The sequence below is a fragment of the Rathayibacter rhapontici genome (assembly GCF_001995175.1).
Classification (GTDB): domain Bacteria; phylum Actinomycetota; class Actinomycetes; order Actinomycetales; family Microbacteriaceae; genus Rathayibacter.
In genome coordinates, this window is sequence record NZ_MUKN01000014.1 from 1 (window position 1) to 57,671 (window position 57,671).

A 57,671-nucleotide genomic window follows, 5' to 3' on the forward strand; every position below is an offset into this window, starting at 1 on the left:
TCCTCGTCTGGGTCGAGGGGGCCGCCGAGCTGCGCGCCGCCGCCTCCGCCGAGGCCGCCCGGCACGGCGTCTGGACCGTCGACGAGGCCGGCGCCCCGCACCGCCCCCTCGGGCACGTGAGCATCGTCGGCGGGGGCCCCGGCGACTCCGAGTTGATGACGCTCGCCGCGCACCGCGCCCTCCGCGAGGCCGACGTCGTGCTCTACGACCGCCTCGGCCCGCACGACGGGCTCGCCGCCTGGGCGCCCGGGGCCGAGCTCATCGATGTGGGCAAGACCCCGGGCCACCACGCCGTGCCGCAGCACGAGATCGAGCGGCTGATGGTCGCCCGCGCGCTCGACGGGCTCGACGTCGTCCGCCTCAAGGGCGGCGATCCGTTCGTGTTCGGCCGCGGCTCCGAGGAGGTGCGCGCCTGCCGCGTCGCCGGCGTGCCCGTCACGGTCGTGCCCGGAGTGACGAGCGCCATCTCGGTGCCGGCCGCCGCGGGCATCCCGGTCACGCACCGCGAGGTCAGCCGCGCGTTCACCGTGGTCTCGGGCCACGCCCCCTTCAGCGAGGAGGAGCTCGGGCACCTGGCCGGGCTGGGCGGCACGCTCGTCGTCCTCATGGGCGTGAACACCCTCCCGCACCTGGTCGCCGGGCTGCAGCGCGCGGGCATGACCGCCGGGATGCCGCTCGCGATCGTCGAGCGCGGCTGGTCGCACGCCCAGCGCACCACGATCACCTCCGTCGGCGAGGTGATGGGGCTGCTGGCCGACCTCGCCCCGCGCTCTCCCGCGGTCATCGTCATCGGCGAGGTCGTGCGCCAGGCCTCGTGCGATGATTCTCAGGATCCCGAGAGCATCGCCCGCGCGGTCGATGCGCTGACGACGTGAGAGCCCGAGGGGGCCGCCGATGAGCACCACCGACGCACCCGACTCCGACGCCGCATCACCGGGGTTCCGGCCCGACCAGCTCGTCGGCTTCCGCATCGGCGTCACCTCCGACCGCCGCTCCGAGGACCTCATCGCCGCCTTCGAGCGCCGCGGCGCCGACGTCACCCACGCGCCCACCATCCGGATGCGCGGCATCGACACCGAGGGAGTCCTCGAGGACGAGACCCGCGCGATCGTCGCCGCACGGCCCGATGTTCTGCTCGCCACGACCTCCTACGGCATGCGCCGCTGGCTCGAGGCGGCCGACGCCGCGGGCCTGGGCGACGAGCTCACCGACGCGCTCTCGGCCGCGCGGATCCTCGTCCGGGGCCCGAAGGCCCGCGGAGCCGTCCGCGCCGCCGGCCTCGACGACCACGGCATGAGCGAGCGCGAGACCACCACCTCCCTCGTCGACCTGGCCCTGCGCGAGGGAGTGGACGGCCGCACGATCGCGGTGCAGCTGCACGGCTTCACCGACCCGCACCAGCTCGAGCGACTGACCGAGGCGGGCGCGACGGTCCTCACCGCCGCCCCCTACCGCTGGAGCGTGCACGAGGACTCGGCACGGGTCCTCCGCCTGATCGAGGCGATCTGCTGCGGCGGGATCGACGCCGTCACCTTCACCAGCGCCCCCGCCGTCGAGGCCCTCTTCACCGTCGCCGAGGCCGCGGGCCGGCTCGACGCCCTGCAGGCCGCGTTCCGCGAGACGGTCGTCGCGGCGGCGGTCGGCCCCGTCACTGCGGCACCGCTCGTCGAGGCGCAGATCCTGCCCATCGTCCCCGACCGGTTCCGGATGGGCGCGCTCATCCGCCTGCTCTGCGAGCACCTCGAGCAGAGCGCGCCGCGCATCGAGACCGAGTACGGCCCCCTCGAGCTGCGCGGCCGCCACGCCGTGCTCGCGGGGGAGCGGGTGCCGCTGACCCCGGTGGCGCTGGCGCTGTTCCGCACCCTGGTCGCCGCCGAGGGCGCCACGGTCGCGCGCGGCGTGCTCGCCGCCTCCGCCCCCGAGGCGCTCGACGACCACGCGGTCGACGTCGCGATCAGCCGCCTGCGCCAGGCGCTCCCGGAGCCGCGCCTCGTCGCCACGGTCATCAAGCGCGGCTTCCGCCTCGCGACCCCGCTCTGACGTCGCCCTCGTTCGCGCCCCGTGACCGGCCGCGAACCGGGGTCTGCGCGAGGTGGAGGGCCCGCTTCGCGTCGTCTCGTGTCTCCTGCTGATCGCGAGTGGTCGTGTGTCGGGGTCTGCGCGGGGTGGAGTGCCCGTTTGGCGTCGTCTCGTTTTTCCTGCTGTTCGCGAGTGATCGCGTGTCGGGGTCTGCGCGGGGTGGAGTGCCCGTTTCGTGTCGTCTCGTTTTTCCTGCTGATCGCGAGTGGTCGCGTGCCGGCGCCTGCGTGGTGAGCAGCACCTGCTTCGCGTCCACTCGCTGCTCGCGCCCGTGCCGCTGTCACGACGAGGGATGCCAGCCGCCCGCGACGCGCGCTCGCCGGACTCGGTGGGCGCAGCCGACCGGATCCGCGTCGAAGGACGCCGAGGCGATGCGCACCACCGTCCAGCCGGCTGCTGCGAGCCTCTCGTAGCGGATCAGATCGCGATCCCACTGCTCGCGTTCGGTGCGGTGGTGGTCGCCCTCGTACTCCACGACGACGCGCCACCTCCGGTAGAGCAGATCGACCCGGCCGATCTTCCCGAGTGCGTCGAACAGCTCGACCTGCAGTTCGGGCTCGGGGAGTCCCGCTGTCACGAGGACGAGGCGGAGCCGGGTCTCGCGCCGCGACTCCGCTCCCTCGCGGACGAGGGCGATCGCGCGACGAACGGCGCGCGATCCACGGCCCTCGAGGCGCTCGACGCGGCGCTGCAGCTCGTGCAGGGGGACCCACGGTCGGGGATCGTCCGTCAGTGGCTTCGCTGGGGAGAGGACGAGCGCATCCCCGACCGCGACCATGTCCTCCAGCCGGAGCACGTCGCCGAGCTGGCAGAAGACGCTCGCGCCGTCGGCGAGGAGCAGTCCGCCCCGCCGCACGCCGGTCAGCTCGGGGTCCGCGAGCGAGCTGCCCACGAGCCCGCGCCCTCGCGGAGCGCGCGCCGGATGCCGGACCGCGACGTGCAGCGGTTCGTCCGGAGGCTCGCCCGGAAGGTCCAGCGGCCAGAGCCGAGCCGCAGTCAGCCCGCAGAACACCGAGCGCCGCATGATCGTCGCGTAGGCCGTGGCGCGCTCGAGGACGCTCGTCACCTCTCCGGCCGGCGCCCGCACTCCGCGGAAGGGGATCACCAGATCGGACGCGCGGAGGCGGTCCTCCGTCACTCCGGCGGACCGCGCCTCCTCCACGGAGAAGGCGCGTCCGCGCAGTCCGAGAGGAAGGGGTGCGGGTCGGGGCATCGCGTCATCGTGCCCGATGTCCCGTTCCGGCGAGCGGGTTCTCCACAGGTCGGCGCTGATCCGCCGCGAATCGGGCTGTGCGAGGCGTACGGAGCCCGATTCCTGCCGAGTGGCGGCGCGAGCACGGCTGCCAGAATGGGGCGCATGAGCAGTGCAGCCCTCCGTGTCGTGATCGCCCCCGACTCCTTCAAGGGGTCCGCGAGCGCGGTCGAGGTCGCGGAGGCGCTCGCCGAGGGCTGGCGCGAGCAGCGTCCCAGCGACGAGGTGGTGCTCGCTCCTATGGCCGACGGCGGGGAGGGGACGGTCGACGCGTTCGAGGTCGCGGTCCCCGAGGCGGCGCGGCACGCGCTCACCGTGACCGGGCCCGACGACGGGCCCGTCGAGACCTCGTGGCTGCTGCTGCCGGACGGCGCGGCGGTCGTCGAGCTCGCCTCCGCCAGCGGCATCACCCTGCTCGATCCGCTCCGCCCCCTGACCGCGCACACCCGGGGGTTCGGGCAGGCGATCGCGGCCGCTCTCGACGCCGGGGCCCACTCGCTCCTGCTCGCGATCGGCGGGAGCTCCTCCACCGACGGCGGAGTCGGGGCCCTCCGCGAGCTGGGTGCCCGCTTCCTCACCGTGTCCGGGCACGACATCGGAGACGGCGGAGGCGCCTGCACGACCTCGCGGCGGTCGACCTGCACGCGCTGCGGCGGGTGCCGGCCGGCGGCGCGCTCATCCTGAGCGACGTGACCAACCCGCTGCTCGGCGACTCCGGAGCCGCGCACGTGTTCGGCCCGCAGAAGGGCGCCTCGCGCGACGACGTCCTGCGGCTCGACGACGGGCTCCGGCACCTGGCCGCGCACCTCGACGCCGATCCGGAGGAGGCGGGCACGGGGGCCGCCGGCGGCACCGGATTCGGGCTGCTCGCCTGGGGCGCCCGGCTCGCGCCCGGCTCGGCCGCGGTGGGCGAGGCGCTCGGGCTCCCGGCGCTCATCGACGGCGCGGACGTCGTGCTCACGGGCGAGGGGCGGTTCGACGCCCAGTCGATGGCGGGGAAGGTGCCCTCCTACCTCCTGGGGCTGGCGGAGGCGGCCGGTGCGCGCACGATGCTGGTCGCCGGAGCGATCCAGGCGCCCACCGCGGGCTTCGCCGCGGCGGGCTCGCTGATCGAGGCCGCGGGGTCGGCCGCGGCCGCGATCGCGGACCCGCTGCCGTACCTGCGGGCAGTGGCGCGGGACCTGGCGCGCCTGGCCTGAGCGCCTCCGGCCGCGCTTCCGGTGTCGGTGGTGCGGCCTACCGTTCGAGCATGATCACGGACGTGCGACGACCCCTACATGTGGTGGTCCGCCCCTGCCTCCGACCCCGGATGTCGGGAACAGCGACACGCCGACGAGCGTTGTACACAGGGAACGCCGGGAGCTCCTCCACAGCGGTGGATAACTCCGGGCGATCCGCGTCCTCGCGCGGATCCGCAGGCCTCGGCCTGTGGATGAACGGGGGAGGAACCGGTGGATAACTACACGAATGTAACTACTAGCCCTAGTGGGCTCCCGCCGGGCGCCCCCCTATATGTAGTATTGCTGAGCAGGTCGGGGCGAGCGCCCCTCCGGCGCCCAGCACCACCCCAGACGTACCATTCACGACCGTCTCCCACCCCGATCGGCACGCCGACGGGACGCCTCGGAGCCGGCCCAGGACACCCTCCCGGAAAGGACGACACGCATGGCCGTGACGGTCTACACCAAGCCCTCCTGCGTTCAGTGCACGGCGACCTACCGCGCCCTCGACAGCAAGGGCATCGACTACGAGGTGTTCGACCTCTCCGTCGACGAGAAGGCCCTCGAGGCCGTCAAGGCGCTCGGCTACCTGCAGGCGCCCGTCGTCATCACCGACGACGACCACTGGAGCGGCTTCCGCCCCGACAAGATCGCGACCCTCGGGGCCTGACACCCCTCGCCGCCCGCGTCCCACCCCGACGCGGCGGCCCCACCACTCCGCCGGTCCGGGTGGGCAGGTTCTGCCCCGGGCCGGCGGAGGATCCGAGTCGCGAGGCTCGGGTCCTCACCGGAACGACCGCCAACGACGCCCGGCAGGGCACCCGGAGGAGGAGCACGCGATGAGTGAGCTCGTCTACTTCTCCAGCAGCTCGGGCAACACGCACCGGTTCATCGAGAAGCTCGGTCGTCCCGCGCAGCGCATCCCGCTGCACTCGCACCGCGACGGGGCGAAGGCCGACACGCTCCACGTCGACGAGCCCTACGTGCTCGTCCTGCCGACCTACGGCGGCGGGATCGACGGGGGAGCGGTGCCCAAGCAGGTCATCCGGTTCCTCAACCAGCCCCGCAACCGCTCCCTGCTCCGCGGCGTCATCGGCGCCGGCAACACGAACTTCGGCGAGGCCTACTGCCTCGCCGGCGACATCATCGCGAGGAAGTGCGCCGTGCCGCACCTCTACCGCTTCGAAGTATTCGGAACCCCCGACGACGTCCGCGCCGTCGATGAAGGATTGGACACGTTTTGGACGCAGCAGTGATCGACGCTCCCCGGGACGCCGCGCAGATGGACTACCACTCGCTCAACGCGATGCTGAACCTGTACGGCCCGAACGGAGAGATCCAGTTCGACAAGGACCGCGAGGCCGCTCGCGAGTACTTCCTGCAGCACGTCAACCAGAACACCGTGTTCTTCCACTCCCTCAAGGAGCGCCTGGACTACCTGGTCGAGAAGGAGTACTACGAGCAGGCCGTGCTCGATCAGTACTCGTTCGAGTTCATCCAGCAGCTGAACGACCTCGCGTACTCGAAGAAGTTCCGCTTCGCGACCTTCCTCGGAGCCTTCAAGTACTACACGTCGTACACGCTCAAGACGTTCGACGGGAAGCGCTACCTCGAGCGCTTCGAGGACCGCGTCGTGATGACCGCGCTCGGCCTCGCCCAGGGCGACGAGAAGCTCGCCGTCGCCCTCGTCGAGGAGATCGTCGCCGGCCGCTTCCAGCCCGCGACCCCCACGTTCCTCAACACGGGCAAGGCCCAGCGCGGCGAGCTCGTCTCGTGCTTCCTGCTGCGCATCGAGGACAACATGGAGTCGATCGCCCGCGGCATCAACTCCGCGCTGCAGCTCTCCAAGCGCGGCGGCGGAGTGGCGCTGTCGCTCTCCAACATCCGCGAGGCCGGCGCCCCGATCAAGCAGATCGAGAACCAGTCCTCGGGCATCATCCCCGTGATGAAGCTCCTGGAAGACAGCTTCAGCTACGCCAACCAGCTCGGCGCCCGCCAGGGTGCGGGAGCCGTGTACCTCTCGGCGCACCACCCCGACATCCTGCGCTTCCTCGACACCAAGCGCGAGAACGCCGACGAGAAGATCCGCATCAAGACGCTGTCCCTCGGCGTGGTCGTGCCCGACATCACGTTCGAGCTCGCGAAGAACAACGAGGACATGTACCTCTTCTCCCCGTACGACGTCGAGCGCGTCTACGGCCTGCCCTTCGGCGACATCTCGATCTCCGAGAAGTACCGCGAGATGGTCGACGACCCGCGCATCAAGAAGACCAAGATCTCGGCGCGCGAGTTCTTCCAGACCATCGCCGAGATCCAGTTCGAGTCGGGCTACCCCTACATCGTGTTCGAGGACACGGTGAACAAGGCGAACCCGATCAAGGGCCGCATCAACATGTCGAACCTGTGCTCCGAGATCCTCCAGGTCAACACCCCGACGACCTACAACGAGGACCTCTCCTACGCCACCATCGGCAAGGACATCTCCTGCAACCTCGGCTCGATGAACATCGCGCTGACCATGGACTCGCCCGACTTCGGCCGCACCATCGAGACCGCGATCCGCGGCCTCACCTCGGTGTCCGACCAGTCGCACATCACCTCCGTCCGCTCGATCGAGGACGGCAACGACAAGTCGCACGCCATCGGCCTGGGCCAGATGAACCTGCACGGCTACCTCGCCCGCGAGCGCATCCACTACGGATCCGAGGAGGGCATCGACTTCACCAACATCTACTTCTACTCGGTGCTGTTCCACGCCCTGCGCGCCTCCAACAACATCTCGATCGAGCGCGGCACCACCTTCGAGGGCTTCGCCGACTCGAAGTACGCCTCGGGCGAGTTCTTCGACACCTACACCGAGAAGGAGTGGGCTCCCGCCACCGAGCGCGTCGCCCGCCTCTTCGCCGACGCCGGCATCGCCGTCCCCACCCAGGACGACTGGCGCTCGCTCAAGGCCTCGGTCATGGAGCACGGCATCTACAACCAGAACCTGCAGGCGGTCCCGCCCACCGGCTCGATCTCGTACATCAACAACTCGACGTCCTCGATCCACCCGATCGCGTCGAAGATCGAGATCCGCAAGGAGGGCAAGCTCGGCCGCGTCTACTACCCGGCGCCGTTCATGACGAACGACAACCTGGAGTACTACCAGGACGCGTACGAGATCGGCTACGAGAAGATCATCGACACCTACGCCGCGGCGACGCAGCACGTCGACCAGGGCCTCTCGCTGACGCTCTTCTTCAAGGACACCGCGACCACCCGCGACATCAACCGCGCGCAGATCTACGCCTGGCGCAAGGGCATCAAGACCATCTACTACATCCGTCTCCGCCAGCTCGCGCTGGAGGGCACGGAGGTCGACGGCTGCGTCAGCTGCATGCTGTAGCGTCCGCCGCTGCCCCACCCCCGCACGACACTGCACGACCTATCCGCACGAAGAAGAGATCATGACTCCCCCTGAGAAGCTCAAGCTGGTCAGCCACGTCAACGCCATCAACTGGAACCGCATCCAGGACGACAAGGACGTGGAGGTCTGGAACCGCCTCACGAGCAACTTCTGGCTGCCCGAGAAGGTCCCGCTGTCCAACGACATCCAGTCGTGGAACACGCTGACCCACGAGGAGCAGCAGCTCACGATGCGCGTGTTCACGGGCCTGACCCTGCTCGACACGATCCAGGGCACGGTCGGCGCGGTGTCGCTCATCCCGGATGCGATCACTCCGCACGAGGAGGCCGTCTACACGAACATCGCGTTCATGGAGTCGGTGCACGCGAAGAGCTACTCGTCGGTCTTCTCGACGCTGTCCAACACCCAGGACATCGACGAGGCGTTCCGCTGGTCCGTGGAGAACCCGAACCTTCAGAAGAAGGCCGAGATCGTCATGGACTACTACCGCGGCGACGACCCGCTGAAGCGCAAGGTCGCCTCGACGCTGCTCGAGTCGTTCCTCTTCTACTCGGGCTTCTACCTGCCGATGTACTGGTCCTCGCGGGCCAAGCTCACCAACACGGCCGACCTCGTGCGCCTCATCATCCGCGACGAGGCCGTGCACGGCTACTACATCGGCTACAAGTTCCAGAAGGGCCTCGAGCGCGTCGACCAGGCCAAGCGGGACGAGATCAAGGACTACACGTTCTCGCTGCTCTACGAGCTCTACGACAACGAGGCGCAGTACACGCAGGACCTCTACGACCAGCTCGGCCTGACCGAGGACGTCAAGAAGTTCCTGCACTACAACGCCAACAAGGCCCTGATGAACCTCGGCTACGAGCCAATGTTCCCCAAGCAGGTCACCGATGTGAACCCCGCGATCCTGTCGGCCCTCTCGCCCAACGCGGACGAGAACCACGACTTCTTCTCGGGCTCCGGCTCCTCCTACGTGATCGGCAAGGCCGTGAACACCGAGGACGAGGACTGGGACTTCTAGCGTCGACACCACGTCCGGTCCTCCACGGCGAACGGCCCCTCCCCGACACGGGTGAGGGGCCGTTCCTCGTTCGCGGGGACGGCGCGCTGGTCAGCCGTCGAGGAGCGCGGCCCGGATCGTGCGGAGCAGAGCGGGCGCGTGCACGGTCACGGTCGCCCACAACCGCCCGTTGTCGAGGGCGGAGTAGTTGTGCGCGGCGATGTTCCGCGTCGCTCGCAGCCCTTCGACGGCGTCGCCGGGCAGCTGAGCGACGACAGCGGCCGGCAGGTCGCGGTGCACGAACTCGGCGAGAGTGATCAGAGCGAGCGCGCCGATGTCCCTGCTGTCCGACACGGGGCGGACGAACTCGTCCTCCCCGTCCCGGGCGGCACGATCGAGGCGGGAGAGGAGTCGATCCGCCTCGAGGATCAGCCGGGAGCGCTTGTCGGCGTCGTCCGCGGAGCGGCGGGGGCGGGCAGTGAAGCGGCCGGGCGTCGTCGCTCCGTCCTCCGGCCCGGTCACAGCGGCACCGCCTCGCGGCGGATCGCGGCCACGACGTCGTCGTCCGGGCTGTCGATCACGACGTCCACCGGGAATCCGAGGAGCTCTTCGGCGCGACCCCGGAAGGCGGCCAGGCGGAGGAAGTCGACGGACGGATCCGCCGCGACGAGCAGATCGATGTCGCTCCGCTCGTCGTCCGAGCCGCGGGCGGCGGAGCCGAACACCCGGACGTCGCTCAGACCGTGCTCCGCGGCGAGCTGCCGGACGTCATCGGCGAGGTACTCCAGAACGATCGACGGGCGGAGCCGGGCGGCCCGGAGAAGGCGCTCGAGCAGTTCCGGGCTCGGACGGCGCGCTCCGGCTTCGATCGCGGCGATGTTCGGCTGACGCAGGCCGGTGGCGGCCGCGAGAGCCGTCTGCGACATCGCGACGTCCTCGCGGGCACGCCGCAGAACGGCGCCGAGGGGCAGGTGGTCGAGCATCACGACCGCATCATATCGTCGTGGTATGTCAGAGCGGCAGGCGCATCAGCACGCGCGGAAAGCCGTACAGCACGGAGGTCGTGTCGGCCGCCCACGAGAAGCCGGCGCGCTCGAAGAGGGCGCGGGTGCCGACGTAGGCCATCGTCTGCTCGACCTTCGCGCCGCGGTTGTCGACCGGGTAGCCCTCGATCGCCGGAGCGCCGTGCGACCGTGCGAAGTCGACGGCTCCGGCGAGCAGGGAGTGCGAGATGCCGCGCTTGCGGAAGCCGGGGCGGACCCGGATGCACCAGACCGTCCACACATCGAGGTCGTCGACGTGCGGGATCCTGCGGTTCTTCGCGTAGCTCGTGTCGGCGCGGCGGTGCACGGCGGCCCAGCCCGCCACCTGGTCGCCGTCGTAGGCGAGCACGCCCGGCGGGGGATCCTGCGCCACGAGTTCGCGCATCCGCTCGCCCCGTGCAGGACCGCGGAGGGAGGTGTTCTCGGTGGAGGAGAGCAGCCGGTAGCTCAGGCACCAGCAGACGCTCGCATCCGCTCGCTTCGGCCCGTTCATCGTCGCGACGTCCTCGAAGACGGACGCCGGGCGCACCTCGATCGTCATGACGGCACCCTCTCACCGGGCAGTCTCCTGGGCAAGACGCTCACGACTCAGGCTGAGACCGCTGAAACCGCCGCGGATTCGACAGAAGAGGCTGCCAGCCTTACTTCTGTGGGCTCTGGGGTGCGGCACTGGGAATCGCGGGGTGGACGAGACTCCGGATTGACCACTCCGTCGCATGAATCGCACCAGCACCCGCTGTTGGACGCCACTCAGCCGGCCCCCCTACCGTGGGTGAGTACCCGACGAAGGAGTCCCTCTTGAAGCACGTCCCCCTCGGCGCCTCCGGCATCGAATCCCCGAACGTCGTCCTCGGCCTCATGCGCATCCCCGACATGACCGACGACGCGATCCGCGACCTCGTGCGCACCGCGCGCGACTCCGGCATCGACTTCTTCGACCACGCCGACGTCTACGGCAACGCCGTGCACCACTGCGAGGAGCGCTTCGCCGAGGCGATGCAGCTCACTCCGTCCCAGCGCGACGAGATGGTGCTGCAGACCAAGTGCGGCATCGTCGGCGACGGCCCCTACTTCGACTTCTCCTACGAGCACATCATCGAGTCGGTGGAGGGCTCGCTGAAGGCTCTGCAGACCGACCGCATCGACGTGCTGCTCCTGCACCGCCCCGACGCGCTGGTCGAGCCCGACGAGGTCGCCCGCGCCTTCGACGAGCTGCACGCGGCCGGCAAGGTGACGCACTTCGGCGTCTCGAACCACACGCCGTACCAGATCGAGCTGCTGAAGAAGTCGCTGAACCAGCCGATCGTGGCGAACCAGCTGCAGCTGTCGGTGACGCACGCGCCGCTGATCGCGCAGGGAGTCGCGTCGAACATGGCGGCGCTGGATCAGTCGATCATGCGCGACGGCGGCATCGTCGACTACTGCCGCCTCAACGACATCACCGTGCAGGCGTGGTCGCCGTTCCAGGCGGGTTTCTTCACCGGCGTCTTCCTCGACAACCCGGCATACACCGAGCTCAACGCCGTGATCGACCGCCTCGCCGGGCAGTACGACGTGCCCGCGATCGCGATCGCCACCGCGTGGATCACGCGCCACCCCGCGAACATGCAGGTCGTGCTCGGCACCACCAACGAGCAGCGCGTGCACGACGCCGCACTCGGCTCCGACATCCCCCTGACCCGGGCCGAGTGGTACGAGATGTTCCGCGCCGCCGGCTACACGGTCCCCTAGAGCTCCCACCCCGGAGGAAATGCGCGTCGGCGCACATAGAGAGGGCACGGCTCAGGCCGTGCCCTCTCGCACGTCCGGCGTCGTCAGAGGCGCAGGCGCACCGTGACGGCTGAGTCGACCTCGACGCCCTCCGCCCGCCGCACCGCGGTCTTGAGCGGCACGAGGTAGCCGCCGTCCTTCGGCCAGAGCGACGTGCTCCAGGTGCTCCCGCCGAGCACGACCGTCGCGGGGATCATGCCCCAGCCGTACGACACGTGGGCCGCGGCGTCGGCGATCGCCGGGATGTGCTCCTCCGGCACCCGCACGAAATGCCAGGGCGCCGGCCCGCGCCAGAAGACGACGACGGCGTCGAACTCGATCTCCACGTGCCGAGGGTACGACTCGGCGACGACCCGGGAATAGGATCCGCCCCTCCGCGTTGAACTTGAGTGCAAGTGACTCAACTCTTCAGGAGGACTGGTGCCCGACAACTTCAACGAGGCCGGAGCGAGCTCGTTCGACGACTTCCTCGCCCGCTACCTCGACGGTGAGCGCGCCCGCGCGGCGCGGTCCATCGACCTCAGCCGATTCCTCACCGCCCGTACCCAGAGCATCCTGCAGTCCGCAGGACGCTTCGCCCTCGAGCGCGGCCAGACCGAGCTCGACGCCCTGCACGTCCTGCGCGTCCTCGTCGACGACGAGGCCGTCGCGCAGGCCGTCCGGCGCATCGGCGTCGACCCCGGCGCGATCGCGACCGCCACGGAGGCGCGCCTGCCGCAGGCCGCCGAAGGGCAGGCGTCGCCGAACGCCGCCACCATCACGCCCAGCGCCCAGCGGGCGCTGTTCCACAGCTACCAGGTCGCCCGCTCGAGCGGATCGACCTACATCGACCCCGAGCACCTCTTCTTCGCGCTCGTGCTCGGTCAGGACGCGCCCGCCGGGCAGGTCCTGGCGCGCGCCGGAGTGACCGCCGAGGCGCTCACCCAGGGGCTGCGCGAGACCGTGACCACCGGACCGGAGCAGCAGCAGGAGGCCGGCGCCCCCGCCTCCGAGACCCCGATGCTCGACACGTACGGCACCGACCTCACGCAGCTCGCCCGCGATGGGAAGCTCGACCCGGTGATCGGCCGCGCCGACGAGATCGAGCAGACCATCGAGATCCTCAGCCGGCGCACGAAGAACAACCCGGTGCTCGTCGGCGAGGCCGGCGTGGGCAAGACCGCGATCGTGGAGGGCCTGGCCCGCGCGATCGTCGCGGGCGAGGTCCCGGAGCAGCTGCGCGACAAGCGCGTCGTCTCGCTCGACCTCCCCGGCATGCTCGCCGGCACCCGCTACCGCGGCGACTTCGAGGAGCGCCTGACGAAGACGATGGACGAGATCGCGGCCCGCTCCAGCGAGCTGATCGTGTTCATCGATGAGGTGCACACCGTCGTCGGCGCCGGTGGCGCGGGCGAGGGCGGCATGGACGCGGGGAACATCCTCAAGCCGCGGCTGGCCCGCGGCGAGCTGCACCTGGTGGGTGCGACCACGCTCAAGGAGTACCGCACGATCGAGAAGGACCCGGCGCTCGAGCGCCGCTTCCAGCCCGTCCGCGTGGGCGAGCCGTCCGTCGAGGACGCCGTCGCGATCCTGCACGGACTGCGTCAGGCCTACGAGGAGCACCACCGCGTGAGCTTCACCGACGACGCCCTGCGCGCCGCCGTGGAGCTGTCGGACCGCTACCTCCCGGACCGCGTGCTGCCCGACAAGGCGATCGACCTGATCGACCAGGCCGGTGCGCGCCTCCGCCTCTCGCTGGGCGCCGGAGTCGACACCGCGGCCCTGCTCGAGCGCCTCGCGGTGCTCGAGGGCGACAAGAACGCGGCCGTCTCGGCGGAGCACTACGAGGAGGCGTCGCGACTGCGCGACGAGATCTCGTCGGTGCAGGCTCAGCTCGACGCCGCCACGTCGACCGGACGCGCGACGACCGGGGCCGTGGTGGGCGAGACCGAGATCGCCGCCGTCGTGGCCCGCGCCACGGGCATCCCCGTGTCGCGCCTGACGGAGGGGGAGCGCGAGCGTCTCGCGCACCTCGAGGACGAGCTGCACCGGCGCGTCATCGGACAGGACGACGCGGTGACCGCGGTCGCCCGCGCCGTCCGCCGCAGCCGGACCGGGCTCGGCGACGCCTCGCGTCCCGTGGGCTCGTTCCTGTTCCTCGGCCCCACAGGCGTCGGCAAGACCGAGCTGGCGCGCACGCTGGCGGGGTCGCTCTTCGCCGACGAGCAGTCGGTGATCCGCTTCGACATGAGCGAGTTCGGCGAGCGGCACACCGTCTCGCGACTGGTCGGCGCCCCTCCCGGGTACGTCGGCTACGACGAGGCCGGCCAGCTCACCGAGCGCGTGCGGCGGAACCCCTACTCCGTCGTGCTGTTCGACGAGATCGAGAAGGCGCACCCCGACGTGTTCAACCTGCTCCTGCAGGTGCTCGACGACGGACGCCTGACCGACGGCCAGGGCCGCACGGTCGACTTCCGCAACACGGTGATCATCATGACCTCGAACCTCGGGTCCGAGTTCCTGGCCTCCCGCTCCGGCGCGCTCGGCTTCGTCGCGCAGAGCGACGCGTCGGCCGAGGCTTCGCCTCGGAGAAGGACCTGCGCGACCGCGTCATGGGCCGGCTCCGCGAGGCGATGCGGCCCGAGTTCCTCAACCGCATCGACGAGATCGTGCTGTTCCGCAAGCTCGGCCGCGAGCAGCTCCGCGAGATCGTGGGCATCGTGCTCGACGCGACCCGGGCCCGGCTCGCGCCGCGCGAGGTGTCGCTCGAGGTCACGGAGTCGGCGATCGACTGGCTCGCCGAGCACGGCTACGAGCCGCAGTACGGCGCCCGTCCGCTCCGCCGCCTCGTGCAGCGCTCGGTCGACGACCGCATCGCGGACCTGTTCGTGAGCGGTGACGTGACCGACGGAGGCGCGGTGCGCGTCGACGCGGTCGGCGGCGAGCTCGTCGTGACGTCCTCCTCGCGGATGCCGTTGGCGGCCTAGTCCGCCGCGATCCGGCGCCCCGGCTCCCGCACCTCGGGAGCCGGGGCGTCGTCGTGTGTGGAATCGGGCGCTCGTGCGACCGCTTGCGCAGGGGAGCGGGGCCGGATAGACACGGGAGAGCACGAGAACCGGAGGCCCGATGTCGAACCCGCGCTACTACGATCCGGTCGGCCGCGCGATCCGCGCCCTGCTCTGGATCTCGCTCGTCTGCTTCGGGCTGGCCGTCGGCTTCTTCGCGCTCGACGTCGTCACTCCGGGATCGATGACCGATGCCGCGCGGCCCTACGCCGAGGCGAGCGGAGCGCTGGCGTGCTTCGGCATCGCGGCGCTCATCGTGCACTTCGCGGTGGTCGCGATCGTCGGCGCGATCCGGGGGCGCGGGCAGTAGCGCTGCGCTCCGATCGACAGAACACGTCCGGCTCGCAGGGATCCGTGGATCCCGCGAGCCGGACGTGGTCTCAGTGCCTGGGCGTCGTCCGGGTCAGGGGCACTTCTTCGCGGTGATCGAGACCTTCAGTGCGGCGTCCGGGGCGACGGAGGAGCCGCCCGCCGGCTCCTGACCGGTCACCTTCCCGGTGTCGGGCGCATCGCCCGCCTCGGTGCAGGACAGCGTGATCTGCGTGAATCCGGCGGCCCCGAACGCGGCCTTCGCCGCCTCCAGGTCCTGACCCGTCACATCCGGCACCGTCTTCTGGTTGCCGCTGCTGGTGAACACCGTGATGCCGGTGCCCGCCTGAGCCGAGCCCGACGGGTCCTGGCGCGTCACGGTGCCGACCGGAGCGTCGGACGCCTCGGTGCCGCCCTCGATGAGGGGGAAGCCCGCCGCGGACAGCTTGGCCTTCGCGTCGGCGAGGGCGAGCCCCGTCACATCGGGGATCTCGATCCGCGGCACGACCTGGAGCGAGCCGTTCGCCTTCGGGAACGCCGCTCCGCCGTACTCGGCGTTCGCCGCGGCCATCACGGCCGGCCAGATGCGGTGGCGGGCCGTCGCCGCAGGCCCCGAGTTGAAGTTGTACTGGCGGAGCCGCAGGTTGGCGTCGCCCTTCACGTTGAAGACGCCGACGACGGTCGCGACCCGGGTGCTCGCGCCGCTCATCCAGGTGGCGGCCGCGCTGTCGGTCGTGCCGGTCTTGCCGATCAGCGGGATGCTGTCGCGGGTGCGCGACGCGGTCGCCGTGCCGCCCGCGGTGAAGGTCGACTGCAGCGCGACCGCGGCGGTGGCCGCGACGTTCGCGTCGAGGGACTGGCGGCAGTTGGCCGGCGGCACCGGCTGCTCGGCCCCCGCCGCGTCGGTGATGCGGTCGATCGCGATCGGGTCGCAGGTGATGCCGCCGGAGGCGATGGTCGCGTACGCGCCCGCCATCGAGAGCGGCGAGACGTAGTTGGTGCCGAGCACCGAGGACGGGTTGTGCTCGAGCTCGGCGCCGCTGCCCTGCTTCACGCCCATGTCGAGCGCGGTGTCGCGGATGCCGCAGAGGTCGAGCTTGCGGGCCATGCCGACGAAGCCGGTGTTCAGCGACGTCTTGGTGAAGGAGACGGGCGTGCCCACCTCTCCGGTGCCGCCCTCGTCGTTCTTGGCGCTCGTCTCGTTGCTCGTGTCGGTCCCGCCGGGCACGCACGAGTCGGTGAAGGTGCCCCAGGTCGACTTGCGCGTCCCGTCGACGCGCTCGTTGATGCTGTGCCCCTCCTTCAGCCACTCGACGAGGGTGAAGAGCTTGTAAGTCGATCCGGGCTGGATGCCCGAGGAGCCGCCGTAGGCCTTGTCGGTGCTGAAGTTGATCGCGCTGTAGGAGGCGTCGGCGTTCAGGACGTCGGGGTCCTGCGAGTACTTCTTGTTCTGCGTCATCGCGAGCACGCGGCCGGTGCCCACCTCGACGCTGACGGAGACGGCTCCGACGTCGAAGTTCCACGTCTCGGGCACCTGCGCGCTCACGGCGTTCACCGCGGTGTCCTGGAGGGAGACGTCGAGCGTCGTGTAGACGTCGAGGCCGCCGCGGCGGAAGTTCGTCCAGCGCGCGTCCTCGTTGTCGCCGAACGTGTCGGAGTTCTTGAGGACGTTCGTGACGTAGTCGCAGAAGAAGCCCGCGTTGCCGGCGGTCGAGCAGCCGGTGCTGGGCTCGGTGATCGTGGGCTGGACCGGAGTGGCGAGCGCCGCGTCGTGGTCGGCCTGCGTGATCTTCCCCTCCTCCAGCATCTTTCCGATGATGTAGTCGCGGCGGTCCTTGTTGCGGGCGTACCCGTTCGCGGCGCCGTTGTCGGGGTTGTCGGGCTGGTCCAAACGGAGGTTCGCCGGGTTGTTCACGATCGCGAGGAGGCTCGCGGCCTGGGCGATCGTGAGGTTCGCCGCGGTGGTGTTGTAGTAGTAGTTCGCGGCCGTCTCGAGGCCGTAGGTGGTGCCGCCGAAGAACGCGATGTTCAGGTAGCCCTGGAGGATCTGGTCCTTCGTGTACTCCTTCTCGAGTCCGATCGCGAGCTTCATCTCGCGGAGCTTGCGCTCGGGAGTGGTCTTCGTCGCGCTCTCGATCGCCGCGGCGCGCTCGGCCTCGTCGGTGATGTTGCGGACGGCCTTCTCGATGAGCACGTTCTTCACGTACTGCTGGGTGATGGAGGAGCCGCCCTGCACGTCGTTGCCGAGCACGTAGGTCTGGGCGACGGCGCGGAGGGTGCCGGGGAGGTCGACTCCGCCGTGCTCGTAGAAGCGGGGGTCCTCGCCCGAGACCGCGGCGTCCTTGGCGAACTGCGAGATCTGATCGAGCGGGACCTCGACGCGGTTCTCGACGTAGAAGGAGGCGAGCAGCTGGGTCGAGCCGTCGGCGCGCGTGGCGAAGATGTTGCTCTTCTCGGAGAGCTTGTCGACCTCGAGGTACTCGGGCAGACCGTCGAAGACGCCGATGGACTGGTTCGCGGCGACGCCGGCGATCGCCACGGCGGGCGTCACCGTGGCGGTCACGAGGACTCCGGCCACGACGCTCATGCCCAGGAAGCCGACGATCGCCTTGATCACGCCGCCGGTGGTCCTTCTGTCCGTGGCCAATCCGTCTCCTTCGGGTACCCCCGGTCTCGCGACGGCCGCCACCGACGCCCTGACGCACTCTGCGACAGGTCAACCTCGACAGACTAACCCCAGAGTCTCCGAAGACGAAGGCCCGGTCCGGGGCCTGAACGGCGGCTGGGACGCGGCTCCGGAGCGGGCGACGGGGCCGGTGCGGAGCAGGACGCGCCGGTGGACGGTGAGCGGGAGGCCGGTGTCGCTGAGCGCGACCTGCGAGAAATCACAGGTCGCACGGTTGACGACAGTCGCCCCGATTCCGGCAGAGAGCGCTGTCCGCCCGCCGTTCCGGGGCGGTCTGCGGGTCCTTCGCGCGGTGCCGGCGCGAGCGGGACGGCTCCTCCACAGGGAGGTCCGGTTGCACCATACGGAGGTGCGCCCTACTGTCCGAGGAAACCTCACCACTCACGAAGGAGACCTCATGACCATCCTCCGGCGCGCGGCGCTCTCGCTCTGACCGCAGTCGCCGTCGCGACGCTCACCGCACCGCCCGCCGCGGCAGCGGAGAGCCAGTGCCCCACCGGCTTCAGCTGCGTCTGGACAGACAAGGACTACTCGAGCAGCTACTCCGGTCGCGGCAACGCGAACTACCACGAGTACTACGCGGTCGGCGGCCGCATCTTCAACGACTCCATCTCGAGCATCAAGAACCGGTACCCCGGTCAGAAGACCTGGTTCGAGCACATCGACCGCGGAGGCCAGTACCTGAAGGTGAGGGCGTACGAGAAGATCTCGAACCTCCAGGATCGCTCGCCCGGGGTCTGGTACCACTCCGACTGGAACGACTTCATCTCGAGCGTCGACTGATGGCGGGGGTCCGCCTGCTCCCACCGCTCGTCCTCGTCCCGGTGCTCGCGCTCTGCGCCTGCACCGGGCCGGGGCCCGACACGACGGGACCCACGATGCCGGAGCGAGTCGACATCAGCGAGTACGCCGAGGTCAGGGCCGGTCTGGACGCGGCGAACGAGACGATCACGTTCCCGATCGACGCGTTCTTCCTGTCGCCCGCCGCCCTCGGCCGGATCGGCCAGGCGAACGCGGTGCTCTGGGACGCGTGCATGAGGGAGGGCGGGCGGGCCTACCCGCCTGCCGCCTTCGACCTCACCACCTCCGGCATGCTGCCCGACACCGTGTACGGGATCTGGAGCCCGCAGAACGCGCGGCAGTGGGGGTACGGAGTCGATCCCGCGGGCGACGCGGTGATGGAGGCGGCGAACGAGGCCCTGATGGCGGCCGCGGCGGCGGACCCCGGATGGGATCCCGCGTTCGACGTCTGCCTCGAGACGACGCCGAGGATCCCGGAGCCCGGGCGCGGGTTCAGCGGCGACGAGGAGCTGGCGATCTCCGGTCCGGCCAAGCAGGTCGCCGACGACGCGAAAGTCCTCGCGATGACGGACCCGCGATGGGACGAGGCCCGGGGCAGGTGGAGCGACTGCCTCGTGGCGAAGGGACTCCGCCTGCGCGAGGGCGAGATGTCGCCCTGGGCCCCCGAGGTGCCCGAGGATCCCGAGGCGGCGATCAGGACGGCCGTCCTCGACGTGGAGTGCAAGGCCGAGACGGAGCTGGTGGAGACGCTGAGCTCGCTCGAGGCGCAGTACCAGGCGGCGCTCATCGATCGGGAGAGAGCGGCTCTGGACGAGGTCGCCGAGAAGGAGCGGGAGATCGTCGAGCGGGCCGAACGGATCCTCGCGGGGAGCGGCCGGTGAGCGACGGACGGCCGTCCCGCGTCCGCCTGCCCGCCGTCGTGCGTCCGCGCGTGCTGGCGGTGTTCGCGGTCGCGGTGCTGCTCGTCGGCACTGCCGGCGTCGCGCTCGGCGCCTCGATGCGGTCGACGTCGGACGTCGACGACGCGGCGCTCCGGGCTCCTCCGACGGTCGAGGCGGCGGTCGAGAAGCGCTCCATCGATCCGCCCCGGATGCTCCAGGGCGCCGTCGACGCGGGGGACACGACGGCGGTGGCCTTCGGCGGCGCGGGCGACGAGGACGTGCTGCCGTACGTGACCGAGGTCGGCACCGCTGCGGGTGCCGCGCTCGTGAACGGCGGGCTGCTGCTCGCCGTCGCCGACCGGCCCCGGATCGCGCTCCACGTCGCCTCGCCCCTCTACCGCGACCTCCGCGTCGGCGACGAGGGGAAGGACGTGCAGGCGTTCGAGACCGCGTTGAAGGCCGTGGCCCCCGGGGACTTCGACGTCGACGAGGACTTCACCGCCCGCACCCTCGCGGCGGCGGAGCAGCTCTGGCAGCGCCTCGGGTACGACCTGCCGACGCGGGCGGGCGAGGCCGTCGCGCCGGTCCCGTCCTCGCCGGCTCCGGCGGCGGTGGCGACCGGTGCTCCCGTCGCGGCGGCGTCCGGTGCTCCGTCCGCGGCCGCGGCCGCGGCTCCGGTCGCGACCGCGGCTCCGGAGGCGTACGTCGACGTGGCGCAGATCGTGCAGCTGCACTCCGACGCGGTCGGCGTGCTGACCGTGCTCGGCGTGGGCGCGATCGCCGAGGCCGGCACGCCGCTCGCGACGCTGCAGACGAGCCCGCGCCGGGTGGTCGCCCGGGCGAGCGTCCTCGATGCGGACGAGTTCGCCGTCGGGACCGCGGTGACCCTCCAGGCGAGCGGCCGGCCCGAGCAGAGCGGCACCGTCGCGGGAGTAGGCGGGTTCGTCGTCGCCGACGGGACCGCGCAGAGCGTCTCGGGACGCGACGTGCGCGTGGACCTCCCGGCCGAGTGGGCCGATCTCGCCGAGAAGTCGACGGTCGTGCTCACGACCGTCGAGGCGGGCGAGCCGGTGCTCGCGGTGCCGCTCACCGCGGTCCACGACGCGTCCACCGCGCCCTACGTCGTCGCCTCCGCCACCGCCGCCTTCGAGCCGGGAGAGCAGGTGCCGGTCCACCTGCTCGGCTCCGGCGACGGATGGGTGCGCATCGACGAGGAGTCCGGGCTCATCGAGGGCGATCGGGTCGAGGTGGGGCCGTGACGGCGCCGCTCCTGTCCCTCCGCGGAGTCTCCCGGCGCTACGCGGGCCCGACCGGCTCTCCCGCGCTCGAGGGGATCGACCTCGACGTCCACGAGGGCGAGTTCGTCGCCGTCGTCGGCCGCTCCGGCGCGGGCAAGTCGACGCTCCTCAACGTGCTCGGGCTGCTCGACTCGTCCGACGCGGGGGAGTACCGGATCGCCGGGCTCGACGTCGCGGAGCTCGCGGAGCGCGACCGGGACGCCCTGCGCGCGCGCACCTTCGGCTTCGTGTTCCAGGACTCGTTCGTCCTGCCGGGGGAGAGCGTCGCCCGCAACGCGGCCCTGCCCCTGCGGATGCGGAGGGAGTCCCACGATGCGCAGACCACCGCCGTCGCCGCGGTGCTCGACCGCTTCGGCCTGCTGCGGCTGGCGGAGCAGGCGGCGGGCACGCTGTCGGGCGGGGAGCGCCAGCGGGTCGCGCTGGCCCGCGCCGTGGTCGGCCGGCCCGCGGTCGTCCTCGCCGACGAGCCCACCGGGAACCTCGACTCGGCGACGACCGCGGTGGTGATGGATCTGCTCGTCGAGCTGCACCGCAGCGGAGTCACGATCGTCCTCATCACGCACTCGGCCGAGGTCGCCGCGGCCGCGGGACGGCGGATCCTGCTCGAGGACGGGGCGATCACCGCCGACAGCGGGGGAGGGCCCGGCGAGCGGAACGGGCAGGAGTCCGAGGGCCCGCCCGGCGGCGCGGACCTCGGGGCACCGCCCGAGCGGCGACACCGCGGTCCGGCCTGGGCGCTCGCCGACGCGGTGTCCGCGCTGCTGCTCTCGCCCGCCCGCACCCTGGGCGTCCTGGCCGCCTTCGTCCTCGCGATCGCCGGACTCGTCTCCTCGGTGGGGATGACCGCCACGGCGGCGCAGCAGGTGTCCGAGCGACTCGACGCCGCGGCGCTCGACCAGGTCACCGTCCGGATGCCCGAGTCCTCCTCGGACGAGGACCTGCGGCGCGCGGCCACGGCGATCGCCGACCTCGGCGGAGTCGCCGCCGCCGGCCCGAGAGTCCGGCTGACGGGAGCGGAGGGACGGCCCGGGCGCCTCCTCGGGCCCGACGGGCTCTCGACGGAGGCGACGGTCCTGGCGGTCGACGAGTCGTTCCTCGCCGTCGAGCTGGTCGTCGTCGCCCCGGCGACGGCGTCGGCCTGGCTCGACGTCGCCGACGGCGCGCCCGTCGCGCTGCTCGGCGCCGGGGCCGCGGCGGACCTCGGGATCCCGGTCGGGCGCACGGGGGACACGATCCGCATCGCGGGGCAGTCCGTCGTCGTCGCGGGGTTCCTCACGTCCTCGGAACGGGACCCGGCCCTCACGGAGTCGATCCTCGTCTCGCTCACCGACCTGACCCTCCCTCCGCGGTCCGAGCGCCAGGTCGTCGCCCGCACGAGTCCGGGGCGTCCGGCGGCCGTGGCCGGATCGATCCCGCTCGCCGTCGACCCGGGGCACCCTGAGAGGGTCGTCGTCGAGACCGTCGCCGACCTGCGGCTGCTCGCACGCGGGGTGAGCAGTGATCTCGCGGCGAACCTGCTCGTGGTGTCGGCGGTGCTGCTCCTGCTCGTCTGCTTCAGCAGCGCCACGTCGATGTTCCTCACCGTGTCGGCGCGCACCCGCGAGATCGCCCTCCGTCGGGCGGTCGGAGCGACCCGGCGCGACATCCGCCTGCTCTTCCTCATCGAGGGTGCGGCGATCGGACTCGCGGGAGGCGTCTCGGGTCTCGCTCTCGGCGTCCTCGCGACCTCGGTGCTCAGCGGCCTGCAGGGCTGGTCGCCCGTGCTCGATCCGGCCAGCGCCGTCGTCGGCCTCGTCGCGGGAGTGGGCGCGGGAGCACTGTCGGCGGTGGGACCGGCGCTCCGTGCCGCCCGGATCGAGCCGGCGCTCGCGCTGAGGGCGGGATGAGCGCGACCGGCCGCGGGGTGGCGGGAGGAGTCCGCTCCGAGGAGCCCCGTCTTCTAGGGTGCTGGGATGCCGAGCACCCCTCCCGACCCCCGTCCGGAACACCCGTCGCTCCCGCAGCCCGCTCCGCCCACCGGAGCGATGCCCTACGCCCTCGGATTCCTCGCGCTGACCGGGATCCCGTTCGTCTCGCTGATCGTCGCGGGCGTCGTGATGGCGGCGGTCCTCCCGTCGGCGCGGCAGCGCGGGGGAGTGGCCGCCGAGAACGGCCGACGCGCCGCGAACTGGGGCCTGACGACCGTCCTCGTCACCGTCCTCTGCCTCGTCGGCCACTTCGTGCTGCTCTTCGCGCTGACCGCCGACGCGCCGTCGACGAGCTTCTACCCGATCGGCATCCCGATCACGGTCTTCGCGGTGCTGGCCGTGGCCCACCTCGTGGTGATCGTCTGCGGCCTCGTCTCGGCGAACCGCGGGAACGTGTTCCGCAACCCGCTCGCGATCCCGTTCCTCCGCCGCCGCACCGCGTCCTGAGCGCTCAGGATGTCGCGACGGGCCAGACGTAGTCGAGGTCGTCGGGAGTGCCGGGGAAGCGCGGCGCGTAGAACTCGGGCGCCTTCGCGAGCAGCTTCGAGCGGTGCGAGCGGTGCAGGTCCTCCCGGCCCAGCCACGGCGGCACCGGGAAGCCGCCGAGCAGGTACGCCTCGGCGTCCTCCGGCACCGTCTCGAGCACGGCCATCGTCTTGACGAGGCAGGTGTCGGCGAACCCCCGCTCCGTCCAGACGGCGCAGGTCTCGCGCTGGTACTCCATCAGCGCGGGGCGGTAGCCCCGCCACATCGCCGTGACCGGGTGGTGCTGCCAGCCGTAGCCCGCCACGGTGAGCGCCTTCATCACCTGCAGCGTCTCGACGCGCTGCTTGCCCAGGCGCCGGTCGTCGAGGGAGCGGGCACTCGCGTGGAAGTCGGGGAACGGGAGGAACGTCTGCATCCGCTCCAGTCAACACGAGGGAGCGGGGCCGCGACGAGCCCCCGCGGCGACAGCCCCGACGGCAGCAGGTGAGCACGACCGCACGTCTCCTCCCCGCCACCCGGACGACACGTCGAGGACGCCTGCGCCCCGTACCGTGCGGTCCATGACCGGACTCCCCCTCCTCGCCACCGACGACGTCCAGTTGCGCTGGGCGCGCCCCGAGGTGCTCGACTCCTCGCGGCACCGGATGCTCCGCCTCCTCACCCTCGCCGAGCGCCTGCGCTTCGAGGCCACCGGTCGCCGCGAGGCGCGCGACAGCTTCCTCCTGGGCCGGGTGCTCGTGCGCGAGCTCGCCGCCGAGACGCTCGGCATCGATCCGCTCGAGATCGCGGTGGAGGCCCGGTGCGCGCGCTGCGGCGGACCGCACGGCCGCCCCGTCCTCGCCGGGGAGCACCCCGCCCTCGGGCGGATGCGCATCAGCATCGCCCACTGCGAGGGGGCCGTCGTGGCGGCGCTCGCCACGGGTCGCGACGTCGGCATCGACGCCGCCCGCACCCGCGTCGTGCGCGAGCGCATCGCCTCCGGGCAGGAGAGCGCCGAGCAGGTGCTCGAGGGTCTCCGCGCACAGGCCGTCGCCAAGGCCGACGGTCGCGGCACGGACATCGACGAGGCGGTGCGCTTCCGCACCCGCGAAGGCGCGACCGAGGCCTGGATCGACGCTCCGAGCGCTACTTCGCGGTCTCGGAGCCGACGGTCCACTCGGCGCTCGTCGTCACGCTGGCGCTCGCCGAGGCCTGAGCGGCGCGCCGGCGGCGCGTCAGAGGTGCGGGGCCACGTGCTCCGCGAAGCCCGCCGCGACCTTCGCCGCGACGTCCGCGTACGCCGTGTCCCAGACCTCCTGGTGGAAGATCTCGACCTCGATGTCGCCCGTGTAGCCGGCCTCGACCACCGTCCGCGTGAGCAGGCCGAAGTCGATGACCCCCTCGCCCACGTAGTGGCGCGAGAGCAGCACGTCGGCGGCGAGCGGAGTCGCCCAGTCGCACACCTGGTAGGAGGCGATGCGCCCCTCCGCGCCGGCGCGCAGGATCTGCGGCACCACCTGCGGGTCCCACCAGACGTGGAACGTGTCGACCACGACGCCGACCGCGGCCGCCTCGAAGGGGGCGGCGAGGTCGAGCGCCTGCCCGAGCGTCGAGACCACGGCGCGGTCGGACGCGTACATCGGGTGCAGCGGCTCGATCGCCAGCTGCACTCCGGAGCCGCGCGCGTAGTCGGCCAGTTCGGCCAGCGCCTCCGAGACCCGGGCGCGCGCGCCGACGAGGTCGCGAGAGCCGGCAGGCAGGCCGCCCGCGACGAGGACCAGCGCCGGTGCCCCCAGCGCGGACGCCTCGTCGACGGCCCGGCGGTTCTCGTCGAGGGCGGCGCGTCGGTCCGGTCCCTCCGGCACGGTGAAGAAGCCGCCCCGGCACAGGCTCGAGACCCGCAGGCCGCTCTCGGCGACCAGGCGCATCGCCTCCGCGACCCCCGCCTCGGCCACGGGCTCGCGCCAGAGGCCGATCGAGGAGTAGCCGGCCCGCGCGGTCACGTCGAGCGCCTCGCGCAGGTCCGCGTACTTGATGGTCGCCTGGTTCAGCGAGAGCCGCGGATGAACGGTGGTCGCGTCGGCGCGCAGCACCGGGTCGAGCGCGGTCATGCGAGCACCGTCCGGAGCGCGTCGACGCCGTTCACGGCGAGCAGGCCCGTCCAGCGGGCGGCGGCGAGCTCCGGGCGCTCGAGCGCTCCGGCCTCGTCGGCCAGCCGCACGATCTCGGAGAGGTGCGGCAGCGACCGCGCCGAGTGCAGTCCGCCGACCATCGCGAACGCGGTCTGGTGGCCGTTCAGCCACGAGAGGAACGCCACTCCGGTCTTGTAGTACTGCGTGGGCGCCGCGAAGACCTGGCGCGCGAGCGCCTCGGTGGGCTGGAGGATGCGGCGGTAGGCCTCGACGTCGTCGGCGTCGAGCGCCTGGATCGCGGCGGAGGCGTTGGGTGCGAAGGCGGCGAACGCGCCGAGGAGGGCGTCGGAGTGGCGCACCTCGCCGTCGGCGTCCTGCCCGCCCTCGATCAGGCCGACGTAGTTGAAGTCGTCGCCCGTGAAGAGCGTCGCGCCGAACGGGAGGCGCGCGCGCACGGCGATCTCGGCGTCCGCGTCGAGCAGCGACATCTTGATGCCGCGCACCTTCGCGAGGTTGTCCTCGATGATGCGGACGACCGTGTCGGACGCGGTCGCGACGTCCTCGCTGCCGAAGTAGCCGGTGAGAACGGAGTCGAACGCCGGTCCGAGCCAGTGCAGCACGACCGGGCGCGACGCCCGCTCGAGCACTGCGCGGTAGACGCGCTCGTAGTCCTCGCCCGACTGCGCGGCGCGGGCGAGGTGGCGGCTGGCCATCAGCACCACGCCGACCCCGGCGTCCTCCGCGACCTCGAGCTGCTCGAGGTACGCGTCGATGACGCGCTCGAGCGGCACGACGTCGTCGGTCAGCTGGTCGGTGTTCACGCCGACCACGACGTCGCCGCCGACCGAGGCCGCCTCGGCGCCGCTGCGGCGGATGAGCTCGGTGGTCGCGGCCCAGTCCATGCCCATGTTGCGCTGGGCGGTGTCCATCGCGTCGGCGACTCCGAGGCCCCACGACCAGACGTGGTGCCGGAACGCGAGCGTCGCGTCCCAGTCGACGCGCGCGGGGCTCCCGGGAGTGTTCTCGGCCCAGGTGACCGGGACGACGTGCGCGGCCGCGTAGGCCACCCGCGCGCCCAGCGGACGGCGGGGGCGCACGAGGTCCGGCGCGGGTGAGACGGTGTGCGTGCGGAGCGATCCGTCCGCGGCGAGCAGGGTGACGTCGGTCACGGAGCGACCTCGGCGGACGTGGCGGCGAGGGCCTGCTCGTCGGCCTCGGCGTCGAGCGCGGCGACGTCGATGCGGCGGCCCTCGCGAGCCGACTCGAGGCCGAGCTCGGCGAGGCGGACGCCGCGGGCGCCGGCGAAGAAGTCGTAGGGGTGCGGGCCGTTCTCGACCACGTGGCGGATGAACTCCTCCCACTGCGTCTTGAAGCCGTTCTCGAAGACGTCGTTGACGGGCAGCTCCTGCCAGTCCCCGGCGTAGTCGTGCTGCTCGGGCAGGTCGGGGTTCCAGGTCGGCTTGGGCGTCGCGACTCGCGGCTGCACCTTGGCGCCGAAGAGTCCGACGACCGCGCTGCCGAGGGTGCCGTCGACCTGGAACTCCACGAGCTCCGGCCGGTTCACGCGCACGGCCCAGGAGGAGTTCAGCTGCACGGTCGCGCCGCCCGCGACGTCGAAGATCGCGTAGGCCGCGTCGTCGGCGGTGGCGGTGTACTCGTCGCCGTTCTCGTCCACGCGCACCGGGATGTGGGTCGCGGCCTTGGCGTAGACGCCCTCGACGGCGCCGAACAGGTTCTCGAGCACGTAGTTCCAGTGCGGGAACATGTCGACGATGATGCCGCCGCCGTCCTCCTTGCGGTAGTTCCAGCTGGGGCGCTGGGCGTCCTGCCAGTCGCCCTCGAAGACCCAGTAGCCGAACTCGCCGCGGACCGAGAGGATGCGGCCGAAGAAGCCGGAGTCGATCAGGCGCTTGAGCTTCTGCAGACCGGGCAGGTAGAGCTTGTCGTGCACGACGCCGTTCTTGATGCCGGCCTCCTTGGCCAGCTCGGCGATCTCGAGCGCCTCGGCGTAGCTCTCGGCGGTGGGCTTCTCGGTGTAGATGTCCTTGCCGGCGGCGATGGCCTTCTTCAGCGCGGGGACGCGGGCCTTGGTGACCAGGAAGTCGGCGTAGATCTGCCACTTCGGGTCGGCCAGCGCGGCATCGAGGTCGGTCGTCCAGTGCTGCAGGCCGTGCTTCGCGGCGAGCTCGGCGAGCTTGGCCTCGCTGCGGCCGACGAGCAGCGGCTCGAGCTGCACGCGGGTGCCGTCCGAGAGCAGCACGCCGCCCTGCTCGCGGATCGCGAGGATCGAGCGGACGAGGTGCTGGCGGTATCCCATGCGGCCCGAGACGCCGTTCATGATGATGCCGAGGGTCCGCGGTTCGGCGGAGGTGGTGGCGGGGGTGGTCGACTCTGACACGGGAGGCCCTTCTGCTGTGCGGTGCCCCGATCGGCCGACGGGCCGGGCGGAAAGCGTTTACCAGAGTGTAGGACCGCGGGTCGACCGGGGGCAAGCGCATTCCCGACCGGTGACGCCGAACGTCCGTCCCGACCCGGGCGGCCGTCCCGAGCGCTCAGGCCACCGACGCCGTGACGAGCAGCGAGCCCTCGAAGACCTCCGGACCGCTGGAGGGCACGGTCAGCGTGAGCCGGGTCAGCCGCTCCCCCCAGCTCGCCTCCAGCAGCGGGTCCTCGAGCAGCCACTCCTCGGTCTCCGCCTCTGCAGGGGTCCACTCCAGCCTCAGCCGCCGCGTCCCCTCGAGCGGAGTCACGACCGCGGCGCCGTCCCGCAGGTCCACCCGGCCCGCGATCAGCAGGTGCACGGCGACACCGTCGACCTCGGCGGTCGCGGGGCGCGGCAGGCGCCACTCGTCCTCCACGAGCACCTGCGCCCCGTCGCGCCGGGCTCGGCGTCTCAGGCTCGATCCGGCCGGCAGAGGGTAGGCGGTGGCGAGCTCGAGCAGCAGCCCGGCCGGCCCCGACGAGACGTCGGACGCGCCGTAGCCGCGGCCGACCCCCTGCTCGAGTCCCCACGGTGCGGGAGCGGAGTGCCACCGGCTCTGCATCGCGCGGATCCCGTAGCGCTCGGGGCCGAAGGTCTGCGACGTGTACGTCGGCTGGCCCGCGTCGACGAGCACGGGCACGCCGTCCAGCGCCACGATCACGCTGCCGACGTCGAGGTGGTTGTGGTGCTCGCCGTTGTGCCCGCCCTTGACGACGAGGCCGAGCCCCTCGACGCCGCCGGGGTGCTCGCGCGTCAGGAGGACCTGCACCGACGGCAGCCAGGTGGGGGAGACGAGCGGCGCGGGCCCCGGCTCCGCCGCGATCCACTGCCGGTCTAAGAGGGCGCGGACGAGGCGCCCGAGTCCGGCCGCCGGATCGGCCAGCGGCTCGGCCGGCCGGCGCTGCGCGGCCGCGTGCGCGATCACGTCCCGGTCGCCGATCCGCCGACCCCAGCGGTGCAGCACGTGCCAGGGCAGGGTGTCGGAGGCGCGCGCCGGCCCGTCGGCGACGTTCGCGTACCACGCACCGCCGAGGTGCATCCGGTGGGGGAACCGCACGGCCTGCCGCACGACGGGCAGCTCGGAGGCGTCGAGGACGCCGTCGGTCGCCTCGGCGAGCAGCTCCAGGGTCTCGAGGGCGCGACCGGCGCCGTTCCACCAGTAGGCGAACCCCTCGTCGATCGCGCCGTCCGCCGGCAGCGAGTCGAGGAACCGGTCGAGCCCCTCGAGCACCAGCGCGACGACGTCGGCCCGCTCCTCCGGGTCGTCGACGAGCGCGACGGCGGCGAGCAGCACGTTGCCGTGGATCCAGGGGTTCCAGTTGTGCACGTCGCCGTCGAGCCCGAGCCAGTGCCAGTCCCGCCGGTCGAGGAACGGCCGGATCACGCGCGCGCGTGTCTCGGCGCGCATCCGCTCGCGCAGGCCCGGGGCCCGTCGGGCGAGCGCCTCGCCGAGCAGGGCGTCGATCCACGCCAGCTGCCCGACCACCTCGCCCGCCCCGAGGTCCAGGTAGGGGCGGTCGATCGGAGGGACGACCCGGCCGAGCAGGGGCAGCGCGTCGTCGTGCGCCGCCCAGCTCCAGCTGCTCTGCTCGCACAGCAGCTGCACGCCGTCGGCCGTCTCGTCGAGCCAGTCCTGCTCGCCGGTGGCCGCCGCGAGCACCGCGGCGCGGGTGAGGCGGCGCTGGCGCTCGCCGACGCGGCCCTCGTAGTCGGTCCGGTTGCCGTCGCGGGCGTAGCGCGCGGAGTGCGAGAGCAGCGGCTGCGGCCAGGGCGTGCCGAGGTCCTCCTCAGCACGGTGCCGCAGCGCCTCGAGGGTCGGCCCGTGCTCGAGCGACCCCAGGGGGAGTCGGGCGGCGGCCAGGAGGGGGACCAGTGCCTGCGCTTCGAGGGCGGCGCCGAAGCGGCGGCGGAGGGGGCCGGTGAAGGGCTGGGCGGTCGTCGTCGACATGTCTCGTCCCGAGTGCTCGAGTGTGATCGAAGCGGATCGATCGTGACCGATCCGCCTGCAGCGGTCGGATCAGCCTACGACTCGATCACGGGCGGCGGCGAGCCGCGCTCACTCGAAGAGCGAGAGGGTGACGACGGAGGCGTAGCCGCCCGGGCGGACGGACGCCGCGGTGCGCAGCACCAGCTCGGCGTCCGCGGTCCACCGTCCGGGCCGCGCGGAGGCGCCGTCGGCCAGCGCGAGCAGCGGGGCCGAGACGAGGCCCGCGCGGGAGCCCTCCGGACCGCCGTCGAGCGCGGTCCGGGTGGCCGGCCCGGCGACGACGGGTCCCTCGCCCTCGAGCAGGCGGGGCGCCCAGCCCAGGTGCTCGACCCCGAGCGCCGGCTGCCCGTCCTCGCCCGCGAGATCGGCGGCGGTGCCGAGCACGGACCAGTCCGCTCCCTCCGGGACCGCGGCGGGATCGCGGGTGTCGCGCACCGTGACGGTCGGCAGCGTTCCGAGGAAGCGGCGCACGCTGGCGGTCGAGCCGGACTCGACCAGCGCGGCCGCGTCGCCCGCGACGGTCATGGTCAGTGCGCCGCCGTCGACCGGGGGATCGATCGCGACGCCGACGTCCACTCCGCCCGACGACTGCTCCTCGGGTTCCGGCGCAGCGGAGGAGGGGAGGGGGGCCGGCGCGTCGGAGGGCAGCGGCGCGGATCCCTGCGGCGCGGACCCCTGCGGACCCGGGCCCTCCTCGGGGCCGGCGACCTCGAGGCGCTCCGCCGAGACGCCGCCGACGGCGTCGGCCGAGCCCGAGCGCTTGCTCCGGGTCGGCTCGATCGCGCCCGGCGTCGCCGTCGGGGCGGCGGTCGGGGTCGGGACGGCTCGGCCACGGCCGTCTCGGGGGTCTGCGGCGCGGCCTCCGGAGCGGCCGCGGCAGTGGCGAAGAGGAGCGCCAGCACCAGGCCGGCGGTCGGGGCGGCGGCGGCGAGGGCGGCCGTGCGGGCGGAGCGGATCACGCGTGGTTCCTGGTTCTGCCGAGCGGCACTGCGAGCGGCGAGTCCTTCGTACCAGCGCGGAGGTCGTCTCCGAGACCCCTCGTCCGGTGCACGCCGATCGCACCGGAACGCACGGGAGCCCCGGTCGGGGGACGACGTCCACCCGACCGGGGCTCCCTGTGCACGTGCCCGGCTCAGCAGCTCCGCGCCGGGTAGGCGACGGTCTGCTCGAGCGTCTGACCGCCGCCGACCGCGGTCACGACCACCTGACCGGCCGGTGCGGTGGCTTGGCGCGTCGAGAACGCGTGGGTCGCGTTCGCTCCGACGGCGACCTGGGTGAACGCCTTCTCGCCGTAGGCGGAGCGGACGGTCACGTCGATCGGCATCGCCGAGCCGTTCGCCGTGGTGACCGTCAGGACCGCCTTCTTCGCGACGCAGCGGCTGGTGACGCTGACAGGGGCGACGACCGCCGGCGCGGCGGCCTCCGGCACCACGATCTCGGTGATCTTCACGAACGAGTCCGGAGTCGCGAAGGTGATCCGCAGCCCCGTCGCCGCGACCGCGCCGAACGTCAGCGTGGTGGCCGCCCCGTTCGCCGCGACCGGAGCGGTCTGCGCGGTGGTCGGGCGCCACACGCCGTCCGTCCCGCGGTACGCCACGCTCGCCGAGGCGATCGTGCCCTCGATGTTGGTGAACGTCACCCGGTCGACGCGGTGGGACGCCGCGGTGGTCAGCGTGAAGTCGGCGCTGCTCCGCAGCGGTGCACTCGACCACGTCGACCAGGCGGTCGCCGCGTTCCCGTCGCAGGCGTTCGCCGCGGGCAGGGTCGCCCACTCCGTCTGGCTGAACGACGCGCTCACGCTCGAGCCCGGCATCCGGCACAGGTTGACCGGGGGCGCGTCGCCCCAGATCTCGACCTCCGAGATGGACTGCCAGGTGTTCGCCGCACTGGTGAGGTGCAGGCGCACGGCCGCGGTGTCGGGGAGGGACGAGAGATCCAGCGCCACGGTCGGAGCCGCGTCGGTCGCGACCTGGGTCAGGGTCGCCGCGACGGTCGACGTGCGCCAGGCGCCGTCGACCTGGTACTCGACCTCGATCCGCGAGGGCCAGCTCGCCGCGCCGTCCTTGTAGGTGTGCACGGTGAGCGAGTCGAGGTCCTGCGGCGAGCCCCAGGTGAAGGTCAGGCGGCTGTCGCGCGGGTACCCGGTGGAGGTCCAGTCGTCCCAGCCCTTGCCCTTCAGGTCGCCGTCGACGAGCTTCGGAGCGAGGTCCGACCGGCTCGTCGTCGTCACGGTCGCCAGGCGCGCGAGGTTCGCGATCCCGGGCTCGGCCACCTCGATGGTGCGGGTGAAGCGGCGCCCGTCCGAGTACTCGGCGTCGCCGGCCAGCACTCCCGTGACGCGGAGGGTGCCCAGGACGTTGGGCCCCGTCGGCTCCCACTCGACGGCCACGTCGCGCGTGCCGCCGGGGGAGCGGACCGAGACCGTCGCAGGCAGCTTCGCGCCGATGTCGGCCGCGCGGGTGACGGTGTCGGGGAGGCGGTCGTCGACGACCGACCAGAGGCCGGCTCCGACGCCCTTGTCGTCCCAGTAGGACGCGTCCCAGCCGTCGGCCCAGCGCGCCGGGTCCTCGACGGCGGGATTGCGCATCTCGAGGCGCCCGTTCTCGCCGATGGTCATCGGCAGCCAGACGTAGTTCGAGTCGGCGGCGCCGTCGTTCCACCGGTCGCCCATGTACACGTGCTTCCCGGCGCCGAGGGTCAGGACGTCCGTCGACTGCGAGCCGAAGGTGGTCTTGCGGCCGTCGCCGACCGAGAGGAGGCCGTCGCCGCCCTCGGGGATCTGGTTGTACGGCACGTTCTCGTAGGGGTCGCCGGCCTGGACGCCGCGGATCCACGGCCCGAGCACGCTGTCGGCCGTGTAGTAGGTCTGCGGGTTCGGCGCCCATCCGGTCGCGCCCGAGGCGAGCGTGTAGTACTTCCCGCCCTCGGCGAAGATCGCGGGCGCCTCGAGCACGCCGCACTCCTTCACGATCTGGAAGTCGGTCCCGCGCACCGGAGCGCCGGGGGTCCCGTCGGCGAAGACGTACGGGTACCGCCCGTCGGCCGAGTACTGGTTCGCGTCCAGGGTGTCCGTGGTCGTCGTGCGCTCGACGTTCGTGTAGTCGGCGTCGAGCTTGGCGATGTACAGGCTCCGGTTCTCCTCGGAGGAGTAGGAGATGTACGCGGTGCCGTCCTCGTCCTGGAAGACGGTCATGTCGCGGGCCTGACCCGGCACGGCAGCCGAGATGCACGCCTTGTAGTCGGTGCGGTTGTAGAGGCGGTAGGCGCCGGTCATCGTGAACGGACCGGTCGGGCTGTCCGACACCGCGACCGCGGCCATCGAGCGCGCGTAGGTGCTGCCGCCCGGCGTGATGCGGCCGTCGGAGTGCCACCACATCACCCACTGGTCGTTCGCCTCGTTGTAGAGCACCTTCGGGCGCTCGAAGATCGCGGTGTTGGGCGAGGTCTGGTTCGTGTCGAGGTGGTAGTCGATCTCGGCGATGCGGTCGGCGCGCGGCACTCCCTGGTCGTCGACGGTGTCGTAGAGGGCGTCGAAGTAGGGCTGCTCGAGCTCCTCGGGTGCCTGGACGCTGCGCAGCGCCGTGCCGCGGTTCTCCCAGTTCATCCCGTCGGTCGAGCGGTACACGGCGACTCCGGGGGAGTTGTAGTAGCCCTTCGTGCGGTCCTCGCCGTACCAGTAGTGCACGTCGGCGCCGTCCTCCTGCACCGTGACGATCTGCCCGCCGTGCGCCTGGATGTGGCGTCCGTCGGTGTCGTACCAGCTCGGCTGGAAGTAGCCGGCCGCGCTCCGGCCCGGATCCTGGATCGCGGGGAAGGAGTCGTACACGGGCGGCGGATCCGCGCGCGGCACTCCGTCGGCGGGATCGGTCACCACCGCGCTCGCGAGCGGCGCCGCGACGGCGGGCGCTCCTGCTCCCAGGAGACCGGTGACGACGAGTGCCGTCACCGCCCATCCGAACGGTCTGATTCGAGACGTCATGCTGTGCTCCTTTGCACGGGGACTTCACGGGTGTTCACGCAAACATTCCTGCGTTCCACCGTACATGGCGACGTCAACACGCACGAGGGGGGGGAGTCGGTCCCTCTCGACCTCAGCGCGGCGCGCGGAGCTCGCGCAGGGGACCGCCGTGCAGCGGCTCCGTCGCCCAGCGCGCGGTGAACGTCGCGGCGTCGGCGTCGAGCACGAGGTGCAGCCGGTGCGGCGTCTCGAGGAACAGCACGTCGACGAGCAGCCCGCCGTCGCTGCCGCGGCCGGCGCTCGCCGCGAGGACGTCCGTCGTCGTCCACTCCCCGGATCCCGGTGCGACGAGCAGCCGGTCCTCGCCCTCGATCAGCGCGAGCGTCCAGCCCGCGCCTCGACCGAGAGCTCGAGGCCGGTCAGCGAGAGGACGTCCGAGTGCGACGGCCGGTAGCGGCCGGGCGCGACGTCGACGGCGGCAGGGGCGAGCGGAGGGAGGCCGAGAGCGCCGAGGCGCGTCGCGAGCGCCTCCTCCGCCCCGGTCGGGGCGACGGCGCCCTCCGGCAGGAGCGCCGGCAGCAGGTGCTCCCACACCCGCGCGAGCAGGCCCTCGGTGCCGGTCGTCTGCCCGGTGATCGCGAGCACCGCGTCGTGCTCGGGCAGCACGAGGCCGAACTGCCCGTAGGCGCCGTCGGCCCGGTAGCCGTGCGTCGAGCGCCAGAACTGGAACCCGTAGCCCCCGCTCCAGTCGGCGCTCTCCTCCTGCGAGGTCGGGACCTGCGCGGTCGAGGCCTCCGCCACCCACTCGGGCTGCAGCAGCTGCTCCGAGTCCCAGCGCCCCTCCTGCAGGTAGAGCAGTCCGAGCGCCGCAGCGGCCTCGGTCGTGGCGTGCAGCCCGCTGTAGCCGATCTCGCGACCGGAGGCGTCGCGCAGCCAGGCGACCTCGCCGATCCCCAGCGGATCCAGCAGCCGCGGCCGGAGGAAGTCGACCAGCGACTCGCCGCTCACCCGCTGCACGATCGCGGCCGCCGCGAAGGTGCACGGCTGGTTGTAGGCGAAGAGCCCGCCCGGCTCCTCGTCGGGCGGCACCAGGAGGAAGCCCCGGACCATGTCGACCGGATCGATCGCCCGCGCGCGGTCGATCGTCTCCTCGCGGTGCCCGCTGGCCATCGCGAGCACGTGGCGCACGCGGATCGCGCGCGAGCGCGGATCCGTCACCTGGGCGTCGAGCTCGGGGAAGTACGAGAGCACGGTGGCGTCGAGGTCGACGAGCCCCTCGGCGACGGCCAGGCCGACCGCCGTCGCCGTGAAGCTCTTCGAGTAGGAGTAGAGCAGGTGCAGCCGCTCGGCCGAGTAGGGCGCCCACCAGCCCTCGGCGACGACGCTGCCGCCGCGCACCAGCACGAGCCCGTGCAGCTCGATGCCGGGCGCCTCCTCGAGGGAGTCGATGAGCGCGAGGACGCCGGCGGCGTCCACTCCGCGGGCGGACGGTGAGCTTCTCGGCAGCGAGCGGTTCATGCCCCGATGCTACGGGCGCGGTCCGACGTCCTGGTCTCCGGGCCGGAGGTCGGCCGTGTGCGGGCTCGGAGCGGTCGGTGCACGATGTGCAGGGGATCCGGGCCGGCAAACGGATTCCTCCGCCTGCTGCCGTCGCGCCGAGCGCACATCCCCTGCAGACCGCACATTCCCCTGCAGACCGTGCGGAGGCCCGCAGACCGTGCAATCCCTTCGGGCCTGCCGGAATGAGCCGCGAGACGGGAGGGACGGTGCACGATCTGCAGGGGATCCGGGCCGGCAAGCGGATTCCTCCGCTTGAGACCGCCGCGCGGGGCGCAGATCTCCTGCAGATCGGACACTGCCCTGCAGATCGGACAACCCCTCCCTCCGGGCCCGCTGGAGCAAGGCGCGAGACCGGAGAGGAAGGGTGCACGATTCGCAGGGGATCCGGGCCGGCAAGCGGATTCCTCCGCTTGACGCCCTAGCGCCGGGCGCACATCCCCTGCAGATCGAACACTGCCCTGCGAATCGCACAGTCCCCTGCAGATCGTGCGCGGGCCTGCAGATCGTGCGGAGGCCTGCAGATCGTACGGGGGAGTTCGCGGCGAGGGGCGGACGGCTCCGCCCTACGCGTCGGCAGGCGGTGCGTCCGGGAACGGACCGAGCCCGAGGAGGAAGCGCAGCAGCACCTCGGCCGGCGCGCGGACGGCCGGGCCGAGGCCCAGCTCCCAGCCCGCGTCGGTCGCGACGAGCGAGCGGCCGCGGATCGCGGCGCGGATCGGGAGCGGCGCGCGCTGCATCCGCTCCATCGCGATCGCGCCCGAGACGCGGGGCGGCAGGTCGACACCGGTGACGAGGCTCAGCTCGACCCGGACGACGTCGACCAGGTCGGCCACGCCGCGGGAGCCGGAGCCGGAGCGCCGCGCCGACGCGAGCGCCGCGAGAGCACGGGGGATCTCCTCGGCCGGGGGAGGGGTGCTCGCCTCCCGAGCGCCGACGCGGGTGGCGAGGCGCTGGCCGGTGCTGCTCGAGAGCCGCACGACGAGCTCGCCGAGCACGGCGGCGGCGGAGGGAGGAGAGGCGGACGGGGCGGAGACGGCACCGGCCGCCTCCTCCTCCAGGAAGGAGGGGGAGGCGGCCAGTACCGCGAGGCGATCGAGCCGATCGGCGACGAGGGGGCGCCAGTCGTTGCTGACCCCCGACTCGTCGACGTCGGGCCGAGCGCTCAGCGGGAGGAACCGCGACCAGTCGGGCACGGGACTCCGATCAGCGTCCGCCTGCGCGGCGCTTGTTGTAGACGTCGAAGGCGACCGCGAGCAGGAGCACGAGGCCCTTGACCGCCTGCTGCCACTCGATGCCGATGCCCATGATCGACATGCCGTTGTTCAGGACGCCGATGATCAGACCACCGAGGATCGCGCCGCCGATGGTGCCGACGCCGCCCTGGACCGCCGCGCCGCCGATGAAGGCGGCCGAGATGGCCTCGAGCTCGAAGCCGTCTCCGGCCTTGGGGCCGGCGAGGTTCAGGCGGGCGGTGAAGACGAGTCCGGCGAGCGCAGCGAGGACGCCCATGTTGACGAACAGCCAGAAGGTCACGTTGCGGGTCTTGATGCCCGACAGCTCCGCGGCGTGCAGGTTGCCGCCGATCGCGTAGACGTGGCGGCCGAAGACCGAGCGGTTCATCACGACGCCGTAGACCAGCACGAGCACGGCCAGCACGATCAGGGTCACCGGGATGCCCTTGAAGGTGGAGAGCGCGAAGGCGAAGGCGCCGATGACGAGCGCGACGAGGACGAGCTTGGTGACGAACCAGACGCCCGGCTCGACGCTCTGGTTGTACTTCTGGCGGCCGCGGCGGGTGCGCAGCGACTGCACGGTGAACGCGATGATCGCCAGCGCGCCGACGCCGAGCGACAGCGGGTCGAGCGCGGTCTCGCCGAACAGGTCGGTGAGGAAGCCGTTGCCCAGCGCGCGGTACTCGATCGGGAACGAGCCGATGTTCGCGTTGCCGAGGACGACGAGCGCGAGGCCGCGGAAGATCAGCATGCCCGCCAAGGTCACGATGAACGCGGGTATGCCCACGTACGCGATCCAGAAGCCCTGCCAGGCGCCGACGAGGGCGCCGATGCCGAGCGACAGGATGATCGACAGCCACCACGGGAGGCCCATGGTGACGGCGAAGACGCCCGAGACGGCTCCGACGAACGCGGCGACCGAGCCGACCGACAGGTCGATGTGCCCGGCCACGATGACCATCACCATGCCGATGGCGAGGATCAGGATGTAGCCGTTCTGGACGATCAGGTTGGAGATGTTCTGCGGGCGCAGAAGGATCCCCTCGGTCATGATCTGGAACAGCAGCACCACCACGATGAGGGCGATGAAGATGCCGTTCTTGCCGAGGTCGCCCAGCACGTGGCTGAGGCGCTTCGTGAACGCGTTCTCGGTGGGGTTCACCTGCGCACCCGCCGCCGTGGGCGGGGTGTTCTGCAGATCGGTCATCGTTGCTTCTCCTGGGTCATGAGGGTGAGGACCGCCTCGGGGGTCGCCTCGGCGATGGGCAGCTCGCCCGTGATGCGGCCCTCCGACAGCGCGTAGACGCGGTCGCAGATGCCGAGCAGCTCGGGGAGCTCGGAGGAGATGACGATGATCCCCTTACCCGCCGCCGCCAGCTTGTTGATGATGGTGTAGATCTCGTACTTCGCTCCCACGTCGATGCCGCGGGTGGGCTCGTCGAGGATCAGGACGTCGGGGTCGGAGTAGATCCACTTCGACAGGACGACCTTCTGCTGGTTGCCGCCCGAGAGCTTGCCGGTCTTGGCGAGCACGGTCGGCGACTTGATGTTCATGCTGCCGCGGTACTCGTTCGCGACCTCGAACTCGCGGTTGTCGTCGACGAGTCCGCCCTTCGACACCTTCTCGAGCGAGGCGAGCGAGATGTTCCGCTTGATGTCGTCGATGAGGTTGAGGCCGTAGTGCTTGCGGTCCTCCGTGGCGTAGGCGAGCCCGTGGGCGATCGCCTCCGACACGTTGCGCATCCTGATCTCCTTGCCGGCCTTGAAGACCTGGCCCGAGATGCGGCTGCCGTAGGAGCGGCCGAAGAGGCTCATCGCGAACTCGGTGCGACCCGCGCCCATGAGGCCGGCGATGCCGACGATCTCGCCGCGGTGCACCGTGAGGTTCACCTTGTCGACCATGACGCGAGTCGGGTCCTGCGGGTGGTGAGCGGTCCAGTCCACGACGCGGAGGATCTCCTCGCCGATGTGCGGGGTGTGGTCCGGGTAGCGGTGGTCGAGGTCGCGGCCGACCATGTCCTTGATGATCCGGTCCTCGGTCACGTCGTCGTGAGCGATCGTCTCGATCGTCTTGCCGTCGCGGATGACCGTCACGGTGTCCGCGATCTTCTTGATCTCGTTCAGCTTGTGGCTGATGATCAGCGACGTGATGCCCTGCTCCTTGAGGTGCAGGATCAGGTCGAGCAGGTGGTCCGAGTCCTCGTCGTTGAGCGCCGCGGTGGGCTCGTCGAGGATGAGCAGCTTGACCCGCTTGGAGAGCGCCTTGGCGATCTCGACGAGCTGCTGCTTGCCGACTCCGATCTCCTGGATCTTCGTCGTGGGGTTCTCCTTCAGACCCACCCGGGCGAGCAGCGCGGCCGCCTCCTGGTTGGTCTTGTTCCAGTCGATCAGCCCCGCGAATCCGCGGACCTCGTTGCCGAGGAAGATGTTCTCGGCGATCGAGAGGTAGGGGCTGAGGGCCAGCTCCTGGTGGATGATGACGATGCCCTTGGCCTCCGAGTCGCGGATGCTGCCGAACTGCATCACGTCGCCCTCGAAGACGATGTCGCCCTCGTAGGTGCCGTGCGGGTAGACCCCGGACAGGACCTTCATCAGCGTCGACTTGCCGGCGCCGTTCTCGCCGCAGATCGCGTGCACCTCGCCGCGCGCGGCGTTCAGGGTCACGTCCTGCAGCGCTTTGACACCCGGGAACGTCTTGGTGATCCCGCGCATCTCGAGAATGTTGGTGCTCACTACGCCTCACTCCTTCAGGGAGCCGGGCCCCCTCTCGGGGACCCGGCTCGGATCGTTCAGTACCGACTCGCGACCCGCACCCTCTCGGGCACCGATCCGGTCACGGCCCCTCGGGGGAGGCCTCGCTCGCTTCCACGCCTCCTATAAGAGGAGTGACGCGTCCGTTCCTCCCGCAGAGAGGAAGTCCCCGTCGGCTCTTCCTCAGAAGGCCTGACGGTGATCTCTCTCCGTGAGGGCGTCCGCGGCTGCTCCTCCTCCGGGAGGGCTGTCGCGGAGCTCCTCCTCCGGGAGGGCGGTCGCGGTTCTCGGTGGGGTGAGCTGCAAGGCGGAGGAGGGCGCGATACCGGAGGTATCGCAACCGACGACAACGCCGCAGATCACCCCACCGAGGTTCGCGATCTAGCCGTTGATTTCGGCGTCGGTGTAGTAGCCGCCGTCGACCAGGACCGACTCGATGTCGTCCTTGGTCACGATGACGGGCTCGAGCAGGTACGACGGGACGACCTTCTCGCCGTTGTCGTAGGTCTCGGTGTCGTTGACCTCGGGCTCGGTGCCCTCGAGGACGGCCTGCGCCATGGTGACGGCCTCGGCCGCGAGCTCGCGGGTGTCCTTGTAGATGGTCGCGTACTGCTCACCCGAGATGATCGCCTTGACCGAGTCGAGCTCGGCGTCCTGGCCGGTGATGATCGGGAAGTCGGTTCCGACGGTGTAGCCGGCGTCGGTCAGGGCCGAGATGATGCCGCGGCTGAGGCCGTCGTAGGGCGAGAGGACGCCCTGGACCTGGGATCCGTCGGAGTACGACTTGGTCAGGATGTCCTCCATGCGGCTCTGGGCGACCTCGGGGTCCCAGCGCAGCGTGGCGACGGTGGTGAACTCGGTCTCGTCGCTCTTGACGACGAGGGTGCCGTCGTCCATGAAGGGCTTGAGGGTGTCCATCGCGCCGTTGAAGAAGAACGTGGCGTTGTTGTCGTCGGGGCTTCCGGCGAACAGCTCGATGTTGAACGGGCCGGCCGGCGCGTCGGCGGCGGGGGCTCCGGTCAGGTCGGTCAGGCCCAGGCCCGCGAGGAGCGAGGTGGCCTGCTGCACGCCGACCTTGTAGTTGTCGAAGGTCGCGTAGTAGTCGACGTTGGCCGAGTCGCGGATGAGGCGGTCGTAGGCGATGACCGGGATGTCGTTCGCGGCCGCCTCCTCGAGCACGCTCGTGAGGGTGGTGCCGTCGATCGAGGCGATGATCAGGGCCTTGGCGCCCTTGGTGATCATGTTCTCGAGCTGCGAGACCTGGGTGGGGATGTCGTCCTCGGCGTACTGCAGGTCGACCTCGTAGCCGGCCTCCTCGAGCTGCGACTTGACGTTGTCGCCGTCGGCGATCCAGCGCTCGGAGGACTTCGTCGGCATCGCGACGCCGACCAGTCCGCCTTCGCCGCCGCCGTCGCCGCTGCCCGAGTCGCCGCCGCTGGAGCAGGCTGCGAGGGAGAGGATCATCGCTCCGCCGGCGAGGCCGGCGAGGAGGGAGCGCTTCATAGTGGTCACTGTGATTCCTTCGTCATTGAATGCAGTGGGAGGGGCCGCTCCCGGATGCGGGGCGGGGATGTGAGCGCTCATGTGAGCGATCACATGGAGTGATGCTAGACCCGCGGATCGCTTTCGTGCCACCGGGAAAGTTGCGACTCGGTAACGGCACGTCCGGAGGGACGCTCTGCGACGCCCACCGGGCGCAGGGTGCGGGGTACCGCGGTGGACCCCCGTACGACCAGCTGCGGCTCGATGGGCGCCGCCGGGTCCGGCCGCTCGCCCTCGATCAGGCTGAGCAGCGTCGCCATGCAGCGGCGGCCCAGCTCGGCGAAGTCCTGGCGCACGCTCGTGAGCGGCGGCCAGTAGAACGCGGCCTCGGGGATGTCGTCGTAGCCGATCACGCTGACGTCCTCGGGCACGCGGACCCCGCGCTCGTGGAACGCGCTCAGCAGGCCCAGCGCCATCTGGTCGTTCGCGGCGAAGACGGCGGTGAAGTCGAGGAAGCGGGAGAGCTCCAGGCCCACGCGGTGGCCCCGCTCCGCGCTCCAGTCGCCCAGGAGCGGCGGCCGCATCGCGATGTCGCGGTCGTCGAGCTCGGCCAGGAAGCCGCGCATCCGCGCCTCCGCCTCGATCCAGTCCTGGGGGCCTGCCAGGTGCACGATCTCGGTGTGCCCGAGGTCGATCAGGTGCGCGGTGGCCAGGCGCGCCCCCGCCATCTGGTCGACGTAGAGCGCGTCGTCGCGGGAGTCGTCCGAGGTCTGCAGGGTCACGTGGGGGATCCGCAGCGCGGCTCCCGAGAGGATGTCGAACACGCGGATCTGGGGCGCGATGACCACGAGACCCTCGACCGCCTGGTTCAGCAGGTGGCGGATCCCCGCCTGGATCGACTCGCCGTCGGTGCCGTCGACGTTGGCGGTGACGACGAGGTAGCCGGCGTCGCGCGCGGCGACCTCGATCGCCTGGATGCTGGACGCCGGGCCGTACTGGAGGCTCTGCGAGGACAGCACGCCGATGGTGCGCGTGCGGCTGGTGACCAGCGCGCGGGCGGCGAGGTTGGGCCGGTAGTCGAGCTCCGACATCACGGCGAGGACGCGGCGCTTGGTCTCGGCGCGCAGGCTCGGGTGGTCGTTCAGGACGCGCGAGACGGTCTGGTGCGAGACCCCGGCGGCGCGCGCGACGTCGTAGATGCTGGGAGCCCGGGGCGCGGGCTTGTCTTCCGGCATCGGGGCACCGTGGCTCTCTGTGATCGGCGGCGCCCTGTCGCAGGGACCGTCCGAGCCCGCGTCAGCGCGGGACCCGCCCGTCCGCGGGCGCGTGTGAGCACACCTTACGTCGCTCGGGGCCCCGGAGTGCTCGCTCGCAGGACCACCGAGGTCGCGACGGGCTCGGCGGGAGCGTCGTCGTCGCCGAGCGCGACGGCGAGGGAGCGCTCGCCCAGCTCGCGCAGCGGCACGGCCACGGTGGTGAGCGCGGGGTGCACGTCGCGCACCGTGGGGATGTCGTCGAAGCCCGCGACGCCGAGGTCGGCGCCCGGCTCGATCCCGGCCGCGCGCAGGGCGGAGGAGACGCCCATCGCCATCACGTCGCTCACCGCGAAGACGAGGTCGATCTCGTCGCGGTGCTCCGCGATCAACCGGGTGGCGCCGTCGAATCCGCCGTCGCGCGAGAACGGCGCCTCGACGACGAGGGCGTCGTCGAGGGCGATGCCGTGCGCCTCGAGCCCCTCGCGGAACCCCTGCACGCGGTCGTGCGACGTGAGGATCGCGGGGCTGCCGGAGACGACTCCGAAGCGCCGGTAGCCCTGCTCGACGAGGGCCTCGGCGAGCGCTCGCGCACCCGCGCGGTTGTCCAGCACGACGGTCGGGAACGGCAGGCCGCCCTGGCTGATCAGCACGACCCGACCGCCGGCGTCCTCGAACGACGTGAGCTCGGCGATGAGCGCGTCGCGCTCGTCCTCGCCGGCGAAGCGGCTGCCCGCCAGGATCATCACCCGCGGCCGCGCGCCGCGCAGGGCGCGCACGATGGCGAGCTCCCGAGCGGAGTCGCGGCCGGTGACGGCCATCGTGACGACGAGGCCGAGCTGCTCCGCCGCTCCGGCGACGCCCGCGGCGATGGTCGAGAAGTAGGGGTCGGCGATGTCGCTCACGATCAGGGCGACCGTGCTGGTCGAGCCCTTGGCGACGGCCTGGGCCGAGAGGTTGGGGGAGTAGCCCAGGCGCTGCGCTGCCGCGAGCACGCGGACGCGGTACTCCTCGGCGACCTTGCGCTGACTGCCGTTCAGCGACCGGGAGGCGGTGGCGAGCGAGACTCCGGCTTCGCGCGCGACGTCGTGGAGGGTCACTCCGGAGCTGCGTCCTGATCGTGTCGGCACAGGCGCGTCCCTTCGGTCCCGGTCATTCTGGCACAGGGGGTGCGCGCGGGCCGGGAGCCGTGGCCCTGCGCCGAGGGAACCCTCGATCGTCGAGACCGCCCGGTGCGGCGGGCTCCCTCGACGGTCCAGGATTCCCCGGATGCGCGGCGGGTAGCGTGGACGGATGCGCCTGATCCTCATCCGCCACGGCCAGACGCCCTCGAACGTCGCCGGGCTCCTCGACACCCGCATCCCCGGACCCGGGCTGACCGAGCTCGGACGCACGCAGGCGGAGCTGCTGCCCGAGACGCTCGCCGGCGAGGGCATCGGCGCGCTCTACGTCTCGACGATGCGGCGCACGCACGAGACGGCGGCACCGCTCGCCGCGGCCCTGGGGCTCGAGCCGATCGAGCGCGACGGGATCTGCGAGATCGCGGCCGCCGGTCTCGAGATGCGCGGCGACGAGGCCGCGGTCGAGGAGTACATGGGCACCGTGTTCCGCTGGGCCGGCGGCGAGACGGGCCTGCAGCTGGCCGGCGGCGAGACGGGTGAGGGGTTCGCGGCGCGGTACGACTCCGTCGTCGCGGAGGCGGAGTCGTCGGGGCACGGCACGGTCGCGCTGGTCAGCCACGGAGCGGCGATCCGCTGCTGGGCGGGGCTGCGCTCGAAGGATCTCGATGCGCGCTTCATCGCCGATCACCTGCTCGACAACACGGGCGTCGTCGTGCTCGTCGGCGGCGGTTCGGAGTGGGTCCTCGAGTCGTGGCAGGGCGAGCCGGTGAGCGGGGTGGGCGCGGCCGCTCCCTCCGGTCCCTCGGGGGACACGACAGCCTGATCCGGAGCGGCGGTCGGTTTTCCGCGGCTCCTCCGATAACGATCGCGCAACGAAGAGAAATCGCTGCTGACCGGCAGTTCTGCTGCGCGGATGCCGACGGGGCCGTGCGGTTCCGCCGCTCTTCCAATCGTCGGACATTTGCCGGATCGGGGGTCCGCGGCTACCGTGGACGGCGGTCTTCGAGACCCCGATGAACCGGTCCGCGCCCGCGCCCCGTCCTCCGTGACGGCGAGCCGCGAGCGTACGGTCAGCGGGAGCGGAGGCGGCCCCGAGGCCGCCTCGGACACACCCCGGACGCCTCCATCCCCCGCTCGCGACGCGCGGCGGGCAGCACGCGGAGGCTCGTGCCGGGGAGTCCCACGCGCCCCGACCCGGCACCACGAGATGAGAGAGCGCGGGATCCGTCCCGCGCCCCGACGGAGCGTACGTGCAGCAGAACCAGAACGACATCAGCGAGCCCGCGGGCGGAGTGGTCCTCGAGGACCTCGCCGTCCCCGCCCTCGAAGCGAGAGGGCTGTTCAAGGTCTTCGGACGCCGTCCGGACGAGGTGGTGAGGCGTCTGCGGGCGGGAGCCGACCGGGGCGACCTCAGCGCCTCCGGGACCGCGGCGGTGATCGACGCCTCGTTCGCCGTGCGCCGCGGCGAGATCTTCGTGGTGATGGGGCTCTCGGGCTCCGGCAAGTCGACGTTGATCCGCATGCTTAACGGCCTGCAGGAGCCGACGGCGGGCGAGGTCCTGATCGACGGGTCCAGCATCACGGGAGTGCCGGAGGCGGAGCTGCGGCGCGTGCGCCGCACCTCCGTCTCGATGGTGTTCCAGCACTTCGCGCTGCTGCCGCACCGCACGGTGCTCGACAACGTCGCCTACCCGCTCGAGATCCAGGGAGTGCCGGTCCAGGAGCGGCGCGAGCGCGCACTGCTCGCCGTCGAGCGCGCCGGACTCGCCGGCTGGCACGACAAGACGCCCGACGAGCTCTCGGGAGGCATGCGCCAGCGCGTCGGCCTCGCCCGCGCGCTCGCGGCCGACACCGGCATCGTCCTGATGGACGAGGCGTTCTCGGCGCTCGACCCGCTCATCCGCCGCGAGATGCAGGAGCAGCTGATCGAGCTGCAGCAGGAGCTCGGGAAGACGATCGTCTTCATCACCCACGACCTCAACGAGGCGATGCTCCTCGGCGACCGCATCGCGGTCATGCGCGACGGCCGCATCGTGCAGATCGGGACCCCGGAGGAGATCCTCACCGACCCGGCGAACGACTACGTCGCCCAGTTCGTCCAGGACGTCGACCGCGCGCGCGTGCTCACCGCCGCCGCGGTGATGGAGCCGCCGCGCTCCGTCGTCACCCTCGCCGCAGGACCGCGCGCCGCGCTGCGCGGGATGCGCGACCTGCAGACGTCCGCGGCGTTCGTGGTCGGCGCCGGACGCCGCCTGCTGGGCACCGTCCGCGACCGCGATGTGATGGGGCAGGTGCGCCGGAGCGAGGTCGACCTCGCGGCCGTCGTCACCTCGGCCGTCGTCACGGTCGGCCCGGACACCGCGCTGAGCGAGATCATCGAGCCCGCCGTCGAGTCGGAGCTGCCCGTCGCCGTCGTCGACGCGAGCGGACGGCTGCTCGGAGCGATCCCGCGGGTCACCCTGCTGGCCGCGCTCGGCAACATCGGCGCGCACACCGGGGAGCAGCCGGTGATCGAGCCGCCGGCGACGATCCCGACCGATCTCGTCACCGCGACCCTGCACGCGACGGGCGGTCCCGTCGACGACGCCGTCCTCGCGAGAGAGGGGGGAGTGCGATGATCCGCCTGCCCCTGGGCGACGCCGTCGAGAACGGCATCGACGCCCTGACGAGCACCTTCCAGCCCGTCTTCGACCTGATCAGGACCGTCTTCGGCGCGCTCTACGACGGCGTGGACGTCGTGCTCGCCACCCCGCCCTTCTGGGTGATCATCGCGTTCCTCGCGGTGCTCGCCTACGCCGCGCGCGGCTGGATCCTCGCGATCGGCACCGCGGTCGGACTGCTGGTCGTCGTGAGCGTGGACCAGTGGGAGAACGCGATGGACTCGCTCGCGCTGGTGCTCGTCGCCTCCGTGATCGCCATCGCGCTGAGCGTGCCGCTGGGCGTGCTCGCCGCGCGCAACCGGACGGCGTCGACGATCATCCGCCCGGTGCTCGATCTGATGCAGACGATGCCGGCGTTCGTGTACCTGATCCCGGCGCTGATCTTCTTCCGCGTCGGAGTCGTGCCGGGCATCGTCGCGACCATCGTGTTCGCGATGGCGCCGGGAGTGCGCCTGACCGAGCTGGGCATCCGCGGAGTCGACCCCGAGCTCGTCGAGGCGGGCGAGGCGTTCGGCTCCTCGAAGTGGCGGATCCTGCGCCAGATCCAGCTGCCGCTCGCGCTGCCGTCGATCCTGGCCGGTCTGAACCAGGTGATCATGCTGTCGCTCTCGATGGTGGTCATCGCGGGCATCGTCGGGGCCGGGGGACTGGGCGGCGACGTGGTCGCGAGCCTGAACCGGATCGACGTCGCGCTCGGGTTCGAGGCGGGGATCTCGGTCGTGATCCTCGCGATCGTGCTCGACCGGATGACGGGGGCGCTGGGGAAGCCCTGGCCCGCCCGCGCCGCCCGCGCGGCCAGTCGCCGCGCCGTGGTCCTGACCCGCTCGGCCGTCGCCGCCGTCTCGATCGCCGTCGTGGCCTCCCTCGGCGCCTCGGCCGTCGCGGGGCCGGCGAGCACCGCCTCCGTCGACAACGGCGACCGCACCGACGTGCGCCTGGCGGTGTTCCAGGGCTGGGACGAGGGCATCGCCGTGTCGGCGCTCTGGGGTGCCGTGCTCGAGGAGCAGGGCTACGACGTCGAGCTCTCGGACATCGACGTGGCACCCGCTTCGCGGGGCTCGCGGCCGGGAGCTACGACCTGGCATTGGACACCTGGCTGCCGACCACGCACGGCAGCTACCTCGAGCGGTACGGCGACGACCTCGTCGACCTGGGCGCCTGGAACGACGAGGCGAAGCTGACCATCGCGGTCAACGAGGACGCTCCGATCGACACCCTCGAGGAGCTCGCCGCCAACCCGGACGCGTCGGCAACCGGCTGATCGGCATCGAGCCGGGCTCGGGGCTGAACACCGTCACGACCGAGGAGGTCATCCCCGGGTACGGCCTGGAGGGGATGGAGTACCTGACGTCGTCGACGCCGGCGATGCTGCAGGAGCTCGAGACCGCGACGGCGAACGGCGAGGACATCGCGGTGACGCTCTGGCGCCCGCACTGGGCCTACGACGCGTTCCCGGTGAAGGACCTCGAGGACCCGAAGGGCCTGCTCGGCGAGGCCGAGGACATCCACTCGTTCGGCTCGAGCTCCTTCGAGGGCGATTTCCCGACGCTGAGCAGCTGGATGCGCGACTTCCGGATGGACTCCGAGACGCTCTACTCGCTTGAGAACGCGCTGTTCAACGACGGCGCCGACGACCGCGACGCGGCGCTCGCGGCCTGGATGGACGAGAACCGCGAGTACGTGGATTCGATGACGTCCTGACCTCGGCTGCCCCCGCGAGATGCCACTCCGGTTCGCGACACGCCGTCGAAGGCGTACCGGAGTGGCATCTCGCGGACGGCGTCAGGCGCGGGCCGCCGCGTACTGCGCGCGGATCGCCGGGCGGTGGTCGGCCGCCGGCTCAGCGACCGAGGTGACCTCCCACTCCGGGCGCGAGCCCGTGAGCGCCCACGCGGCCTGCACCGCGGCTCCGTCGGCCACGTACTCGCCGGGAGTCGGCACCACCACGGGCACGTCGAACACCTGCGAGGCGGCGAGCTGCACGGCGCGGTTCTGCGCGGCTCCGCCGATCAGCAGGATGCGGTGCGCCTCCACTCCGAGGCCGCGCACCGCGTCGAGACCGTCGGCCAGTCCGCAGAGCATGCCCTCGATCGCCGCGCGCGCCAGGTTCGGGCGCGTGGTCGAGGCGATGGTCATGCCGTGCAGGCTCGCCGTCGCATCGGGGAGATTCGGGGTGCGCTCGCCCTCGAAGTACGGGACGAGCACGAGGCCGTCGGCGCCCGGCTCGGCCTGCAGCGCCAGGTCGGCGAACTCGTCGAAGCCGGCTCCGAGCAGGGCGGCGGTCGAGGAGAGCACCCGGGCGGCGTTGAGCGTCGCGACGAGCGGCAGGAAGCTCCCGCTCGCGTCCGCGAAGCCGGCGACGGTCCCGGAGGGATCGCGCACCGGGTCCTCGGTCACGGCGAAGACGGTGCCGCTGGTGCCGATGCTGACGACCACGTCGCCGGGCCCTGCGCCGAGACCGAGGGCGGCGCCCGCGTTGTCGCCGGCACCGGGTCCGACCACGAGGCCCTCCGACGTCCGTCCCGCCTCCTCCGACGGCCCGAGCACGCGGGGGAGCGCCGGACGGTGGCCGAGCGCGTGCTCGAGCAGCTCGAGGTCGTAGCCGTCGGCGCCCCAGTACGAGGTGCCGGAGGCGTCCGAGCGGTCGGTCGTCAGAGCGTCCAGGTCGACGCCGCGAGGCGCACCGGGGCCGTAGCCCAGCAGGCGCCAGGTCAGCCAGTCGTGGGGGAGGGCGACCGCCGCGACGCGGGCCGCGTTCTCGGGCTCGGCGTCGCGCAGCCAGCGGAGCTTCGTGGCCGTGAAGGAGGCGACCGGGACCGTGCCCGTGCGGCGCGCCCACTCCTCCGCCCCGAGCTCGGCGACCAGCGCCTGGGCGGCACCCGCGCTGCGCGTGTCGTTCCACAGCAGCGCCGGCCGGATCACCTCGCCGTCGGCGTCGAGCACGACCATGCCGTGCTGCTGCCCGCCGATCGAGATCGCGGCGACGTCGTCGAGTCCGCCGGCGTCCGCGATCGCCTCGGTCAGCGCGTCCCACCAGGCCGAGGGGTGCACCTCGGTGCCGTCGGGGTGGCTCGCGCGGCCGGTGCGGACCACCGCTCCGCTCTCGAGGTCGCGGACGACCACCTTGCAGCTCTGGGTCGACGAGTCGACTCCTGCGACCAGCGTCATCGCCGTGTCCGTTCCTCCCGCAGCGGCGGGATGCGTGTTCGTGGGGGTACGAGGGAACGGACGAGACCCCGTGCCGGAGGGCAGGGGGTCTCGTCCGTCAGGGGAGTGCCGGGCGGGTCAGCGGGCGCCGAGCAGGTGCTCGGTCGCGAGCTGCTGCAGGCGCACGAAGCCGAAGCCCTTGCCGCCGAGGTAGGCGTCGGCGTCGAACGACTCGTACGACGCGGTGTCGGCGAGAAGGTCGTCGTACGACTCGCCCTCGTTCAGCGTCGGGGTCTGCAGCTCGGCGACCTTCGCGGCGGCGAGCGCCTCCTGCACCTCGGGGTCGGCGCGGAAGGCCGCGGCGCGCTCCTTCAGCAGCAGGTAGGTGCGCATGTTCGCGGCGGCCGAGTCCCAGACTCCGGTCTCGTCCTCGGTGCGCGAGGGCTTGTAGTCGAAGTGGCGCGGGCCGTCGTAGGAGGGGACTCCGCCGGGGCCGCCGTTCTCGAGGAGGTCGACGAGCGAGAACGCGTTGTGCAGGTCGCCGTGGCCGAAGACGAGGTCCTGGTCGTACTTGATGCCGCGCTGGCCGTTGAGGTCGATGTGGAAGAGCTTGCCGTGGTACAGCGCCTGGGCGATGCCGGCGGTGAAGTTCAGGCCCGCCATCTGCTCGTGGCCGACCTCGGGGTTCACGCCCACGAGCTCGGGGCGCTCGAGCGAGTCGATGAACGCGATCGCGTGACCGAGGGTCGGCAGGAGGATGTCGCCGCGGGGCTCGTTGGGCTTGGGCTCGATGGCGAAGCGGATGTCGTAGCCCTTGTCGGTGACGTAGTCGCCGAGCAGGTTGACGGCCTCGCGGTAGCGCTCGAGGGCGGCGCGGATGTCCTTGGCGGAGTCGTACTCGGCGCCCTCGCGGCCGCCCCACATGACGAAGGTCTGGGCGCCCAGCTCGGCGGCGAGGTCGATGTTGCGGAGGACCTTGCGCAGCGCGAAGCGGCGGACGTCGCGGTCGTTGGAGGTGAATCCGCCGTCCTTGAAGACCGGGGCGCTGAAGAGGTTGGTGGTGACCATCGGCACGACGAGGCCGGTCGACTCGAGCGCGCCCGTGAGGCGGTCGATCTGGGTCTGGCGCTCGGCGTCGGTCGAGCCGAACGCGAAGAGGTCGTCGTCGTGGAAGGTGAGGCCGTAGGCGCCGAGCTCGTCGAGCTTCTCGACGGCGTGCACCACATCGAGGGGCTCGCGGGTCGGGCCGCCGAAGGGGTCCGTGCCGTTGTAGCCGATGGTCCAGAGGCCGAACGAGAACTTGTCGGCGCGGGTGGGGGTCAGGGACATGGATCCGATCCTTTCCGGCGACGTCGCCGAATTGTTGTTGCGGCCAACATATCGGGAGCGCGGGTCTCGCGCAATGCGGATCGAGGGTGGAGGCCTCGCCGGGCGCCCGATATGTCGGGGGCCGCGACAAACCTGTTGCGGAAGCGCTTCGACTCTGCGTACAGTGCTCAGCACAGCCCCGTCGAAGCGTTTCGAGCGTCGGAGGGGTCCGACGACGAGGTCCGGCAGGAGGAACGATGGCGACCATCCACGACGTCGCTCGCGCTGCCGGAGTGTCGATCAGCACCGTCTCCTACGCACTCTCGGGCAAGCGCTCGATCGCGGCCACCACGCGCCAGCGGGTCGACGACGCGGTGCGCGAGCTCGGCTACCGGCCGCACGCCGGGGCGCGGATGCTCGCCGGAGCGCGGACCCACATCCTCGCCCTGTCGGCGCCGCTGCACGAGGACGGCCACCTCCCGACGCACATGCGCTTCGTGACGGCTGTCGTCGAGACGGCACGCAAGAACGACTACGACGTCCTCCTGCTCGCCACCGACGACGAGGTCAGCGGGATCCGCCGCGTGGCCTCCAGCTCCCTCGTCGACGCGGTCGTGGTGATGGGCGTCAACGAGGTCGACGAGCGCGTCGACCTGGTCGATGCGCTGTCGCTTCCCGCCTCCTTCATTGGCGTGCCCCGCAACGGCGGTGCGATGTCGTGCGTCGACCTCGACTTCGAGCAGGCCGGCTTCACCACCGTCGAGTCGCTCGCCGCGCTGGGGCACCGGTCGATCGGCATCATCGGCCACCCGCACTCCTACCTCGATCGCGAGACCAACTTCATCCGCCGCTTCAACGACGGAGTGGAGGCTGCCTCGGCGGCGCACGGTGTCGAGATCGCCCGCGTCTGGCCCGAGATCGGCCGGATCCCCGCGCAGGACGCGTTCGACGAGCTGCGCGAGACCCTCCCCGGCATGACCGCACTCGTCTTCCACTGCAACGAGCCCGTCGTGGAGGCGGTGCTCGGCCGGATCCGTCAGCTCGAGCTCGACGTCCCGGGCGACCTGTCCGTCTTCGCTGCGTGCGCCAGCTACGCGACCGATCTGCTCGAGGTCCCGCTCAGCTCCATCCCCTTGCCACTCGACGACATGTGCCGCATCGCCGTCGAGAACGTGCTGCGCCTCGTGCGCGGCAGCGACGAACACGGCGTGACGCTCCTTGCGCCTGTGTACGTCGACCGCGGCTCCGTCGCCGCAGTCGGCGCCTGACCCCTCCCCGCCCACCGCACCCTCCGACCCGCTCGCCCCTCTCCACTGTCGAAACGCTTCGACTCTGTGACGTGGGGAACTCCGCACCGCACCGACCGGATCACCGCGATCCCTCACCACAGCACTGTTTTACAGAGAGGTAGAACCATGAGAATCACCCGTGGCCTCAGCGCCATCACCGCATTCGCCGTCTCGGCGGCACTGCTCACCGGCTGCTCTGCCGGCGCATCGTCGGACCCCGACACCCTGAAGCTCTGGCACTTCGAGGGCACCGACAGCGATGTCGGACTCGCCTGGGAGAGGGCGATCGAGATCTTCGAGGAGGAGACCGGAGCCACTGTCGAGTACGAGGACAAGAGCTTCGAGCAGATCCGCTCCACCGCGAGCCAGGTCCTCAACTCCGACGAGGCCCCCGACGTGATGGAGTCGCCGAAGGGCAACGCGACGGCCGGCCTCCTCGCGAGCCAGGGCCTGCTCGCCGACATCACCGACGCCGTCGAGGAGAAGGGCTGGGACGACCTGCTGGCTCCCTCGCTGCAGACCACGGCGCGCTACGACGAGAACGGCATCATGGGCTCCGGGCCCTGGGTCGGCGTCCCCAACTACGGCGAGTACGTGACCGTGTATTACAACACCGAGATGTTCGCCGAGAACGGCGTCGCTGTCCCGACGACCTACGAGGAGTTCGAGGCGGCGATGGACACCTTCGTCTCGAAGGGCATCACCCCGCTCGCCGAGGCCGGTGCCGAATACCCGCTCGGGCAGCTCTTCTACCAGCTCGCCCTCTCCGAGGCCGACCGCCAGTTCGTGAACGACTACCAGCTCTACGAGAACCCGGTCGACTGGACGAGCGGCCCGCTCGCCTACGCGGCGGACAAGCTCAAGGAGTACACGGACAACGGCTGGATCTCGACCAACGCGACCGGTCTCAAGGCCGAGGACATGGGCGTCGCGTTCATGGCCGGCGGCGAGTACCCGATGATGGTGTCCGGCTCGTGGTGGGCCGGACGCGTCCTCAACGAGGCGACGTTCGACTGGGACACCTTCCTGTTCCCGGGCTCCGAGCTGGTTCCCGGCTCGTCCGGCAACATCTGGGTCGTCCCCGAGCGCGCGGCGAACAAGGACCTCGCCTACGAGTTCATCGACATCACGATGCGCCCTGAGATCCAGGCCATGATCGGCAACAACGGCTCGATCCCCGTCGCGGCGAACCCCGACGACATCACCGACGAGAAGTCGAAGAAGCTCATCACCGACTTCAACTCGATCGTCGAGCGCGATGGTCTCGCGTTCTACCCCGACTGGCCCACGCCGAACTTCTACGACCAGCTCGTCGGCGCGACCCAGGAGATCGTGAACGGCACCCTCACGCCCGACGCTGCTCTCGAGCAGCTCGGCACCGAGTACGAGGACGGCGTCGCCGACATCACCGGCTGACGCCGGCCACAGGCTGACACCGCTCTCGCCCGAGCGCCGGTACCGGCCGATGCCGGGATGGGAGGCGGCGACCGATCAGTCCCGCCTCCCGTCCCTCCTCCACGACCCGACCCAGGGGAGGGGCGGCTGCTGCCGCCCCCTGCGAAAGGACTTCCATGGCAACGACGCTTCCCGCGGTGCGACGCACCCGGCGATCTGATGGCCGCAGCGCCATCCCCGGAATCGGATCCGCCGGCTTCTGGTTCTACCTGATCCCCGGGCTGGTCCTGTTCACCGCGATCATCCTCGTTCCGCTGCTGTGGAACGTCTACCTGAGCTTCACCGACTGGCGCGGCATCCGCCCGCCGGAGTTCATCGGGCTCGCGAACTGGATCGAGCTCTCCCAGGACGCCAAGTTCTGGACCTCGTTCCGCAACTCGATCGCCATGATCGTCGCGATGGTCATCGTGCCGACCCTGCTCGGCCTGGTGCTGGCGGCACTGCTCTTCGACGTGATCGGCCGCAAGTTCGGCGGCCGCGTCGCGAGCTTCCTCCGCGCGACCTACTACCTCCCCCAGATCCTCCCGGTCGCCATCGCGGCGATCGTCATCGGCTGGATCCTCCGGCCCGAGAACGGTGCGCTGAACACGGTCCTCCAGGGCATCGGCCTCGGCGACCTGCAGCGGAACTGGCTGGGCAGCCCCGACACCGCCCTGCTCTCGATCATGTTCGTGATGGTCTGGGTGCAGCTCGGCTACCCCGTCGTGATCTTCATGGCCGCGCTGCAGCGGGTCGACCCGGAGATGTACGAGGCGGCGGAGCTCGACGGCGCGAACTGGTACCAGCGCTTCCGCTTCATCACGATCAGCGCGATCCGCCCCGAGATCTTCGTCGTGACGCTGACCTGCACGATCGCCGCCCTCAAGGTCTTCGGCCCCATCTACGCCCTGACCGGCGGCGGTCCGGGGACCTCGACGATCGTTCCCAGCTACTACTCCTACATCCAGTTCTTCCAGAGCCAGCAGGTCGGCTACGGAGCGACGATCGCGACCGCTCTGACGATCGTCGTCGTCATCGTGGCGATGGTGTTCCTCCGCTTCCAGGCCCGCTTCGAAAACGCAGAAAGCGAGCGCTGATGTCCACGATCGCTCCCGCCACTCCGGCCGACGAGGGCACCACCCCCCTCCCGATCACGCCCGCAGGACCGCGACGCCGCGCCTCCGGAGCCCGTCGGACGCCCGGTGACTGGCTCTGGCTCGTCCTGGCCTGCGCGATCGCGGTCCTCATCGCGATCCCGTTCGTCATCATCCTGATCAACTCGTTCAAGTCGCCCGAGGACTACAACAGCTCGGGCCCCCTCGTCCTGCCGCGCGAGCTCTACTTCGACGGCATCGTCAACTTCTGGAACCGGGTGAACTTCCCGGAGAAGCTCGGCAACAGCATTCTGATCTCCGGCTCCGTCGCGATCCTCGCGGTCGTCGTCTCGGTGCTGAACGCCTTCGCCATCGGGATCGGCAACGTGCGCTTCCGCTCGTGGATGCTCCTGCTGTTCCTGCTCGCCGACCTCATCCCGCAGGAGGCGCTCCTCTACCCCCTGTACTACATGTTCAAGGAGATCGGCCTCTACGACTCCAAGCTGGCGATCGTGATCATCTTCACGGTGATCCAGAGCGCCTTCGGCACCTACCTGCTGTCGTCGGTCTTCGCGACCTTCCCGAAGGAGATCCTCGAGGCCGCCGTCATCGACGGAGCGAGCCGCCTGCGCATCCTGCTGCGCGTCGTCCTGCCGATCAGCAAGGGGACTCTGTCGGTCCTCCTGATCTTCTTCTTCATCTGGACGTGGAACGAGTTCCTGATCCCGCTGACCTTCCTGGTCTCGAACGAGAACCAGACCGTGCCGGTCGCGATCACGACCCTGCAGGGCGACCGCCTGATGGACGTCACCACGACGAGCGCCTCGGCGCTGCTCGGTCTCGTCCCGACCCTGCTGTTCTTCCTCTTCTTCCAGCGCACCCTCACCCGCGGCATCACCGCGGGCGCGGTCAAGTGACGACCGCGACGACGAAAGGACCCCTATGAAGTTCACCGACGGCTTCTGGCAGCTGCGGCCCGGTGTCGACGCTCTCTACGCCCGGGAGGCCTACGACATCTGGCCGGAGGGGGAGCACGGGCTGCGCGTCACAGCGCCGACCGCGGTGATCACCCGGCGCGGCGACACCCTCAACCGCCCGGTCATCACGGTGACCCTGACCTCTCCGCTGCCTGATGTGATCGGCGTGCGCGTCGAGCACCACGTCGCAGCGGAGGACCGCGGCTTCCAGCTGGTCGGCGCGGAGGAGGGGCACGGTGTCGTCGTCATCGACGAGACCGGTGGCGCCCTGACGTCCGGTCGGCTGACCGCTCGCATCGCCCCCGGGGCTCCGTTCGAGCTCGTCTTCGAGGCCGACGGGCGCGTCCTCACCACCGCGGGGGAGAAGTCGATCGGGTACGTGCGCGTTCGCCCCGATGCCCAGGTCGACGGCGCACCGGTCGGCAACGCGCGCGCCGGCTCCGGCCGCGCTCTCGCGCCCGCCTACGTCCACCAGCAGCTCTCGCTCGGCGTCGGCGAGCTCGTCTACGGTCTCGGCGAGCGCTTCGGACCGCTCGTCAAGAACGGTCAGACCGTCGACATCTGGAACGCCGACGGCGGCACCTCGTCGGAGCAGGCCTACAAGAACGTGCCCTTCCACCTGACGAATCGCGGCTACGGCGTCCTGGTGAACGACTCCTCGCACGTCTCGTACGAGGTCGGCTCGGAGTCGGTGGAGCGGCTGCAGTTCTCGGTCGCGGGTGAGGCGCTCGAGTACTTCGTCATATACGGCGGCGATCCCGCGGGGACCCTCGAGCGCTACACCGCGCTCACCGGGCGACCCGCGGAGGTGCCCGCCTGGTCGTACGGTCTGTGGCTGTCGACCTCGTTCACCACCGACTACGACGAGGAGACCGTCACCTCCTTCATCGACGGGATGGCCGAGCGCGACCTCCCGGTCAGCGTGTTCCACTTCGACTGCTTCTGGATGCGCGAGTTCAACTGGTGCGACTTCGAGTGGGACCCGCGGGTCTTCCCCGACCCCGAGGGCATGCTCGCCCGCCTCCGCGCCAAGGAGCTGCGGATCAGCCTCTGGATCAACCCTTACATCGGTCAGCGCTCGCCGCTGTTCCGCGAGGCGTCGGAGGCCGGCTACCTGGTTCACAACCGCGACGGCTCCGTGTGGCAGTGGGATCTCTGGCAGGCCGGTATGGGACTCGTCGACTTCACCCACCCGGGAGCGAAGGCCTGGTACCAGGAGAAGCTGCGCGGCCTGATCCGGCAGGGCGTCGACTGCTTCAAGACCGACTTCGGCGAGCGCATCCCGCTCGACGTCGTCTGGGCGGACGGGTCGAGCCCTGAGCGCATGCACAACTACTACGCGCAGCTCTACAACGAGGCGGTGCACGAGGTGCTGGTGCAGGAGCGCGGAGAGGGCGAGGCCGTACTCTTCGCCCGCTCGGCCACCGCGGGTGGTCAGCGGCTCCCGGTGCACTGGGGCGGGGACTCGACGTCGACCTTCGAGTCGATGGCGGAGTCGCTGCGCGGCGGGCTCTCGCTCGCCCTCTCCGGCTTCGGCTTCTGGAGCCACGACATCGGCGGGTTCGAGGGCACGCCCGATGCCGCGGTCTACAAGCGCTGGACCGCGTTCGGGCTGCTGTCGTCGCACTCCCGCTTCCACGGATCGAGCTCGTACCGGGTGCCGTGGGCGTTCGACGAGGAGGCGGTCGAGGTGACACGCGTCTTCACCCGGCTGAAGTTGAAGCTCATGCCCTACCTCCACGGGGTGGGGCTCGAGGCTTCGGCGACGGGCGTGCCCGTCATGCGGCCGATGCTCCTCGAGTTCCCCGAGGACCGCACGGTGGCGCATCTCGACACGCAGTACATGCTCGGTCCCTCGCTCCTCGTGGCCCCCGTCTTCTCGTCCGACGGCTCCGTCGAGTTCTACCTTCCGCGCGTCGGTGGGTCTCGTGGTGGGACGGCAACGTCGTCGACTCGGTCGGCGAGTGGCGCACCGAGACGCACGGCTTCGAGACGCTCCCGCTCTACGTGCGCGAGGGCACCCTCCTGCCGGTCGGAGCGCGGGAGGACCGACCCGACTACGACTACCTCGACGGTCTCGAGGTGCGCTCCTATCCCGACGCGAGCGGCTCGATGCCCGAGGGCGCCTCGGTCACCGTCGTCACCCCCGATGGACGGGTCGGGCGCTTCACGGCCTGATCGCGCCCGGCGGTGGTGCAGAACATCAGCTGAGAAGGGCGGCTCGCGCACCATCGCGCGCGAGCACCCTTCTCAGCTGATGCTCCGCGCGGCCGCGGCCCAGGCCTCCGGACCGCGCGCCGGTAGGCTGGCCCGGCACGCAGAGGAGACCGCCGAATGCCCGACCACGCGACGCGCGGCAACACCCTCGACCGGGTCAGGCGCCACAACCTCGCCGCGATCCTCCGCCTCGTCCACCGCGGCGGGCCCCGCTCCCGCTCGCAGCTCACACGCGCGACCGGGCTCAACCGGTCCACCATCGCCGCCCTCGTGGGCGAGCTGGTCGAGCTCGGCATCGTGCGCGAGCGCGAGCCCGACACGCTGAACCAGGTGGGGCGGCCGAGTCCGATCGTCGAGGCCGAT

43 protein-coding genes and 5 pseudogenes (1 of these 48 running past the window's edge) are annotated in these 57,671 nt (G+C 71.4%); 25 read left to right on the forward strand and 23 right to left on the reverse strand.

From position 1 onward, the window contains the following. Positions 1–29 precede the first annotated feature (29 nt). Positions 30–875 (forward strand): uroporphyrinogen-III C-methyltransferase, encoded by an 846-nt coding sequence (gene cobA, locus B0T42_RS06250; RefSeq protein WP_077222427.1) that lies wholly within the window; start codon positions 30–32, stop codon positions 873–875. 19 nt (positions 876–894) lie between these two features. Then, the gene (locus B0T42_RS06255; protein ID WP_077222394.1) at positions 895–2,040 is read left to right on the forward strand and encodes a uroporphyrinogen-III synthase; all 1,146 of its coding nucleotides are present in this window, start codon (positions 895–897) and stop codon (positions 2,038–2,040) included. Between the two features lie 319 nt (positions 2,041–2,359). On the opposite strand, the gene B0T42_RS06260 is transcribed toward B0T42_RS06255, so the two are convergent. Further along, positions 2,360–3,292 (reverse strand): endonuclease domain-containing protein, encoded by a 933-nt coding sequence (locus tag B0T42_RS06260; RefSeq protein ID WP_077222395.1) that lies wholly within the window; start codon positions 3,290–3,292, stop codon positions 2,360–2,362. Positions 3,293–3,436: 144 nt separating this feature from the next. Between B0T42_RS06260 and B0T42_RS06265 the strand changes: the two are divergent. The 5 genes and pseudogenes from B0T42_RS06265 (at position 3,437) to nrdF (ending at position 8,981) form a co-directional block, all read left to right on the forward strand. Continuing rightward, positions 3,437–4,530: pseudogene (locus B0T42_RS06265) on the forward strand (glycerate kinase). 466 nt (positions 4,531–4,996) lie between these two features. After that, positions 4,997–5,221 carry a glutaredoxin-like protein NrdH gene (gene nrdH, locus B0T42_RS06270; RefSeq protein WP_055791091.1) on the forward strand — a complete coding sequence of 75 codons (225 nt, stop codon included), beginning with the start codon at positions 4,997–4,999 and terminating at the stop codon, positions 5,219–5,221. 169 nt (positions 5,222–5,390) lie between these two features. Then, on the forward strand, positions 5,391–5,807 hold the full coding sequence (gene nrdI / locus B0T42_RS06275; RefSeq protein WP_055791095.1) for a class Ib ribonucleoside-diphosphate reductase assembly flavoprotein NrdI: 417 nt from the start codon (positions 5,391–5,393) through the stop codon (positions 5,805–5,807). A 26-nt stretch (positions 5,808–5,833) separates the two neighbouring features. Further along, positions 5,834–7,939 (forward strand): class 1b ribonucleoside-diphosphate reductase subunit alpha, encoded by a 2,106-nt coding sequence (gene nrdE / locus B0T42_RS06280; RefSeq protein ID WP_056868579.1) that lies wholly within the window; start codon positions 5,834–5,836, stop codon positions 7,937–7,939. A 61-nt stretch (positions 7,940–8,000) separates the two neighbouring features. Then, complete coding sequence (gene nrdF / locus B0T42_RS06285) at positions 8,001–8,981, forward strand: class 1b ribonucleoside-diphosphate reductase subunit beta (RefSeq protein ID WP_055791099.1); 981 nt, start codon at positions 8,001–8,003, stop codon at positions 8,979–8,981. 90 nt (positions 8,982–9,071) lie between these two features. Here the strand turns inward: nrdF and B0T42_RS06290 are convergent, their stop codons facing one another. The 3 genes from B0T42_RS06290 to B0T42_RS06300 are packed head-to-tail and all read right to left on the reverse strand — an operon-like array spanning position 9,072 to position 10,544. After that, complete coding sequence (locus B0T42_RS06290; protein WP_083741862.1) at positions 9,072–9,482, reverse strand: HepT-like ribonuclease domain-containing protein; 411 nt, start codon at positions 9,480–9,482, stop codon at positions 9,072–9,074. Beyond that, positions 9,479–9,943 carry an XRE family transcriptional regulator gene (locus B0T42_RS06295; protein ID WP_077222428.1) on the reverse strand — a complete coding sequence of 155 codons (465 nt, stop codon included), beginning with the start codon at positions 9,941–9,943 and terminating at the stop codon, positions 9,479–9,481. Before B0T42_RS06295 ends, B0T42_RS06290 begins: the two co-directional genes overlap by 4 nt. A 28-nt stretch (positions 9,944–9,971) precedes the next feature. Continuing rightward, positions 9,972–10,544, reverse strand: coding sequence for a GNAT family N-acetyltransferase (locus tag B0T42_RS06300; RefSeq protein WP_077222397.1), 573 nt, complete (start codon positions 10,542–10,544; stop codon positions 9,972–9,974). Positions 10,545–10,801: 257 nt separating this feature from the next. Here B0T42_RS06300 and B0T42_RS06305 point away from each other — a divergent pair, with 257 nt between their 5' ends. Then, a complete protein-coding gene (locus tag B0T42_RS06305) occupies positions 10,802–11,734 on the forward strand; it encodes an aldo/keto reductase (RefSeq protein WP_269087505.1) in 933 nt (310 codons plus the stop codon). An 83-nt stretch (positions 11,735–11,817) separates the two neighbouring features. Here B0T42_RS06305 and B0T42_RS06310 read toward each other — a convergent pair whose 3' ends face one another. Beyond that, the gene (locus B0T42_RS06310) at positions 11,818–12,099 is read right to left on the reverse strand and encodes a DUF1905 domain-containing protein (RefSeq protein ID WP_077222398.1); all 282 of its coding nucleotides are present in this window, start codon (positions 12,097–12,099) and stop codon (positions 11,818–11,820) included. Between the two features lie 94 nt (positions 12,100–12,193). On the opposite strand from B0T42_RS06310, the pseudogene B0T42_RS06315 reads away from it, so the two are divergent. Beyond that, positions 12,194–14,739 (forward strand): annotated as a pseudogene (locus B0T42_RS06315) (ATP-dependent Clp protease ATP-binding subunit). A gap of 139 nt (positions 14,740–14,878) precedes the next feature. Further along, entirely contained in the window at positions 14,879–15,127 is a 249-nt protein-coding gene (locus B0T42_RS06320; RefSeq protein ID WP_055791114.1) for a hypothetical protein, read from the forward strand. Between the two features lie 93 nt (positions 15,128–15,220). On the opposite strand, the gene B0T42_RS06325 is transcribed toward B0T42_RS06320, so the two are convergent. After that, a complete protein-coding gene (locus B0T42_RS06325) occupies positions 15,221–17,773 on the reverse strand; it encodes a transglycosylase domain-containing protein (protein ID WP_139344435.1) in 2,553 nt (850 codons plus the stop codon). A gap of 189 nt (positions 17,774–17,962) precedes the next feature. On the opposite strand from B0T42_RS06325, the pseudogene B0T42_RS22640 reads away from it, so the two are divergent. From B0T42_RS22640 to B0T42_RS06350, 5 genes and pseudogenes are all read left to right on the forward strand, one after another. Then, a pseudogene (locus B0T42_RS22640) lies at positions 17,963–18,475 on the forward strand (peptidase inhibitor family I36 protein); the annotation flags it as partial. A gap of 119 nt (positions 18,476–18,594) precedes the next feature. Next, positions 18,595–19,494, forward strand: a complete 900-nt coding sequence (locus tag B0T42_RS06335; protein ID WP_077222401.1) for a hypothetical protein — start codon at positions 18,595–18,597, stop codon at positions 19,492–19,494. After that, positions 19,491–20,753, forward strand: coding sequence for an efflux RND transporter periplasmic adaptor subunit (locus tag B0T42_RS06340; RefSeq protein ID WP_077222402.1), 1,263 nt, complete (start codon positions 19,491–19,493; stop codon positions 20,751–20,753). Before B0T42_RS06335 ends, B0T42_RS06340 begins: the two co-directional genes overlap by 4 nt. Next, entirely contained in the window at positions 20,750–22,678 is a 1,929-nt protein-coding gene (locus B0T42_RS06345; RefSeq protein WP_158078056.1) for an ABC transporter ATP-binding protein/permease, read from the forward strand. Before B0T42_RS06340 ends, B0T42_RS06345 begins: the two co-directional genes overlap by 4 nt. A 66-nt stretch (positions 22,679–22,744) precedes the next feature. Next, positions 22,745–23,206, forward strand: a complete 462-nt coding sequence (locus B0T42_RS06350; RefSeq protein WP_077222404.1) for a DUF4870 domain-containing protein — start codon at positions 22,745–22,747, stop codon at positions 23,204–23,206. 4 nt (positions 23,207–23,210) lie between these two features. Here the strand turns inward: B0T42_RS06350 and B0T42_RS06355 are convergent, their stop codons facing one another. The 15 genes from B0T42_RS06355 to B0T42_RS06420 all read right to left on the reverse strand — a co-directional run bounded on the left by B0T42_RS06355 (position 23,211) and on the right by B0T42_RS06420 (position 43,161). Then, on the reverse strand, positions 23,211–23,660 hold the full coding sequence (locus B0T42_RS06355) for an MSMEG_6728 family protein (protein WP_077222405.1): 450 nt from the start codon (positions 23,658–23,660) through the stop codon (positions 23,211–23,213). A 799-nt stretch (positions 23,661–24,459) separates the two neighbouring features. Next, entirely contained in the window at positions 24,460–25,335 is an 876-nt protein-coding gene (locus tag B0T42_RS06360; RefSeq protein ID WP_077222406.1) for a sugar phosphate isomerase/epimerase family protein, read from the reverse strand. Then, positions 25,332–26,525: a DUF993 family protein gene (locus B0T42_RS06365; RefSeq protein WP_077222407.1), complete on the reverse strand. Its 1,194-nt coding sequence runs from the start codon at positions 26,523–26,525 to the stop codon at positions 25,332–25,334. Before B0T42_RS06365 ends, B0T42_RS06360 begins: the two co-directional genes overlap by 4 nt. Beyond that, positions 26,522–27,694, reverse strand: a complete 1,173-nt coding sequence (locus B0T42_RS06370) for a Gfo/Idh/MocA family protein (protein ID WP_077222430.1) — start codon at positions 27,692–27,694, stop codon at positions 26,522–26,524. Before B0T42_RS06370 ends, B0T42_RS06365 begins: the two co-directional genes overlap by 4 nt. A 214-nt stretch (positions 27,695–27,908) precedes the next feature. Next, positions 27,909–29,786, reverse strand: a complete 1,878-nt coding sequence (locus tag B0T42_RS06375; RefSeq protein WP_077222408.1) for a heparinase II/III family protein — start codon at positions 29,784–29,786, stop codon at positions 27,909–27,911. Positions 29,787–29,894: 108 nt separating this feature from the next. After that, the gene (locus tag B0T42_RS06380) at positions 29,895–30,401 is read right to left on the reverse strand and encodes a hypothetical protein (RefSeq protein ID WP_094742691.1); all 507 of its coding nucleotides are present in this window, start codon (positions 30,399–30,401) and stop codon (positions 29,895–29,897) included. A 556-nt stretch (positions 30,402–30,957) separates the two neighbouring features. Next, entirely contained in the window at positions 30,958–33,804 is a 2,847-nt protein-coding gene (locus tag B0T42_RS06385) for a discoidin domain-containing protein (protein WP_077222409.1), read from the reverse strand. Between the two features lie 112 nt (positions 33,805–33,916). Next, positions 33,917–34,045, reverse strand: coding sequence for a hypothetical protein (locus B0T42_RS21920; protein WP_269087506.1), 129 nt, complete (start codon positions 34,043–34,045; stop codon positions 33,917–33,919). A 110-nt stretch (positions 34,046–34,155) separates the two neighbouring features. Beyond that, positions 34,156–35,301: a serine hydrolase domain-containing protein gene (locus tag B0T42_RS06390; protein WP_201788497.1), complete on the reverse strand. Its 1,146-nt coding sequence runs from the start codon at positions 35,299–35,301 to the stop codon at positions 34,156–34,158. A gap of 605 nt (positions 35,302–35,906) precedes the next feature. Further along, positions 35,907–36,536 carry a hypothetical protein gene (locus tag B0T42_RS06395; protein WP_077222410.1) on the reverse strand — a complete coding sequence of 210 codons (630 nt, stop codon included), beginning with the start codon at positions 36,534–36,536 and terminating at the stop codon, positions 35,907–35,909. A 10-nt stretch (positions 36,537–36,546) separates the two neighbouring features. After that, positions 36,547–37,782 carry a multiple monosaccharide ABC transporter permease gene (mmsB, locus tag B0T42_RS06400; RefSeq protein ID WP_055791160.1) on the reverse strand — a complete coding sequence of 412 codons (1,236 nt, stop codon included), beginning with the start codon at positions 37,780–37,782 and terminating at the stop codon, positions 36,547–36,549. Beyond that, positions 37,779–39,308, reverse strand: a complete 1,530-nt coding sequence (gene mmsA / locus B0T42_RS06405) for a multiple monosaccharide ABC transporter ATP-binding protein (protein ID WP_077222411.1) — start codon at positions 39,306–39,308, stop codon at positions 37,779–37,781. The genes mmsB and mmsA overlap by 4 nt, the downstream gene beginning before the upstream one ends. Positions 39,309–39,707: 399 nt before the next feature. Next, positions 39,708–40,829: a multiple monosaccharide ABC transporter substrate-binding protein gene (gene chvE / locus B0T42_RS06410; RefSeq protein ID WP_055791166.1), complete on the reverse strand. Its 1,122-nt coding sequence runs from the start codon at positions 40,827–40,829 to the stop codon at positions 39,708–39,710. 104 nt (positions 40,830–40,933) lie between these two features. Beyond that, positions 40,934–42,043, reverse strand: a complete 1,110-nt coding sequence (locus tag B0T42_RS06415) for a LacI family DNA-binding transcriptional regulator (protein WP_077222412.1) — start codon at positions 42,041–42,043, stop codon at positions 40,934–40,936. A 104-nt stretch (positions 42,044–42,147) separates the two neighbouring features. After that, a complete protein-coding gene (locus tag B0T42_RS06420) occupies positions 42,148–43,161 on the reverse strand; it encodes a LacI family DNA-binding transcriptional regulator (protein WP_236720152.1) in 1,014 nt (337 codons plus the stop codon). Between the two features lie 193 nt (positions 43,162–43,354). On the opposite strand from B0T42_RS06420, the gene B0T42_RS06425 reads away from it, so the two are divergent. The 4 genes and pseudogenes from B0T42_RS06425 to B0T42_RS21110 all read left to right on the forward strand — a co-directional run bounded on the left by B0T42_RS06425 (position 43,355) and on the right by B0T42_RS21110 (position 47,543). After that, entirely contained in the window at positions 43,355–44,005 is a 651-nt protein-coding gene (locus tag B0T42_RS06425) for a histidine phosphatase family protein (RefSeq protein WP_077222433.1), read from the forward strand. A gap of 427 nt (positions 44,006–44,432) precedes the next feature. Beyond that, the gene (locus tag B0T42_RS06430; protein ID WP_446737360.1) at positions 44,433–45,800 is read left to right on the forward strand and encodes a quaternary amine ABC transporter ATP-binding protein; all 1,368 of its coding nucleotides are present in this window, start codon (positions 44,433–44,435) and stop codon (positions 45,798–45,800) included. Continuing rightward, positions 45,797–47,023 carry an ABC transporter permease subunit gene (locus B0T42_RS06435; RefSeq protein ID WP_077222413.1) on the forward strand — a complete coding sequence of 409 codons (1,227 nt, stop codon included), beginning with the start codon at positions 45,797–45,799 and terminating at the stop codon, positions 47,021–47,023. Before B0T42_RS06430 ends, B0T42_RS06435 begins: the two co-directional genes overlap by 4 nt. Then, a pseudogene (locus B0T42_RS21110) lies at positions 46,927–47,543 on the forward strand (glycine betaine ABC transporter substrate-binding protein). Before B0T42_RS06435 ends, B0T42_RS21110 begins: the two are co-directional and overlap by 97 nt. Before the next feature lie 81 nt (positions 47,544–47,624). Here B0T42_RS21110 and xylB read toward each other — a convergent pair. Then, positions 47,625–49,010, reverse strand: a complete 1,386-nt coding sequence (xylB, locus tag B0T42_RS06445) for a xylulokinase (RefSeq protein WP_077222415.1) — start codon at positions 49,008–49,010, stop codon at positions 47,625–47,627. Positions 49,011–49,127: 117 nt separating this feature from the next. Continuing rightward, a complete protein-coding gene (gene xylA / locus B0T42_RS06450) occupies positions 49,128–50,318 on the reverse strand; it encodes a xylose isomerase (RefSeq protein ID WP_077222416.1) in 1,191 nt (396 codons plus the stop codon). Positions 50,319–50,554: 236 nt separating this feature from the next. On the opposite strand from xylA, the gene B0T42_RS06455 reads away from it, so the two are divergent. The 6 genes and pseudogenes from B0T42_RS06455 to B0T42_RS06480 all read left to right on the forward strand — a co-directional run. Continuing rightward, entirely contained in the window at positions 50,555–51,565 is a 1,011-nt protein-coding gene (locus B0T42_RS06455; RefSeq protein ID WP_077222417.1) for a LacI family DNA-binding transcriptional regulator, read from the forward strand. Positions 51,566–51,712: 147 nt separating this feature from the next. Beyond that, positions 51,713–53,002 (forward strand): ABC transporter substrate-binding protein, encoded by a 1,290-nt coding sequence (locus B0T42_RS06460; protein WP_077222418.1) that lies wholly within the window; start codon positions 51,713–51,715, stop codon positions 53,000–53,002. 155 nt (positions 53,003–53,157) lie between these two features. Beyond that, positions 53,158–54,117 (forward strand): carbohydrate ABC transporter permease, encoded by a 960-nt coding sequence (locus B0T42_RS06465; protein ID WP_077222419.1) that lies wholly within the window; start codon positions 53,158–53,160, stop codon positions 54,115–54,117. Continuing rightward, positions 54,117–55,031: a carbohydrate ABC transporter permease gene (locus B0T42_RS06470; protein WP_077222420.1), complete on the forward strand. Its 915-nt coding sequence runs from the start codon at positions 54,117–54,119 to the stop codon at positions 55,029–55,031. The genes B0T42_RS06465 and B0T42_RS06470 overlap by 1 nt, the downstream gene beginning before the upstream one ends. A gap of 25 nt (positions 55,032–55,056) precedes the next feature. Next, positions 55,057–57,269: pseudogene (gene yicI, locus B0T42_RS06475) on the forward strand (alpha-xylosidase). 156 nt (positions 57,270–57,425) lie between these two features. After that, positions 57,426–57,671, forward strand: the 5' end (the start) of a protein-coding gene (locus tag B0T42_RS06480; protein ID WP_077222421.1) for an ROK family transcriptional regulator. The gene runs 954 nt beyond the window's last position; 246 of the gene's 1,200 nt are visible here — the first part of the coding sequence; it begins with the start codon at positions 57,426–57,428; the stop codon falls past the right edge of the window.

What these genes read in the sequence shown, in the direction of transcription:
- mmsB (WP_055791160.1), bottom strand. Translation starts at nt 37,782, where the DNA reads ATGACCGATCTGCAGAACACCCCGCCCACGGCGGCGGGTGCGCAGGTG.
- B0T42_RS06375 (WP_077222408.1), bottom strand. Translation starts at nt 29,786, where the DNA reads ATGTCGACGACGACCGCCCAGCCCTTCACCGGCCCCCTCCGCCGCCGC.
- B0T42_RS06385 (WP_077222409.1), bottom strand. Translation starts at nt 33,804, where the DNA reads ATGACGTCTCGAATCAGACCGTTCGGATGGGCGGTGACGGCACTCGTC.
- nrdF (WP_055791099.1), top strand. Translation starts at nt 8,001, where the DNA reads ATGACTCCCCCTGAGAAGCTCAAGCTGGTCAGCCACGTCAACGCCATC.
- B0T42_RS06320 (WP_055791114.1), top strand. Translation starts at nt 14,879, where the DNA reads ATGTCGAACCCGCGCTACTACGATCCGGTCGGCCGCGCGATCCGCGCC.
- xylA (WP_077222416.1), bottom strand. Translation starts at nt 50,318, where the DNA reads ATGTCCCTGACCCCCACCCGCGCCGACAAGTTCTCGTTCGGCCTCTGG.
- B0T42_RS06350 (WP_077222404.1), top strand. Translation starts at nt 22,745, where the DNA reads ATGCCGAGCACCCCTCCCGACCCCCGTCCGGAACACCCGTCGCTCCCG.
- B0T42_RS06335 (WP_077222401.1), top strand. Translation starts at nt 18,595, where the DNA reads ATGGCGGGGGTCCGCCTGCTCCCACCGCTCGTCCTCGTCCCGGTGCTC.
- B0T42_RS06460 (WP_077222418.1), top strand. Translation starts at nt 51,713, where the DNA reads ATGAGAATCACCCGTGGCCTCAGCGCCATCACCGCATTCGCCGTCTCG.
- B0T42_RS06260 (WP_077222395.1), bottom strand. Translation starts at nt 3,292, where the DNA reads ATGCCCCGACCCGCACCCCTTCCTCTCGGACTGCGCGGACGCGCCTTC.
- B0T42_RS06355 (WP_077222405.1), bottom strand. Translation starts at nt 23,660, where the DNA reads ATGCAGACGTTCCTCCCGTTCCCCGACTTCCACGCGAGTGCCCGCTCC.
- B0T42_RS06435 (WP_077222413.1), top strand. Translation starts at nt 45,797, where the DNA reads ATGATCCGCCTGCCCCTGGGCGACGCCGTCGAGAACGGCATCGACGCC.
- B0T42_RS06295 (WP_077222428.1), bottom strand. Translation starts at nt 9,943, where the DNA reads ATGCTCGACCACCTGCCCCTCGGCGCCGTTCTGCGGCGTGCCCGCGAG.
- B0T42_RS06300 (WP_077222397.1), bottom strand. Translation starts at nt 10,544, where the DNA reads ATGACGATCGAGGTGCGCCCGGCGTCCGTCTTCGAGGACGTCGCGACG.
- B0T42_RS06370 (WP_077222430.1), bottom strand. Translation starts at nt 27,694, where the DNA reads ATGAACGGCGTCTCGGGCCGCATGGGATACCGCCAGCACCTCGTCCGC.
- B0T42_RS06470 (WP_077222420.1), top strand. Translation starts at nt 54,117, where the DNA reads ATGTCCACGATCGCTCCCGCCACTCCGGCCGACGAGGGCACCACCCCC.
- chvE (WP_055791166.1), bottom strand. Translation starts at nt 40,829, where the DNA reads ATGAAGCGCTCCCTCCTCGCCGGCCTCGCCGGCGGAGCGATGATCCTC.
- B0T42_RS06390 (WP_201788497.1), bottom strand. Translation starts at nt 35,301, where the DNA reads ATGAACCGCTCGCTGCCGAGAAGCTCACCGTCCGCCCGCGGAGTGGAC.
- B0T42_RS06255 (WP_077222394.1), top strand. Translation starts at nt 895, where the DNA reads ATGAGCACCACCGACGCACCCGACTCCGACGCCGCATCACCGGGGTTC.
- B0T42_RS06360 (WP_077222406.1), bottom strand. Translation starts at nt 25,335, where the DNA reads ATGACCGCGCTCGACCCGGTGCTGCGCGCCGACGCGACCACCGTTCAT.
- xylB (WP_077222415.1), bottom strand. Translation starts at nt 49,010, where the DNA reads ATGACGCTGGTCGCAGGAGTCGACTCGTCGACCCAGAGCTGCAAGGTG.
- B0T42_RS06425 (WP_077222433.1), top strand. Translation starts at nt 43,355, where the DNA reads ATGCGCCTGATCCTCATCCGCCACGGCCAGACGCCCTCGAACGTCGCC.
- nrdE (WP_056868579.1), top strand. Translation starts at nt 5,834, where the DNA reads ATGGACTACCACTCGCTCAACGCGATGCTGAACCTGTACGGCCCGAAC.
- nrdH (WP_055791091.1), top strand. Translation starts at nt 4,997, where the DNA reads ATGGCCGTGACGGTCTACACCAAGCCCTCCTGCGTTCAGTGCACGGCG.
- B0T42_RS06465 (WP_077222419.1), top strand. Translation starts at nt 53,158, where the DNA reads ATGGCAACGACGCTTCCCGCGGTGCGACGCACCCGGCGATCTGATGGC.
- B0T42_RS06455 (WP_077222417.1), top strand. Translation starts at nt 50,555, where the DNA reads ATGGCGACCATCCACGACGTCGCTCGCGCTGCCGGAGTGTCGATCAGC.
- nrdI (WP_055791095.1), top strand. Translation starts at nt 5,391, where the DNA reads ATGAGTGAGCTCGTCTACTTCTCCAGCAGCTCGGGCAACACGCACCGG.
- B0T42_RS06415 (WP_077222412.1), bottom strand. Translation starts at nt 42,043, where the DNA reads ATGCCGGAAGACAAGCCCGCGCCCCGGGCTCCCAGCATCTACGACGTC.